This window comes from Nitrosococcus halophilus Nc 4, from assembly GCF_000024725.1.
GTDB classification, from domain to species: Bacteria; Pseudomonadota; Gammaproteobacteria; order Nitrosococcales; family Nitrosococcaceae; genus Nitrosococcus; species Nitrosococcus halophilus.
The window spans coordinates 1,598,619-1,655,023 of sequence record NC_013960.1 but is presented as its reverse complement, the minus strand read 5'-3'; the positions used below and the strand labels follow the sequence as shown (position 1 = coordinate 1,655,023).

The 56,405-nt window shown below is 47.2% G+C and carries 58 protein-coding genes and 1 pseudogene (2 of these 59 cut by a window edge); 44 read left to right on the top strand and 15 right to left on the bottom strand.

The window, feature by feature from the left end:
- Nucleotides 1-531 (top strand): annotated as a pseudogene (locus NHAL_RS07915) (IS1 family transposase); it begins 297 nt to the left of the window's first position.
- Between the two features lie 32 nt (nt 532-563).
- Here NHAL_RS07915 and NHAL_RS07910 read toward each other — a convergent pair.
- The 3 genes from NHAL_RS07910 to NHAL_RS07900 form a co-directional block, all read right to left on the bottom strand.
- Nucleotides 564-893 carry a hypothetical protein gene (locus NHAL_RS07910; protein ID WP_013032648.1) on the bottom strand — a complete coding sequence of 110 codons (330 nt, stop codon included), beginning with the start codon at nt 891-893 and terminating at the stop codon, nt 564-566.
- Between the two features lie 167 nt (nt 894-1,060).
- On the bottom strand, nt 1,061-1,879 hold the full coding sequence (locus NHAL_RS07905; RefSeq protein WP_238985504.1) for a nucleotidyltransferase family protein: 819 nt from the start codon (nt 1,877-1,879) through the stop codon (nt 1,061-1,063).
- Nucleotides 1,880-1,911: 32 nt separating this feature from the next.
- The gene (locus NHAL_RS07900) at nt 1,912-2,637 is read right to left on the bottom strand and encodes an IS1 family transposase (protein ID WP_083761439.1); all 726 of its coding nucleotides are present in this window, start codon (nt 2,635-2,637) and stop codon (nt 1,912-1,914) included.
- 330 nt (nt 2,638-2,967) lie between these two features.
- Between NHAL_RS07900 and NHAL_RS07895 the strand changes: the two genes are divergently transcribed.
- The 11 genes from NHAL_RS07895 (at nt 2,968) to NHAL_RS07855 (ending at nt 13,122) form a co-directional block, all read left to right on the top strand.
- A complete protein-coding gene (locus tag NHAL_RS07895) occupies nt 2,968-3,483 on the top strand; it encodes a DUF3305 domain-containing protein (RefSeq protein ID WP_013032645.1) in 516 nt (171 codons plus the stop codon).
- Nucleotides 3,443-4,021 (top strand): DUF3306 domain-containing protein, encoded by a 579-nt coding sequence (locus tag NHAL_RS19755; RefSeq protein ID WP_013032644.1) that lies wholly within the window; start codon nt 3,443-3,445, stop codon nt 4,019-4,021. The genes NHAL_RS07895 and NHAL_RS19755 overlap by 41 nt, the downstream gene beginning before the upstream one ends.
- 25 nt (nt 4,022-4,046) lie before the next feature.
- Nucleotides 4,047-5,720: a 4Fe-4S binding protein gene (locus NHAL_RS07885; RefSeq protein WP_013032643.1), complete on the top strand. Its 1,674-nt coding sequence runs from the start codon at nt 4,047-4,049 to the stop codon at nt 5,718-5,720.
- Nucleotides 5,720-6,358: a TorD/DmsD family molecular chaperone gene (locus NHAL_RS07880; protein ID WP_013032642.1), complete on the top strand. Its 639-nt coding sequence runs from the start codon at nt 5,720-5,722 to the stop codon at nt 6,356-6,358. Before NHAL_RS07885 ends, NHAL_RS07880 begins: the two co-directional genes overlap by 1 nt.
- 38 nt (nt 6,359-6,396) lie before the next feature.
- Nucleotides 6,397-6,606 carry a twin-arginine translocation signal domain-containing protein gene (locus tag NHAL_RS07875; protein WP_013032641.1) on the top strand — a complete coding sequence of 70 codons (210 nt, stop codon included), beginning with the start codon at nt 6,397-6,399 and terminating at the stop codon, nt 6,604-6,606.
- Nucleotides 6,607-6,671: 65 nt separating this feature from the next.
- Nucleotides 6,672-9,665 (top strand): formate dehydrogenase subunit alpha, encoded by a 2,994-nt coding sequence (locus NHAL_RS07870; RefSeq protein WP_013032640.1) that lies wholly within the window; start codon nt 6,672-6,674, stop codon nt 9,663-9,665.
- Nucleotides 9,666-9,680: 15 nt separating this feature from the next.
- The gene (gene fdh3B, locus NHAL_RS07865) at nt 9,681-10,268 is read left to right on the top strand and encodes a formate dehydrogenase FDH3 subunit beta (RefSeq protein ID WP_013032639.1); all 588 of its coding nucleotides are present in this window, start codon (nt 9,681-9,683) and stop codon (nt 10,266-10,268) included.
- Nucleotides 10,269-10,299: 31 nt separating this feature from the next.
- The gene (locus tag NHAL_RS21035; RefSeq protein ID WP_013032638.1) at nt 10,300-10,503 is read left to right on the top strand and encodes a hypothetical protein; all 204 of its coding nucleotides are present in this window, start codon (nt 10,300-10,302) and stop codon (nt 10,501-10,503) included.
- A gap of 59 nt (nt 10,504-10,562) precedes the next feature.
- Complete coding sequence (locus NHAL_RS21030; protein WP_157862516.1) at nt 10,563-10,730, top strand: hypothetical protein; 168 nt, start codon at nt 10,563-10,565, stop codon at nt 10,728-10,730.
- An 18-nt stretch (nt 10,731-10,748) separates the two neighbouring features.
- Nucleotides 10,749-11,810 (top strand): formate dehydrogenase subunit gamma, encoded by a 1,062-nt coding sequence (locus tag NHAL_RS07860; protein ID WP_013032636.1) that lies wholly within the window; start codon nt 10,749-10,751, stop codon nt 11,808-11,810.
- A gap of 415 nt (nt 11,811-12,225) precedes the next feature.
- Entirely contained in the window at nt 12,226-13,122 is an 897-nt protein-coding gene (locus NHAL_RS07855; RefSeq protein WP_013032635.1) for a ferritin family protein, read from the top strand.
- 118 nt (nt 13,123-13,240) lie between these two features.
- Here the strand turns inward: NHAL_RS07855 and NHAL_RS07850 are convergent, their stop codons facing one another.
- Nucleotides 13,241-13,639, bottom strand: a complete 399-nt coding sequence (locus NHAL_RS07850; RefSeq protein WP_238985474.1) for a hypothetical protein — start codon at nt 13,637-13,639, stop codon at nt 13,241-13,243.
- Nucleotides 13,640-14,192: 553 nt separating this feature from the next.
- Between NHAL_RS07850 and NHAL_RS07845 the strand changes: the two genes are divergently transcribed.
- The 6 genes from NHAL_RS07845 (at nt 14,193) to NHAL_RS07815 (ending at nt 22,897) form a co-directional block, all read left to right on the top strand.
- Entirely contained in the window at nt 14,193-15,092 is a 900-nt protein-coding gene (locus NHAL_RS07845) for a LysR family transcriptional regulator (protein ID WP_238985473.1), read from the top strand.
- A gap of 264 nt (nt 15,093-15,356) precedes the next feature.
- Entirely contained in the window at nt 15,357-18,746 is a 3,390-nt protein-coding gene (locus NHAL_RS21025) for an LAGLIDADG family homing endonuclease (protein ID WP_013032633.1), read from the top strand.
- The gene (locus NHAL_RS07830) at nt 18,721-19,971 is read left to right on the top strand and encodes an ABC transporter substrate-binding protein (RefSeq protein WP_013032632.1); all 1,251 of its coding nucleotides are present in this window, start codon (nt 18,721-18,723) and stop codon (nt 19,969-19,971) included. Before NHAL_RS21025 ends, NHAL_RS07830 begins: the two co-directional genes overlap by 26 nt.
- On the top strand, nt 19,968-20,846 hold the full coding sequence (locus NHAL_RS07825) for a carbohydrate ABC transporter permease (protein ID WP_013032631.1): 879 nt from the start codon (nt 19,968-19,970) through the stop codon (nt 20,844-20,846). Before NHAL_RS07830 ends, NHAL_RS07825 begins: the two co-directional genes overlap by 4 nt.
- A complete protein-coding gene (locus NHAL_RS07820; protein WP_013032630.1) occupies nt 20,846-21,691 on the top strand; it encodes a carbohydrate ABC transporter permease in 846 nt (281 codons plus the stop codon). The genes NHAL_RS07825 and NHAL_RS07820 overlap by 1 nt, the downstream gene beginning before the upstream one ends.
- A 45-nt stretch (nt 21,692-21,736) precedes the next feature.
- Nucleotides 21,737-22,897, top strand: coding sequence for an ABC transporter ATP-binding protein (locus NHAL_RS07815; protein ID WP_013032629.1), 1,161 nt, complete (start codon nt 21,737-21,739; stop codon nt 22,895-22,897).
- A 31-nt stretch (nt 22,898-22,928) separates the two neighbouring features.
- Here NHAL_RS07815 and NHAL_RS07810 read toward each other — a convergent pair whose 3' ends face one another.
- Nucleotides 22,929-23,237, bottom strand: a complete 309-nt coding sequence (locus NHAL_RS07810; RefSeq protein WP_013032628.1) for a BON domain-containing protein — start codon at nt 23,235-23,237, stop codon at nt 22,929-22,931.
- Nucleotides 23,238-23,455: 218 nt separating this feature from the next.
- Here NHAL_RS07810 and NHAL_RS07805 point away from each other — a divergent pair, with 218 nt between their 5' ends.
- Both NHAL_RS07805 and NHAL_RS07795 read left to right on the top strand, forming a co-directional pair.
- The gene (locus tag NHAL_RS07805) at nt 23,456-23,680 is read left to right on the top strand and encodes a hypothetical protein (protein WP_157862515.1); all 225 of its coding nucleotides are present in this window, start codon (nt 23,456-23,458) and stop codon (nt 23,678-23,680) included.
- Between the two features lie 790 nt (nt 23,681-24,470).
- Nucleotides 24,471-25,184, top strand: a complete 714-nt coding sequence (locus tag NHAL_RS07795; protein WP_013032626.1) for a PRC-barrel domain-containing protein — start codon at nt 24,471-24,473, stop codon at nt 25,182-25,184.
- A gap of 233 nt (nt 25,185-25,417) precedes the next feature.
- On the opposite strand, the gene NHAL_RS07790 is transcribed toward NHAL_RS07795, so the two are convergent.
- A complete protein-coding gene (locus NHAL_RS07790) occupies nt 25,418-25,936 on the bottom strand; it encodes a retropepsin-like aspartic protease (protein WP_013032625.1) in 519 nt (172 codons plus the stop codon).
- 639 nt (nt 25,937-26,575) lie between these two features.
- On the opposite strand from NHAL_RS07790, the gene NHAL_RS20305 reads away from it, so the two are divergent.
- Entirely contained in the window at nt 26,576-26,746 is a 171-nt protein-coding gene (locus NHAL_RS20305; protein ID WP_013032624.1) for a DUF1328 domain-containing protein, read from the top strand.
- A gap of 155 nt (nt 26,747-26,901) precedes the next feature.
- Here the strand turns inward: NHAL_RS20305 and NHAL_RS07785 are convergent, their stop codons facing one another.
- The 3 genes from NHAL_RS07785 to NHAL_RS07775 all read right to left on the bottom strand — a co-directional run bounded on the left by NHAL_RS07785 (nt 26,902) and on the right by NHAL_RS07775 (nt 29,181).
- The gene (locus NHAL_RS07785) at nt 26,902-27,591 is read right to left on the bottom strand and encodes a response regulator transcription factor (RefSeq protein ID WP_013032623.1); all 690 of its coding nucleotides are present in this window, start codon (nt 27,589-27,591) and stop codon (nt 26,902-26,904) included.
- Nucleotides 27,592-28,132: 541 nt separating this feature from the next.
- Nucleotides 28,133-28,600 carry a DUF2383 domain-containing protein gene (locus NHAL_RS07780; RefSeq protein WP_238985472.1) on the bottom strand — a complete coding sequence of 156 codons (468 nt, stop codon included), beginning with the start codon at nt 28,598-28,600 and terminating at the stop codon, nt 28,133-28,135.
- Nucleotides 28,601-28,635: 35 nt separating this feature from the next.
- Nucleotides 28,636-29,181: an RNA-guided endonuclease InsQ/TnpB family protein gene (locus NHAL_RS07775; protein WP_013032621.1), complete on the bottom strand. Its 546-nt coding sequence runs from the start codon at nt 29,179-29,181 to the stop codon at nt 28,636-28,638.
- Between the two features lie 448 nt (nt 29,182-29,629).
- Between NHAL_RS07775 and NHAL_RS07770 the strand changes: the two genes are divergently transcribed.
- The 3 genes from NHAL_RS07770 to NHAL_RS07765 are packed head-to-tail and all read left to right on the top strand — an operon-like array spanning nt 29,630 to nt 30,452.
- Nucleotides 29,630-29,914 carry a sll1863 family stress response protein gene (locus tag NHAL_RS07770; protein WP_013032620.1) on the top strand — a complete coding sequence of 95 codons (285 nt, stop codon included), beginning with the start codon at nt 29,630-29,632 and terminating at the stop codon, nt 29,912-29,914.
- Nucleotides 29,915-29,960: 46 nt separating this feature from the next.
- Entirely contained in the window at nt 29,961-30,095 is a 135-nt protein-coding gene (locus NHAL_RS20300; RefSeq protein ID WP_013032619.1) for a DUF3096 domain-containing protein, read from the top strand.
- Between the two features lie 51 nt (nt 30,096-30,146).
- Nucleotides 30,147-30,452: a hypothetical protein gene (locus NHAL_RS07765; protein WP_013032618.1), complete on the top strand. Its 306-nt coding sequence runs from the start codon at nt 30,147-30,149 to the stop codon at nt 30,450-30,452.
- A gap of 96 nt (nt 30,453-30,548) precedes the next feature.
- Here the strand turns inward: NHAL_RS07765 and NHAL_RS07760 are convergent, their stop codons facing one another.
- On the bottom strand, nt 30,549-31,460 hold the full coding sequence (locus NHAL_RS07760) for a diacylglycerol/lipid kinase family protein (RefSeq protein ID WP_013032617.1): 912 nt from the start codon (nt 31,458-31,460) through the stop codon (nt 30,549-30,551).
- Between the two features lie 96 nt (nt 31,461-31,556).
- Nucleotides 31,557-32,885, bottom strand: coding sequence for a DUF2254 domain-containing protein (locus NHAL_RS07755; protein ID WP_013032616.1), 1,329 nt, complete (start codon nt 32,883-32,885; stop codon nt 31,557-31,559).
- 283 nt (nt 32,886-33,168) lie between these two features.
- Here NHAL_RS07755 and NHAL_RS07750 point away from each other — a divergent pair, with 283 nt between their 5' ends.
- From NHAL_RS07750 to NHAL_RS07735, 5 genes are all read left to right on the top strand, one after another.
- On the top strand, nt 33,169-33,711 hold the full coding sequence (locus tag NHAL_RS07750) for a PRC-barrel domain-containing protein (protein WP_013032615.1): 543 nt from the start codon (nt 33,169-33,171) through the stop codon (nt 33,709-33,711).
- Between the two features lie 74 nt (nt 33,712-33,785).
- Entirely contained in the window at nt 33,786-34,121 is a 336-nt protein-coding gene (locus tag NHAL_RS07745) for an EF-hand domain-containing protein (protein WP_013032614.1), read from the top strand.
- 100 nt (nt 34,122-34,221) lie between these two features.
- Nucleotides 34,222-34,425, top strand: coding sequence for a CsbD family protein (locus tag NHAL_RS07740; protein WP_013032613.1), 204 nt, complete (start codon nt 34,222-34,224; stop codon nt 34,423-34,425).
- Nucleotides 34,426-34,433: 8 nt separating this feature from the next.
- Nucleotides 34,434-34,577 carry a DUF3309 domain-containing protein gene (locus NHAL_RS20295; RefSeq protein ID WP_083761377.1) on the top strand — a complete coding sequence of 48 codons (144 nt, stop codon included), beginning with the start codon at nt 34,434-34,436 and terminating at the stop codon, nt 34,575-34,577.
- Nucleotides 34,578-35,086: 509 nt separating this feature from the next.
- The gene (locus NHAL_RS07735; RefSeq protein ID WP_013032612.1) at nt 35,087-36,076 is read left to right on the top strand and encodes a sigma-54 interaction domain-containing protein; all 990 of its coding nucleotides are present in this window, start codon (nt 35,087-35,089) and stop codon (nt 36,074-36,076) included.
- A 19-nt stretch (nt 36,077-36,095) separates the two neighbouring features.
- On the opposite strand, the gene ftsH is transcribed toward NHAL_RS07735, so the two are convergent.
- Nucleotides 36,096-38,021: an ATP-dependent zinc metalloprotease FtsH gene (ftsH, locus tag NHAL_RS07730; protein WP_013032611.1), complete on the bottom strand. Its 1,926-nt coding sequence runs from the start codon at nt 38,019-38,021 to the stop codon at nt 36,096-36,098.
- A 321-nt stretch (nt 38,022-38,342) separates the two neighbouring features.
- Between ftsH and NHAL_RS07725 the strand changes: the two genes are divergently transcribed.
- Nucleotides 38,343-39,440, top strand: a complete 1,098-nt coding sequence (locus tag NHAL_RS07725; protein ID WP_041355528.1) for a S1C family serine protease — start codon at nt 38,343-38,345, stop codon at nt 39,438-39,440.
- A 47-nt stretch (nt 39,441-39,487) separates the two neighbouring features.
- On the opposite strand, the gene NHAL_RS07720 is transcribed toward NHAL_RS07725, so the two are convergent.
- Nucleotides 39,488-40,147 (bottom strand): nicotinamidase, encoded by a 660-nt coding sequence (locus tag NHAL_RS07720; RefSeq protein WP_013032609.1) that lies wholly within the window; start codon nt 40,145-40,147, stop codon nt 39,488-39,490.
- A gap of 128 nt (nt 40,148-40,275) precedes the next feature.
- Between NHAL_RS07720 and NHAL_RS07715 the strand changes: the two genes are divergently transcribed.
- From NHAL_RS07715 to NHAL_RS07670, 10 genes are all read left to right on the top strand, one after another.
- A complete protein-coding gene (locus NHAL_RS07715) occupies nt 40,276-40,923 on the top strand; it encodes a phosphatase PAP2 family protein (protein WP_013032608.1) in 648 nt (215 codons plus the stop codon).
- A gap of 22 nt (nt 40,924-40,945) precedes the next feature.
- Nucleotides 40,946-43,891 carry a transketolase gene (locus NHAL_RS20290; RefSeq protein WP_013032607.1) on the top strand — a complete coding sequence of 982 codons (2,946 nt, stop codon included), beginning with the start codon at nt 40,946-40,948 and terminating at the stop codon, nt 43,889-43,891.
- A 203-nt stretch (nt 43,892-44,094) separates the two neighbouring features.
- Nucleotides 44,095-44,904, top strand: coding sequence for an EF-hand domain-containing protein (locus NHAL_RS21855; protein ID WP_238985471.1), 810 nt, complete (start codon nt 44,095-44,097; stop codon nt 44,902-44,904).
- 303 nt (nt 44,905-45,207) lie between these two features.
- Nucleotides 45,208-45,648, top strand: coding sequence for a hypothetical protein (locus tag NHAL_RS07690; RefSeq protein ID WP_013032605.1), 441 nt, complete (start codon nt 45,208-45,210; stop codon nt 45,646-45,648).
- Nucleotides 45,649-45,705: 57 nt separating this feature from the next.
- Entirely contained in the window at nt 45,706-48,393 is a 2,688-nt protein-coding gene (locus tag NHAL_RS07685; protein WP_013032604.1) for a bifunctional acetate--CoA ligase family protein/GNAT family N-acetyltransferase, read from the top strand.
- A 404-nt stretch (nt 48,394-48,797) separates the two neighbouring features.
- Complete coding sequence (locus tag NHAL_RS20280) at nt 48,798-48,947, top strand: SDR family oxidoreductase (RefSeq protein WP_238985470.1); 150 nt, start codon at nt 48,798-48,800, stop codon at nt 48,945-48,947.
- A 166-nt stretch (nt 48,948-49,113) separates the two neighbouring features.
- Nucleotides 49,114-49,221: a Fe-Mn family superoxide dismutase gene (locus NHAL_RS22220; RefSeq protein ID WP_083761376.1), complete on the top strand. Its 108-nt coding sequence runs from the start codon at nt 49,114-49,116 to the stop codon at nt 49,219-49,221.
- Nucleotides 49,221-50,159: a 1-phosphofructokinase family hexose kinase gene (locus NHAL_RS07680; RefSeq protein ID WP_013032602.1), complete on the top strand. Its 939-nt coding sequence runs from the start codon at nt 49,221-49,223 to the stop codon at nt 50,157-50,159. The genes NHAL_RS22220 and NHAL_RS07680 overlap by 1 nt, the downstream gene beginning before the upstream one ends.
- 48 nt (nt 50,160-50,207) lie before the next feature.
- Nucleotides 50,208-51,443 (top strand): 2,3-bisphosphoglycerate-independent phosphoglycerate mutase, encoded by a 1,236-nt coding sequence (locus tag NHAL_RS07675; protein WP_013032601.1) that lies wholly within the window; start codon nt 50,208-50,210, stop codon nt 51,441-51,443.
- Between the two features lie 95 nt (nt 51,444-51,538).
- Entirely contained in the window at nt 51,539-52,600 is a 1,062-nt protein-coding gene (locus NHAL_RS07670) for an amino acid permease (protein ID WP_083761375.1), read from the top strand.
- Between the two features lie 396 nt (nt 52,601-52,996).
- Here the strand turns inward: NHAL_RS07670 and NHAL_RS07665 are convergent, their stop codons facing one another.
- Nucleotides 52,997-53,320 carry a hypothetical protein gene (locus NHAL_RS07665; RefSeq protein WP_013032598.1) on the bottom strand — a complete coding sequence of 108 codons (324 nt, stop codon included), beginning with the start codon at nt 53,318-53,320 and terminating at the stop codon, nt 52,997-52,999.
- A 166-nt stretch (nt 53,321-53,486) separates the two neighbouring features.
- On the opposite strand from NHAL_RS07665, the gene NHAL_RS07660 reads away from it, so the two are divergent.
- The gene (locus NHAL_RS07660; protein WP_013032597.1) at nt 53,487-54,563 is read left to right on the top strand and encodes an AI-2E family transporter; all 1,077 of its coding nucleotides are present in this window, start codon (nt 53,487-53,489) and stop codon (nt 54,561-54,563) included.
- Between the two features lie 22 nt (nt 54,564-54,585).
- Nucleotides 54,586-54,744 (top strand): YqaE/Pmp3 family membrane protein, encoded by a 159-nt coding sequence (locus tag NHAL_RS20270; RefSeq protein ID WP_013032596.1) that lies wholly within the window; start codon nt 54,586-54,588, stop codon nt 54,742-54,744.
- A 25-nt stretch (nt 54,745-54,769) separates the two neighbouring features.
- Here the strand turns inward: NHAL_RS20270 and NHAL_RS07650 are convergent, their stop codons facing one another.
- A complete protein-coding gene (locus NHAL_RS07650) occupies nt 54,770-55,762 on the bottom strand; it encodes a diacylglycerol/lipid kinase family protein (protein ID WP_013032595.1) in 993 nt (330 codons plus the stop codon).
- Between the two features lie 280 nt (nt 55,763-56,042).
- Here NHAL_RS07650 and NHAL_RS07645 point away from each other — a divergent pair, with 280 nt between their 5' ends.
- Entirely contained in the window at nt 56,043-56,357 is a 315-nt protein-coding gene (locus NHAL_RS07645; protein WP_013032594.1) for an ElaB/YgaM/YqjD family protein, read from the top strand.
- Nucleotides 56,358-56,360: 3 nt separating this feature from the next.
- A protein-coding gene (locus NHAL_RS07640) for a phage holin family protein (protein ID WP_041354739.1) crosses the window boundary here: on the top strand, nt 56,361-56,405 show its 5' end (the start). The gene runs 234 nt beyond the window's last position; only the first 45 of its 279 coding nucleotides appear in the window; it begins with the start codon at nt 56,361-56,363; the stop codon falls past the right edge of the window.

The window sequence follows — 56,405 nt, the reverse complement described above, 5'->3', positions numbered from 1 at the left end:
GAGGTGAGTTTGACGTGGTTGCTGCAGTTTATCGATGAGCTATACGCGCACTTGCCTGATGACCTGGGTGTTCAATCGGTCTCACCCGATCGGGCCATTGAGATGTTTTGTTTAGAAGTCCAAGCCGATGAATTATGGAGCTTTGTTGGCTGTAAAGCGAACAAGCAATGGCTCTGGCTGGCGCTCGATCCCTGCTCGCGCCAAGTATTGGCCTTCTATGTTGGTGACCGCTCACGGGACAGTGCCCGTGAGCTGTGGCTACGCCTTCCGGCAAGCTATCGCAAATACGCCACTTTTTCCACTGACGACTGGGAGGCCTATCGGGGCATTATTCCCCCAGCGCAGCATCAAGTGTGTCCCAAGGGCTCGGGGCAAACCAATGCCATCGAACGGTTTAACTGCACCTTGCGTCAGCGCGTCTCGCGCTTGGTTCGTCAAACCCTTTCATTTTCGAAAAAACTGGCCAACCACATCGGGGCAATCAAATTCTTTATTTGTCATTACAACCAAGAAGTTATACGACAACCCTGAGCAGCATTACTTTTTGAGCACTACCAAACTGTTTACTTGAAGCCACCGCGGTTACCCGGATTACCAGGTCCCCGATCCCCTAATGCCTGTCCACGTACATGATTGAAGCCACCCCGGTTGCCCGGATTACCAGATCCAGGTACGTGATTGAAACCAGGCGGGGGACCATCCGGCCTATTTCCTCCTCCTGATTTACTGATGGCATGCACACTAGGATGCATCAGCAGCATTAAGGCGGGTGGGGTATAAAGGGCAAATTTGCCTGCCGTTTTTAGAAACTTACGGCGAGCTTCTGCGCGGTTTTCTTCAGAATCTACTTGAGTTTTTTTTTCTATGTTTGGCGAATTTAAATGTTTGTCCATGAGAACCTCCTTAATAGAGTCCCTGTTGCGCTCAGCTTTTTTGAGGGTAATTCACTTTGCTTGATAAAGGCTCAGTTTACAAACTTCCCCATAGATTAATATAGAGGGCAGTTTCCTAAAACGCAAACACTTCTAGAACCCCTTTCCTAAGCGCATTCTAGCTTGTATTAGTGGTACCTTTTATCCCGAGGTTTCAGTGGTCCAAGTCCGATGTATTTCCTAATTATTTTAGTAGCATACCGAAAGCGCCCAACCGTCAGCGCTAAAGGAGTGTTCGGACAGCCATATCGCTTACAGATATGATAGGCAGAAAAGCGTTGGATCCGGCGGTCAATCTCCATCAGTCCTATCCAGCGAATCATACTCCGGCAACGCTGGTGGTGAACGAAGGAGGACAAAGGGGGTATTTTCAATGCAAATGGTACTCCAAGATAACGGTGGGCCAGATAAAGATAAGAATGTAATACTTTTTCTTTCCCATGCTGAACGAATGTGGTGTTGATGGCAGGCCAATCAATCTGTTGTTCATAATGTTTCTGTATAAAGGCAAAATCACTTAGGTTGCGTAACGCAATCATACCCGCTTCATAATTCCGATCGACAATTTCAGAGTGTACTATGTTATGTAGAAGTCGGTAGGTGGGGGAAAGAACCTGTAAACACGCGCCGTTTATTTCTAAGGTTTCAACCTGCTTATAGGCGATGTCAGTGGGAAGGATCCCTGAGGCAGAATGATGCATCAAATTGTGGTGTAGTTCTACACTAGCGAATTCTCCAGGACGAAAAAGAGGTGCATAGTGGTGGTGGTTATTAAACTTTTCTCTGAGATTTTCTTCGGTACCATAGCCGATGTTTTGCAAAGCATTAATACTGGCGGTAAGTCGCTTTTTAGGAACGAGAAGGTCAATATCAGCCATGATGCGGGCACCAGAGTCTGGAAAAGTACCCGTGAGTAGAGATGCTGCACCTTTAAGGACTACTGGAATAATATTGGGTAGTGCTCAAAAAGTAATGCTGCTCAGGGTTGTCGTATAACTTCTTGGTTGTAATGACAAATAAAGAATTTGATTGCCCCGATGTGGTTGGCCAGTTTTTTCGAAAATGAAAGGGTTTGACGAACCAAGCGCGAGACGCGCTGACGCAAGGTGCAGTTAAACCGTTCGATGGCATTGGTTTGCCCCGAGCCCTTGGGACACACTTGATGCTGCGCTGGGGGAATAATGCCCCGATAGGCCTCCCAGTCGTCAGTGGAAAAAGTGGCGTATTTGCGATAGCTTGCCGGAAGGCGTAGCCACAGCTCACGGGCACTGTCCCGTGAGCGGTCACCAACATAGAAGGCCAATACTTGGCGCGAGCAGGGATCGAGCGCCAGCCAGAGCCATTGCTTGTTCGCTTTACAGCCAACAAAGCTCCATAATTCATCGGCTTGGACTTCTAAACAAAACATCTCAATGGCCCGATCGGGTGAGACCGATTGAACACCCAGGTCATCAGGCAAGTGCGCGTATAGCTCATCGATAAACTGCAGCAACCACGTCAAACTCACCTCCAGTACCCGACAAATGCCTCGCAACGACAGCCGCTCTAGCAGCAATTTTTTAACCAAGGCGCGCGTGGTCTCGTCAATACGATGGGCGTCGGCCACAAACTGCCGCCCGCAGTTCAGACAGGCGTGATTTTGTTTACTGTAGTGGGTGCGACCGTTTTTCTTAATGTGCGATAATTCGCAACGTGGGCAACGCAAGTTGTTCATCAGAGCGACTCCTTGTGAAGAAAGTTTGGTCGCTTCCTATTACAACGGAGTCGCTCTGTTTTCACAAACTCAAAGCATTACTTTTTGAGCACCACCCACAGTTTAAATCATACGATAATTAAATCCTTGGATAACCCGCTAATTAAAGCGGTTTTTTTACCCATCCTACAACAGCTTGATCCTAATTTACCTTCTTCAATTTAGCCTGTATCGAGCTGAGCTATCGCCAATGAAACCATAGAAACGATTAAATTCCCCCGTAGTTATCTTGATCCCGACAAATAAATGCCCTAAATAAATACTTAAGAGTAGGACCAAACCATGCTATCTCGTAAATTCCCCGTTGCTCTCTTGATGGAACGCCGACAGATACAGCAGGGGTACTGGATACTGCCCCACTGGCAACTGCTGGGGGTTATAGCAGGCAACTCTTTGGCGGGCAAGGATTTAGGACGAGTAGCTGTTCATTCTGAAAACAACTGTGAGCAATTTCTTTGGACAGGGTTTGGATTGCGTCTTTTCAAAGACAGCGCGGAGAGCTATTGGTACAACCTGGTCGGTAAAACCCCTTCTTTGTTTGTGGTGTGCCGGGCGGACACCGAGTATGAATTAGCGCCCTTTATCGTCACGGCAGATTACGATGAAGCGGCCAGTCATATGGAGGCCGACGATACGGTTTTCTCAGCGCCCATGCCCCCGGAGATCTACCCATGGCTTGAACAATATGTGGTAGCCAACTACCAACCTCGAGAGAAAAAGAAAAGAAAACGGAAAAGCTGGCTGGAGGAATCAAAATATGGCAAGGGAAGACCCAAAATCCAACAGAACCGTGGCTGAAGGCTCCGATTTAGGGACCCCAAAAAGCTTCCTGTCGCGCTGGTCACAGCGTAAGGCTTGGGATCGTGCGGGCAAAACAAATTCGATTCCAGCCCCCAATGATGATCCTCACCCCAGTGAGCCCCCTGAATCCCCTATGGAAGCGGCGCTACCCACAGATGCCCATATGCCGCCTATCGAAGCGCTCAATGAAACCAGTGATTACAGGGATTTTCTCTCTCCCCAGGTAAGCGAGGAACTGAAACGGATCGCCCTGCGCAAGCTGTTTCATCAGTCCAAGTTTAATTACCGGGATGGACTCGATGACTATGACGAAGATTACCGCCTATTCACACCCTTAGGAGAAGTGATCACCGCCGATATGCGCCACCAACTCGAGCGGCAAGCGGCAAAGGCGCAAGAACTGTTAACCGATAGTGAAGCTGTTACACCAGAAGCAACCCTCGCCCCAGTCAAGGACAATACTCCCCATGAAATGCATTCTGTTGCTAAGGGCAAAAACCAAGAGGATGAGGCGAACGATAAGCCATTAACATGACAAACCGATAAATGACTACCTTCCCATGCCACCTGTCCCCCCACAACAGGCGTTAAAATTGCCTGAGAAGACGGCAAAGGGCCAAGCACGCGCAGCCGCTTTACAAGCCAGTACAGCCTACGCCCCCCATCATACTGCCTTCGTTTCTTACCGCTCCACTGGGCATTTGCTGCTTATTGGCGACGAAAAACAGGCTTTAGCACTGGCCAAGCAGCTCAGGGATCAACTCCAGTGTACCGTGCTTGTCAATGCATTTAAGGCCTACGAAAACGGCATTTCCCTTTCCTCTACGGATGGCATTCGGATAGTCCGAGGGAAACTAGGGAACCTTAGGGGATACTTAGGACAATTTACCGTTAACCTGTCCACTTCCCAGGGAGAAGTCAATTTAGCCCAGCGGTGTCATCTGGGGCAAACACATTTTGATCTCGTGCTAGATCTAAGGCTCTCCCCTTCACTGGGGCAGGAGATTTTACCCCCTGGCTATTACGCGCCCAGGGATAATCCCCAAGCCCTTGCCCAGGCCCTTGATGAAATTCCAGGGTTAGTGGGCGAGTTTGAAAAGCCTAAATTCTTTAATTATGACCCCAGTATTTGCGCCCATGGCCAAAAAGGACTCCAAGGATGCAACCGCTGTTTAGAGGCCTGTCCCACCTTGGCCATCACCTCCGTGGGAGACAAGATTCAAGTCAATCCCTACCTGTGCCAGGGGGGCGGCAGTTGTACCGCCGCCTGCCCAACGGGGGCCATCACCTATGCTTATCCTACTGTCGATGAACTGTTGAGCACCGCCCGTGCCATGCTCAAACACTATCGTCAAGCAGGGGGTACTCAGGCCCGGGTGTTATTTTATGACCGGGAGACAGGTGCGGAAACTTTTACCCGCCTAGCTCCCCAAATCCCAGAAGAAGTGCTTCCCTTTGAGGTTGAAGAAATTGGGTCGGTGGGCATGGACATCTGGCTGACGCTGCTGGCCTATGGTGCCTCCCAAGTCATCCTGTTGGCTACCCCCGCCACTGCCCCTTCCGTACTCACAGCGCTTGAAGCTCAACTGAGCTACGCTACCGCCATCCTTAAGGGAATGGGCTATGAACCCCAGCGCTTACAGCTTCTTATCCACCAAGACGACCCTCAATCTACGGAAACCCTCCAAGCATTTCCGTCGGGTCCTGAAATAGAACCCGCCTCCTTTGCTACTTTTAATGAAAAAAGGACCACCCTCCGCCTGGCAGTGGAACACCTCTTTCAACAAGCACCGGCCCCTCAACCTATCATCCCGCTACCCGCCGGTGCTCCTTTTGGCGAAATCCAAGTGGATCGGCAAACCTGTACCCTGTGCCTGGCCTGTGTTTCGGTCTGCCCTGCATCAGCCCTCTTAGACGGCGGCGAAAGACCCCAGCTCCGGTTTATAGAAGCTAATTGCGTGCAATGCGGTGTGTGCCAGGCAGCCTGCCCTGAAGATGCCATAGCACTTTCTCCCCGGATGGTCTACGAATCCATAAGGAATAGGGAAACACGGGTTCTGAATGAAGAGGAACCCTTTGCCTGCATCGAATGCGGCAAACCCTTTGCCACCCAAAAGATGATAGCGAGGATGATGGAAAAGCTAAAAGGTCACTGGATGTTCCAGGATGAGAAGGCCATACGGCGTTTGCAAATGTGCGAGACCTGTCGAGTTAAAGATCTTTACCCAAAGTAATGAATAGACCACCCAACCTAGCCCCCGATTGCACTGCCCGTAAGAGAGGCCTTAGTGGCCAAGCCCCTGATCAAATACGCGCCAATACCTACGGTTTGCTGGCAGCCTTGCTGGTCGGCCCACCAGGCCCTCAACTTTTTAAGTTGCTGCAAGAAATTTCTCTTCCAGACGCGGCTGAAGGGGAGATGGCTGCTACTTGGCGCCAACTCCAGCAAGTCGCCGAAGGTCGCACGGGGGCCCAAGTGGATGATGAATACCATGCCTTGTTCATTGGACTGGGCCGGGGCGAGCTGGTGCCCTACGGTTCCTGGTATTTGACCGGCTTTCTGATGGAGAAGCCTTTGGCCCTATTGCGCCGTGATCTAGCACGACTAGGCATTGAACGCCAGCCCGGGGTCAATGAACCGGAGGATCACGTTGCGGCATTGTGCGAAACCATGGCAGTGCTCATCAGCAACGCCGAGGAGATAACCTTGGCTACCCAACAGCAGTTTTTCAACCAGCACCTCTCACCCTGGATGGAAACCTTTTTCAGGGATCTTCAGATGGCTCCTTCAGCCCATTTCTATCGCCCTGTGGGTCAGTTAGGAGAACAGTTTATCAAGCTAGAGAGACAATACCTGCTTCTCCCGGCGTGAACAAAATTGGTATAGCCAATAGCGAGGAAAGCATTTCCATGAATAGCAAATTAGAAGTCGTCCCCAAAAAACGGCGCCAATTTCTCAAAAGCCTCGCCCTTATTGCCGGTGCGGCTGCAATGGCTACCACGGCTAAAGGGAAACTCACAATGATGCCCGAGGAAAAAAGGGCTCATCATGAAAGCCAGCCAAAGGGCTACCATGTCACCCCCCACATTCAGAAATACTACCAAAAGGCACGCTTCTGAGGACCCATTTCGTCAAGTGTATAGGGGAAGCCGGTTTTCCTTTTATTGAATAGGAGAAGAGGTCAATGAAGCTGATAAAAAAGGGTGATCTCAATGGGGCGGCAAAAACGACCACCTCTTCATCAATGCTGGAAATTTTTGGCGAACCCATGGCCCGGCGCACTTTCTTATATCGCTCTGGCTTAACCCTGGGGGGAGCAACCGTGGCCAGCATGTGGCCTCTTTCCATGATGAAAAAGACGGAGGCCAAGATCAATCCCCCTCAAGCCAATGTTGAGACAACCCTCAAGCGAAGCGTCTGCACCCACTGCTCGGTGGGCTGCGGCGTCATTGCTGAAATCCAGAATGGGGTCTGGACTGGGCAGGAACCGGATTTTGACTCCCCCTTTAATCTCGGGGCCCATTGCGCCAAAGGCGCCTCGGTACGGGAACATGGCCACGGTGAACGGCGGGTCAAGTATCCTATGAAGCTGGTAAACGGTAAGTGGAAACGGATCGCTTGGGAGCAGGCCATTGAGGAAATCGGCGATAAGCTGCTGGAGATTCGCGAACAGCACGGACCGGACGCCGTCTTCTGGTGTGGCTCCTCCAAGGCCAGTAATGAGGGGGCCTATTTGCAACGTAAATTTGCCGCTTTCTGGGGCACCAACAACTGCGACCACCAGGCCCGTATCTGCCATTCCACCACGGTGGCCGGCGTTGCCAATACCTGGGGTTATGGCGCCATGACCAATTCCTATAACGATATGCATAACTGCAAGGCGATGCTGTTCATTGGCAGCAATGCCGCCGAAGCCCATCCGGTGGCAATGCAACATATCCTCCGCGGCAAAGAAAATGGCGCCGTCATGATTGTCGTGGATCCCCGCTTTACCCGCACCGCCGCCCATGCCGATCAGTATCTACGCATTCGCCCGGGCACGGATGTCCCCTTCATGTGGGGGCTGCTGTGGCATATCTTTGAAAACGGCTGGGAAGACAAAGCGTACCTCCGCCAGCGAGTCTACGGCATGGAGGAAGTCCGTCAAGAGGTGAAGCATTGGACCCCGGAAGTGGTGGAAAATGTCACCGGAGTCCCGGAACCCCAAATGTACCAGGCCGCCAAAACCATGGCGGAAAACCGGCCTGGCACCATCGTCTGGTGTATTGGCGCCACCCAACACCATGTGGGCAATAACAACACCCGGGCCTACTGTATCTTTCAATTGGCACTGGGCAATATTGGTATGGCCGGCGGCGGCGCCAATATTTTCCGGGGTCACGATAATGTTCAGGGGGCCACCGACGTAGGTCCCAACTCCCATACCTTGCCAGGCTACTACGGTCTATCGGAAGAAGCCTGGCGGCACTGGGCCCGGGTATGGGATGTGGAGTTCGAATGGCTTAAGGACCGCTTTGATACCTCACGCCCCTATCCCGTGGGCCAAGAGGAAGGGCCGGGGGAAAACTACCCCATGTTTATGGCCGGTATTCCCGTGTCCCGCTGGATCGATGGCATTTTAGAGGAAGAACAAAATATCTCCCAACGGGCCAACTTCAAGGCCCTTTTCTACCAAGGGCATGCCGCCAACAGCTTGGTCCGGGGTCCCGAGATGAAAAAGGCCCTAGAAAAAATAGAGCTGTTAGTAATTTCCGACCCCTACCCCACCCACCTGGCGGTGATGAGTGATCGGAAAAACAACACCTATTTGCTGCCCACCGCCACCCAGTTCGAGAGCTACGGCTCAGTGACTAATTCCAGTCGCTCCATCCAGTGGCGGGAAAAAATCATGGACCCCCTCTTCGAATCCCTCCCTGACCATGTCATTTTGTACAAACTAGCCAAAAAGCTCGGTTTCGCCGAGCCCATGTTCAAGCATATTCAAGTTCAAAATGACGAGCCCCTGGTGGAAGATGTGCTTCGCGAAATCAATCGGGGAACCTGGAGCATTGGGTATACCGGCCAAAGCCCGGAACGACTCAAACTCCATGCCGAGCACCGGCGGGCTTTCGATACCACCACCCTCCAGGCCAAGGGGGGGCCCGTTGACGGGGAATATTACGGCCTCCCCTGGCCCTGCTGGGGTCCGCCAGAGATGAAGCATCCTGGCACCCCTATTCTCTACGATACCAGCAAGCCTGTGGCCGAGGGAGGAGGAACCTTCCGAGCCCGGTTTGGGGTAGAACACCAGGGGGTCAGCTTGCTAGCAGATGGGGTATACAGCGAGGGTTCCGAACTCAAGGATGGTTACCCTGAATTCACCTATGGCCTGTTACGGCAACTGGGCTGGGACCAGGATTTGACCCCGGAAGAACTTAAGACCATTGCCCAAGTGGCCGGCCTTTCCATCGCAGAAGGGTCGGACAACCTCAAATCCCTTCTCGAAAAAACCGGCGGCACCCGCCTAGAGCGGGTGAACTGGAAAACCGACCTCTCAGGAGGCATACAGCGGGTAGCCATTCAGCATGGCTGCTCCCCCTATGGTAATGCCAAAGCCCGCTGCGTGGTTTGGCAATTCCCGGATCCGGTGCCGGTTCACCGTGAACCCCTGTACACCTCCCGCCACGATTTAGTGGCAAAGTATCCTACCTATGAGGACCGAAAAGTCTTCTGGCGATTACCTACCCGCTATACCTCCATTCAAGCCAAGGATTACTCCCAAGAGTACCCCCTTATCTTTACCAGCGGCCGGTTGGTGGAATATGAGGGAGGTGGAGCAGAAACCCGTTCTAACCTATGGTTGGCAGAGCTCCAGCAGGAGATGTTCGTGGAGATCAATCCGACGGATGCCTACGATAGGGGTCTTCAGGAAGGCGATTGGCTATGGCTGGAAGGTCCCGAAGGGGGGCGTATCAAGATCAAAGCCATGATCACTCCCCGGGTGGCTCCCGGTGTGGTCTGGACCCCCTATCACTTTGGCGGTTGGTTTCAGGGCAAGGATCTCCTGTCGAAGTATCCGCAAGGAACCGCCCCCTATGTCCGTGGTGAAGCCTGTAATACGGCCATGACTTATGGCTATGACTCGGTCACCCAAATGCAGGAAACCAAGGCCACCCTATGCCAAATCTGGCCGGCTTAAGAGGAGGAAATCCCCATGGCCCGAATGAAATTCTTATGCGATGCAGAGCGCTGTATCGAATGCAATGCCTGCGTGGTGGCCTGTAATAACGAACACGAAGTCCCTTGGGGCATCAATCGTCGCCACGTGGTCACTCTCAAAGATGGAGAGCCTGGGGAGAAATCCATTTCCGTGGCCTGTATGCACTGCACTGACGCTCCCTGCGCCGCAGTATGCCCGGTAGACTGCTTTTACACCACCGATGACGGTATTGTCCTCCACGATAAGGACCTATGTATCGGCTGTGGCTACTGCTTCTATGCCTGTCCCTTTGGGGCGCCCCAATACCCCCAACAAAAAGCCTTTGGGGTACGGGGCAAAATGGATAAATGCACTTTTTGCGCGGGAGGGCCGTTGGAAGATAACTCTGACGCCGAATACGAAAAATACGGTCGCAACCGGATTGCCGAAGGCAAACTGCCCCTGTGCGCTGAAATGTGCGCCACTAAAGCCCTGCTTGCAGGTGATGGCGATATGGTGGCCGATATCTTCCGCCAACGAGTCCTGAAACGGGGGGGCCGGCCTCAAACTTGGGGCTGGGAAACGGCCTATTTAGAAGAATAGTCGTCGGCTCTGGAAGGGGAGAAAAAATGTGATGAGAACATCTACTCGAATCATAGTCTTCCTCACAGCCATGAGCTTAGGGGCGTTGAGTGGCTGCTATGAATCGATGGAGGTCACACTCCATGAACCGGCTGAATATAAGGGACCCGAGGACCCACTTCTTGCCAAGCAGCGTTCTCCCGAACAGCAAGCGCAACTGCGGGAACGCTTTGAACGGGTCCAAACTGATCGCTGAAATAGGGCTCGTTTGAATAGGTTACATAAAAGGAATTTCAGGGCGTTGTTATGTTCAAGATGAATTTTGCCCTCCTCCTCACCCTGTTCCTCTTGGTAACGGGCTGCTCGAAAGCCCAGGACCCTTGGGTGCAAAGTGAGGAAGAGTTACAGCAGGAACGATTCCGCTCTCCCCAGCAAAGCCAAACATTACAGCAGCGGCTGAGAACCACTCAAAACGACCGCTAGGGTCGGAGGTAACACGCAATGGCCATGCAGAATTCAACAAGGTCTCCCCGGGAGCGCCACAAACGGATCCTACTCTGGAGCTTTATCATCATTATTGCCGGTGCCCTGACGCTACCCCTGACAGGCTATGTCTACGTTAAAGTCACCTCAGCCCAAACCAAGTTGGACAATAAAACCAACCCCCGAGCCAATTACTGGCGCGCCGTACGTGACGGTGTCCCTGGTTATTCCGCTGTCAAGGGGCAAGAACGCGGCATTCTGATCGAGAACGGGGGACAGAATTGGCGCCAGATTCGCAATGGCCCTATCGCGGGTCTTACCCCTTGGGTACTCGGTTTGGTGTTATTGGCGATCATGGCCTTCTACCTCTACCGGGGACCCGTCAGATTAAAAGAAACCCCTTCCGGAGTTACTGTCAAGCGTTGGTCTTTATGGGAACGCACACTTCACTGGTATACGGCAACGCTGTTTATTCTGCTGGCCATTACGGGATTGAGTCTATTGTTTGGTCGGGCGCTGCTAATTCCCTTGCTGGGTCTTGAAGGATTTTCAACCTACGCCGGTTTTGCCATGGTCGTTCACAATTACCTGGGACCTCTATTTGCAGTGGGAATCTTTCTGGAGATGATGATCTGGATGAAATATAACCTCCCCAACCGCGTAGACTGGGAATGGTTTAAAAAGATGGGCGGCCTGGTGGGAGATGAGCATCCCTCTGCTGGACGGATGAATGGGGGCGAAAAGGTGTGGTTTTGGCTCATCGCCACGGTGGGAGTAGCGGTCATCGTGACTGGTTTTATCTTGGATTTTCCCAATTTCGGCCAGACCCGCTCAACCATGCAGAGCGCCCACGTGACTCATGTGATTAGCGCTGTCATCTGGCTATCTGCGGCCTTGGGACATATTTATATCGGATCGCTAGGGACCGAAGGGGCATTGGAAGGAATGGTCAAGGGCCAAGTCAGTGCCGAATGGGCCAAACAACACCATGATCTCTGGTATGAAGAAGTTAAAGGGCAACAGGGGCAAGAGCAAGAAAAACCCATACCTGGCACCTCATCAGACGTCAACTTAACCTAACCCACCCAACCTGAGGAACTTATTCTTATTGCCATCTTATACGCTCAAGGATTTTAATGGTTTTGGCGCACCAGGCAAGGATACGATATATTATTAGCGGACTAATGAGATCCTCGGGGGATTGGGGGCGAAAGTGCCATGTTTCTATCAACTATAGGGGTAAATAACCATAACCAAATGTTTCGATTTCACTCCCCTTATTCTCTATTACCCTAGCAACCAACCTTGAACTACATTCCCTTACCGGTAGTACTCCTTTTTGTTCAGGCACGAACTCCAATCTCGAATCCCCTAAGCCTCCTGATGCGTCCCTCCAGATTAGCACCTTGCCAATCCCCCGACTAGAAAGCAACACATAACCTAAAAGGTTGCAGGCGAAGACTATTAAAATAAGATAAGGAGATAATAAGCTAAAATGATCGAAAACAAAGCATATCGCTCTATCTTTTCCCCTTGCTCAGTTCAAGAACGAAAAGAGAATTTTGACAGCTACTGGGCTTTTACTCAGCAGCATGCCGGCGAACTTTTAGAAGAAGATAAAGATCTCGTTAATAAACGGGAAAAGCTAAAATACTTCCAAGACCATCCAGTCCGTTCCCGAAATCCTCTCCCTAACCCTGAACTGTTCTACCGTAATTACGTGAAATTCAAAGACGATCCCCAGTCTGTCGATCGCAAGACGCTGCTTTTAACCACTATTTATAAGTTTGCCCGCCACGAGTGGGTTGGCATTTCAGGGGCTTGGGAGATAATACCCACAATGGCGGAAGCAAAAACGCTGACCGATAAAATCAGCCGAGTCCACTTAGCAGAAGAGTTTTGTCATGTACGCTTCTTCCATGAAATGCTAAGAACTTTTCATCTAGATAAGGTCGAATGGGTCCCCTTAGGACCGGTAAAACAGAAAATTTATAAGATCTTTCCTCGTCTGCCTGGTTTTTTAATGGATACTCCAGCTTTTGTCACAGAACTCATGGGAATGACCTTCTACCAGCATTTGGATGCGCTATTTGAGGAAGTATTGGCTGATGAGCCCGAAGCCCGGCAGCGGCTCAGGGAAATTCTCCATGAAATTATGGTGGACGAAATGGCCCATGTGGGGCAACGCAGAAATTTCATTGGTCCGACAGGGATCAAAGCTGCTCAGCTTATGGTTGCGCCTTTGTATCGTGGGTTTTTTCGAGATATTCCAGAAGCCAAATATTTATTTAATATTGAGCAAATGATTCAAGAGGGATTGGCCTTCGACTATAATTCTGTGTCCCCCCAACTATTGACTCGTAGCTGGGTGCCGAGCTATTGCCAAGCTTAAGCGAGAAATAATGCTTGCCACCGCCGCAATACGGCGGTGGCTATTCCTATCGGCAATCGTTACCTGCTTGAATACGCAAGTAACGTTCTAAATATATATTCAATACCGCCATTAAAGCTTATTTGCTTTTCTGGGAAGAAGATTGGTGATGAGCTAACCCTTTCACGCTATCACAAGAATAAGCGCCGCCATAAGCATAGGGATCTGATCCGTACCTTTTTGGGAGCCGAGTCCATACCACATGGGTAGCGCCAAGGCCATCCGCCTGCCTTAGGGCTTGGTGTTTCGCTTTGTTTTCCCATGTTCTCCTGGCGGCCTTACCCCAACCTGAAAAACCCCTTACATCTCCCAAAAATTTACAGTCACTCACCTTTGAAGAGGCAACTTGCTGGATACTTTGCGCATCTCCAGATGCAATAGCCACCGATGGCGTAACAAAAATCATTGTCATCAAAATAACTACATATAAAAAAGGTGCTTGAAAAGAGAACGAATCAAAGATTTTGAACTGTTTCACTTTATCCCTCCTTTTCAGGGTTACCACTGACAACAACAAGGCAAAAAGGCGCCCTAAGGCGCTTTTGGCAGCCTTCAAAGGTTCAGCAGCGGAAAAACTCCTTTAGTGGAGTAATATGGAAGCGGAGCCTAGCTACTCGCTCAGGTAGGTGAAGTGCGAATGCATAGTAACCCTCTTATGCCATTCTTGAATAACTTATTGATTTTAATAATGATAATTAACTAATAATTAACAACTTAACGCCAATGAGGGGTAACAACCCAACCAGGAACCTGTTCCTTTAGGACGACAGTGGCGCAGTCAATCTCCGCGGCTAGCAGCGTATTTGTCCCTAGTACCCGAAGTCGTCCATAGTTAAATTGGTTATAATTAATTTATTGACTTCTAGCATTACTAGCATTACTCCTACCTTTCCCGGCATCATATCCGGGCATTAACCTAGCTTTAAGAAGGGATATTAGCCACTAAATGTTTAGAGGATAAGTAGTAGAAAACGAATAACATTGTTGCGATATTTGCTACAATTAATTTATTTATGCAAGATCTTAATCTGATGGCAATTTTTGCTCGCGTAGTAGAGGTAGGGAGTTTCTCGGAAGCGGCCCGGCGCATGGACACCTCCCGCTCTGCTGTAAGCAAGGCAGTCGCCAAACTGGAAAAAAGCCTTGGTGCGCGATTGCTCAACCGGAGCACCCGCCATCTCAGTCTAACCGAGGCTGGAGCAGCCCTAGTCGAACATGCCGCTCGCATCTTGGAAGAGGCCGAGCAAGCCGAGCGGGTGGTCAGCAGCCTCCATGCCGAACCCCGTGGAATGCTCCGGGTAAGTGTATCGGTCGCCTTTGGCACCCTTCACATTGCCCCTGCGCTGGCCGATTTCGTTGCTCGGTATCCCGAGATCAAAATCGACATGGCGATTACCGATCGGCCAATAGATCTGGCCGAGGAAGGGTACGATGTGATCATTCGCGTAACGGGCGAACCAGACCTTAATCTAGTGGCCCGTAAATTAGCGCCCGTGCATCGCAAACTATGCGCCACGCCTGAGTACTTCCTGCGGCGGGGAATACCACGAACGCCAGAAGATCTCGTTAACCACGATTGTTTGGACTACACTCTTTCGGGCGAGCAGGGCTATTGGCATTTTACTGGACCAGAAGGAAAAATCGCGGTGCCAGTATCAGGACCGTTGCGCATCAACGATGACGATGCACTTTCCCAGGCAGTTCTCGGCGGCTTGGGCATTGCACTGTTGCCCACTTTTACGGTCGGCAAGGATCTACAGGAAGGACGGCTCCAAGCAGTACTCTCCGAGTACCTACCGGTGGAACGCTATATCTATGCCATGTACCTTCCTACTCGACATTTACCGGCGAAGATCCGCGCCTTCATCGACTTCCTCTTGGCCCGCTTTGGACCTGAACCTTACTGGGACCGCCCCATCGGCAAAAACTAATTGAAATAATTTCCCCTTGAGAAAAAAGGTTGCGCAGACTCTCCAGGTACCCTAGCTTCATACATAAGGATCTCGGCAAAAATTTTGAGAAGAATGCGGTCGGTTTCGCACGGCTCAACCACCCCGACAAGTAGCGTGCGCTGTGCCCACGAAAGGCGTACGCCGGTTAGAATAGAGGCTAGGAAAATCAACCTCTCAAATTTTCGCTGGGGTACCTATTCTTCATAGAGATGAGTGATTTCAGGCAAGGTAAGGGAGATCACCATGTCCCACTCAGTGCAGAACAAATTCTCCCAAGTCAGAAAGCGCGACGGGCGCTTAGTGCCTTTTGACCAAAGCCGTATTACCCATGCGATATTCCGCGCCATGGAAGCCAGTAAAGAAGGGGATCTTGCCCATGACCCTTCCCGGGTCTCCGATAAAGTAATAGCAGAGTTGAACCAGCAATACCCTGCTACCCACATCCCCCAAGTAGAAGAAATCCAGGATCTGGTTGAGGAAACATTGATCCTGATGGAGTTTGCCAAAACGGCTAAGGCCTATATCCTCTACCGGCATAAACGGGCTCAAATCCGAAAAAAAGCCAAAGCAGTCCCGGAAAAAGTCAAACAGCTTGCCACTGAAAGCAAGTCTTTTTTCTCCAATGCCTTAGCCGAGTTTATTTACTATCGTACCTATTCTCGCTGGCTAGAAGAAGAAAACCGACGCGAAACGTGGATAGAAACGGTAGAACGCTACATGGCTTTCATGAAAGAAAAACTTGGCAAGGATCTCAGCTCGGTAGAGTATCAGGAAATCCATCAGGCTATTCTGCAACAACAGGTCATGCCTTCCATGCGCCTGCTGTGGTCTGCCGGTAAAGCTGCCCGTGTCAATAACATCACCGCCTATAACTGCTCCTTTATCGCCCCTACCCAGCTCCAAGATCTGGCCGAAATCCTGTATCTACTGATGTCTGGAGTGGGAGTAGGTTTTTCGGTAGAAAGCCAGAATGTGCAACAACTGCCGATTATTCAGCGGCAAACGGGAGAAATACTGCCCACCTACAAGGTTGGGGACAGCAAGGAGGGTTGGGGGGATGCGCTAAAAGCCGGATTACAAGCCTGGTATGATGGCAAGGATATCCGCTTCGATTACTCTGAAGTCAGACCCGCCGGCTCACGTCTTCACACCATGGGGGGACGTAGCGCTGGTCCTGAACCCTTACGGGCCCTGCTAGAGTATGGACGTGGAAAAATTCTCAGTGCCCAAGGCAAACGGCTGCGTAACATTGATGTCCATGACCTCATTTGTAAGATTGGCGCAGTCGTGGAGATGGGGGGGGTGCGCCGGGCCGCCTTGATCTCCCTTTCCGATGCCGACGACGAAGAGATGCGTCAAGCGAAAAGCGGCCATTTTTATATCAATTACCCCCAGCGTTCCATGGCTAATAATTCAGCCGTGTATGAAACCAAACCTAAGGCCACTGATTTTCTCAGAGAGTGGCTGGCCCTGGCTCAAGGGGGAACCGGTGAGCGCGGACTGTTCAATCGGGGTGGCCTGGAAACCCAGCTTCCAGAGCGGCGGTGGCCCGGTTTTGAACCCTATTGGTCCACCAGTGGGACTAACCCCTGCGTAACAGGGGATACCTGGGTTTTAACCGATCAAGGCCCAGTTCAAGTTAAGAAACTTATTAACCAATCATTTAACCCGGCTGTTAATGGAAAGGCTTACAGCTCAGAAGGCTTTTTCAAAACTGGAAACAAAAAAATTTTTGAGGTAGAGACTAAAAAGGGATATAAGCTTAAGGCGACGAAAAATCATCAGGTACGCACAGTAGATTATGAATCCAGAAAAATTCAAAAAACGAGCTGGAAAGAACTGTGTAAGCTCAGTAAGGGCGATAGGATAGTTTTACACAATCATAGCGATTATGAATGGGAAGGAGCCGGTGATTTCCGCGAAGGATGGCTGGTTGGAAATTTGCTGGGGGATGGGAATATTGAAAAAACAGGAAAGGCAAACTTAGATTATTGGGGAAACACCAAAGAAGCAATGGCCAATCAGGCGTTGAACCTTGTCCATGAAACAGTTGGAGCGCGAGCGGATTTAGCGGGACATACAATGGAAACAGGCGTAATCAGAGTCCAATCTGTTAATCTGGGAAAAAGGGCTCAGGAATTGGGATTAGTTAACCGACAAAAGTTAATTTCGGAGAAAATAGAAGAAACCTCATCCGATTTTCATATAGGTTTTCTCCAAGGATGGTTTGACGCCGATGGCTCTGTCCAGGGAGCGCAGAATAAAGGTGTGAGTATAAGATTGGCATCCAGCATTTATCAAAATTTGCAAGCAGCGCAAAGAATGCTGGCAAGACTAGGTATTATTTCTACGATCTATAAAAACAGAAGATCCGCCGGGAAACGAATGCTGCCAAACGGAAAGGGAGGATTCAGCGAGTACGAATGTAATCCGGATAACGAATTAATAATTTCCGGAGCCAACATTACCCGCTTTAATTTTAGAATCGGATTCAGTGATCCAGAAAAACAAAGCAAGTTAAACCAAAAACTTTCCGACTATAACAGAGATTTAAACAGAGAAAGGTTCAGTGATGAAATTGTCAGCATTAGACAAGTAGGCCATGAAGACGTATACGACTGCCAGGTGCCGGGAGTGAATGCATTTGATGGAAATGGAATCATGCTGCATAACTGCGGGGAAATCATCCTGCGCAATAAGCAATTTTGTAATTTATCCGAAGTGGCCGCCCACCCGGAAGATACGGAGGAAACGCTTCTCGATAAAATCCGGATTGCTTCGATTTTAGGGACTTACCAATCCACGCTGACTGATTTCCCCTATCTCTCGCCAGAATGGAAAAAGAATTGTGAAGAAGAGCACCTGCTTGGTGTTTCCATTACCGGCCAGTGGGACAGTCCAGTGGTGCGAGATTCCCAGATTTTAAACAAACTACGGGATCAGGCCATTGCCACCAACCGTATCTACGCCAAACGCTTAGGGGTTAATGAGTCCGCCGCGGTGACCTGTATCAAACCATCCGGTACCGTTTCCCAGTTAGTTGATGCCGCCTCCGGAATGCATCCGCGCTATGCCCCTTATTACCTGCGGCGGGTGCGCATTTCCGCTCAAGACCCCTTATTTATTATGTTAAAAGAGCAAAAATTCCCTTACCACCCGGAAGTGGGGCAAGATGAGACCACCGCTTCCACTTTCGTGTTGGAGTTTCCGGTCTGCGCGCCGGAAGGCAGTATTACCCGCACCGATCTCAATGGAATTGAGCAGCTCGAATATTGGAAGATGGTTAAAGAAAATTACACCGAACACAATCCTTCGGTGACCATTTCTGTCGCTGAAGAAGAATGGATCGAGGTAGCCAATTGGCTCTACAACCATTGGGATATATTGGGTGGTTTGTCTTTTCTGCCGCGAACTGAGGCAGTCTACCAACTTGCTCCTTTCGAAGAAATTACGGCGGAAGAATACCAAAGGCGTGTTGCTGAACTCCCCAAGGCCGACTTTTCCCATATTGTGATTTATGAAAAAGAAGATACCACCCGAGGGGCTAAAGAGCTGGCTTGTGGTGGCAGTGGATGCGAAATTGATCCGGAAGAAGGCTCACTTATCAGTGGCGCTCCCAACCCCTACCCCTAGCAAGGTAGGGGTAGCGCTACTCCTATCATTGCTTGCCGCTTCCTGCTCGGACAGCAATAACAGGGCCGTCCCTACCCTAAAATGGTACGTGTTTGATGAGCCTTCGGGCGCCTTTGAGAAGGCGGCAAGACAATGCTCAAAGGCAGCTCAAGGCGCCTATCAAGTAGATATAGTGACCCTGCCCGCTGATGCCAGCCAACAACGGGTGCAACTGGTGCGGCGGTTAGCGGCAAAAGACCCCGATATCGACCTGATTGGTATGGATGTCATCTGGACCGCTGAATTCGCTGAGGCAGGCTGGATTTTGCCATGGCAGGATGAAGCGGCGGCCCAAGCCAGGCAAGGGCGGCTAAAATCCACTATTGAAAGCGCCACTTATGACAATCAGCTCTGGGCCATTCCTTTTACCAGCAATATTCAATTGCTTTGGTACCGCACTGATCAGGTGGAAAGCCCGCCCCAGACTTGGGATGAATTGATTGAAATGGCCGAATCCCTGGGAACCGGCACCCTTCAGGTGCAAGGGGCGCGCTATGAAGGCTTGACCGTCTTATTCAATTCCTTGCTGGCTTCTGCAGGCGGCTCCGTGCTAGACGAAACCGGTGAGGCCGTCTCCCTAGAACAAGAACCCACTGAAAAAGCCCTAAGCATTATGAAACGCATCGGGACTTCCCGGGCTTCCGACCCTTCACTCGCCACTGCCCGCGAGGATGAAGCCCGGCTTGCCTTTGAAGCGGGAAGCGCTTTTATGATTAATTATACTTATGTTTGGCCAAGCGCCCATCAGAACGCCCCCCGCATCGCTGCCCACATGGGATGGGCCCGCTGGCCGGCAGCCATCGAAGGTAAACCTAGCCGGGTGACCTTAGGAGGCATTAACTTAGGTGTTGGCGCCTATTCTCAATATCCCGATTTGGCCTTTCAAGCGGCTGCCTGCATTGCCTCCAGGGAACATCAACGACTTGCGGCCACCCAAGGCGGCTTATTGCCCACGCTCGAAAACTTGTATGAAGATCCCCAAATTGAAAAGGCTTTCCCCTTCGCTAATGTCCTCCAAGCCACCCTAAAAGATGCGGCCCAGCGTCCTCCCAGTCCTCTCTATAATGATATTTCCTTGGCCATCAGCCGGACCTTGCATCCCATGAGAGCCATCAATCCCCAGGAGGATATTTCCAAGTTGCGGAAGGTCATCGACCGGGCCCTTCACTCCGAGGGACTGCTGTGAACGCTCGAGGCAAAGCGGAGCGCCATTTGGGGTGGCTACTCTGCGCCCCGGCGGTGATTACCATGGGAGCCGTCACCGCCTACCCTATTCTCTATGCCTTATGGCTATCCCTGCACCGCTATGATTTACGTTTCCCCCATGACCGCTCATTCGTGGGCTTGAGCAACTACTGGAGTGTACTGAGCTCTGAGCTGTGGTGGCAAACATTAGGTAATACCTTAATCATTACCATCGGTTCAGTATCAGTAGAGCTGGTGCTTGGCTTTTGCTTAGCTTTAGTGATGTACCGGGCAATTTTTACCCGCGCGATGGTACGAGCGGCCATTCTTATCCCTTATGGAATTATCACGGTAGTCGCTGCCTTAGCCTGGAAATTTGCTTTTGATCCGACTACCGGGTTTGTCAATGCCCTGCTTAATTTGGAAGGCGCCTGGCTAACGGAACGCTGGACAGCATTTTTCGTCATTATCTTTACTGAGATCTGGAAAACCACCCCCTTTATGGCCTTACTCCTCCTGGCAGGGTTGACCCTGATTCCAGCAGATCTGCTTAAAGCAGCCCGGGTAGACGGGGCCACAGCAATACAGCGTTTTTTCAGGATCACCCTGCCCCTCATGAAACCAACGGTGCTTGTGGCCTTGCTGTTCCGCACCCTAGATGCCTTTCGGATTTTTGATACGGTATTTGTGCAGACCCGAGGCGCTCAGGGGACAGAAACCGTCTCCATTACTGGTTACAATGCCCTTATCGTCAGGCTTAATTTGGGCCTTGGCTCGGCAGTCTCAGTGCTGATCTTTATTTGCGTGATACTCATTGCCGTGCTGTTTATTAAAGGTTTTGGAACCTCTGTGGCTCAACAACGAGGTGAACGGTGATGGCTCGTGGGAAATTTAACCAAAATCTGGCAGAACGGCTTTTCTGGGGGAGCGGCAGTGTAGTGGTCATCATCTATGCCCTCATTCCAGTAGCCTGGATTATCTCCCTCTCCCTTAAAAGAGGCGCTGATCTCAATGACAACCGCTTCTTCCCACGCACCCTCAGTTTTGAACACTACCAGGCTATTTTTCAAGATCCCCAGTTTCCAGCCGCCCTATGGAATTCGGTAGGCATTGGAGCTATTTCTACCCTCTTTGCCGTTATCTTGGCCATGTTTGCCGCCTATGCCATTGTGCGGTTGGAATTCCCCGGCAAACGAATCATTCTCTCGGGAGCCCTGGCGATTGCCATGTTTCCACCGATTGCCATCATTGGCCCCCTCTTCAATTTATGGCGGCAAATCGGGCTCTTTGATACTTGGCTGGGGCTGATCCTGCCCTATATGACCTTTACCCTGCCTTTAGCTATCTGGACTTTATCGGCCTTTTTTAGGGAGATTCCCTGGGATCTGGACAAAGCCGCCCGAGTCGACGGCGCCACGCCATTTCAAGCCTTCCGCAAAGTGATCGTGCCACTAGCTGCACCCGGAGTCTTCACGGCAGCTATTTTAGTCTTCATTTTCGCTTGGAATGACTTTTTATTTGCCATTTCCCTAACTTCGACTAACCAAGCCCGAACCGTACCTGCAGCTATCGCCTTTTTCACCGGCGCTTCTCGCTTTGAACTGCCCACCGGCTCCATTGCAGCAGCCTCCGTGGTGGTCACTCTTCCTATTGTGATCATCGTTTTAATTTTTCAGCGCCGCATTGTTGCGGGTCTCACCTCCGGTGCAGTTAAAGGCTAGTTAGGGGAGTACAGAGTACTATGAATCCATTGCAAAATATTTATTATGGCAGAGATCCTCATTGACAACGTCACTAAGCGCTTTCCTGATGGTACTGAAGCGGTAAGCAATGTCAGCTTGACCATCAAAGATGGTGAGTTTTTTATTCTGGTGGGTCCTTCCGGTTGTGGAAAATCTACCTTGCTCAATATGATTGTGGGACTTGAGGAGATCACTCAGGGTGAGATTCGGGTAGATGGCCAAGTGATCAATACCCTGGATCCCAAAGATCGAAATATGGCCATGGTCTTCCAAAGTTACGCTATTTACCCCCATATGACGGTGCGGGAAAATATGGCGTTCCCTTTGAAATTAGCCAAAAGACCCAAAGAAGAAATTACCCAAAAAGTAAATCATGCAGCCACCATACTGGAGCTTACTGAATTTTTGGACCGCAAACCGGCTAGCTTATCGGGGGGGCAACGACAACGGGTCGCCATGGGGCGGGCCATCGTGCGTCAACCTCAAGCATTCTTGCTAGATGAGCCCTTATCTAACCTGGATGCTAAACTCCGGATCCAGATGCGTACCGAACTGTCACGCTTACAAAAGCGCTTGGGGACGACCACCATTTACGTCACTCATGATCAAAGTGAAGCCATGACACTGGGCGACCGAGTCGCCATACTCCGCCAAGGTAAGGTACAACAGGTGGGAACCCCCCGGGAGCTGTACACTACTCCCCGTAACCTATTTGTGGCTGGGTTCATTGGCTCCCCCGCCATGAATTTTCTCCCTGCTCAACTGGAAAGCGAATATCTTATTTTGCCCATGGCTAAATTCAAGCTTCCTGCTAAGCTACGGGACCGCCTCTCCAATCTCCAGGGTTCTGTCATTGCCGGTATTCGCCCTGAACACTTTCAAGATGTAGCTCTCGCAGGAGAGGACAAAGAGACCCTCCCGACTTTCAAGGCTACCGTCGACGTCATTGAGTGGATGGGCGCTGACGTCTATGCGCACTTTGAAATTCAAGGGAAAATAAATAACCGGCTACAAAGCTTGGCTAAAGACTTAGAGGTTGAGACTACCCAAGATAGCGCTATCCGGCTGGTTGCCCGGCTAGGTGCGTCAAGCCAAGCCACGGAAGGAGACGAATTGGAGATGCAGCTTGACGTCCACAAGCTGCATCTATTTGATACTCAAAGTGGTGAAAGTCTTACTTGCTAACATCCTTCCCTTATAAGGATATTTAGTTTTCCTATTTTACTGTGAGTCTATTCTCAACGTCCCTGACGCCTTCAATACTCCGGGCAACATCCTCCGCTTCCCGGGATTGGTCTTTAGTATCAACAAACCCGCTAAGCTGCACTATACCTCGATAAGTTTCTACCTGAATATCAAGCCCACTCACCTGTGGATCAGCTACTAAAGCGCTTTTAACCTTTGAGGTAATCCATGCATCATCAACATATTCTCCTGTACCTTCTTCAGGGCTACTCGCGCAACCTAGCATTAAAATAGTCATAAACATAATAAGAAAAATCATGTGCTTGGCTGGTTTTTTCATGTTTTTCTCCTTATCAGGGCGTATATTATTAATCAACAAAATCCAAATTTCTATTTCCTAAGATTTCATTCCTAGAATTTTAGAACAAAGAATTAGGAATGCTACTCACATTAAAAATATACCCAAAAGTCTAAGTGAATTCTTGGCTCATACGCTCTATACAAAAACAAAAACTTGTAGTTTTAAAGAAATGGGCTACTGTTCTATGTATGTCCACGATGACAAAAATGAATTTATTTAAGAAATCCATAAAAAATATGGAGGATACAATGAAAGCTAAGATTATAACGATAGCCCTATTATTAACTGGCAGCGTCTTTCTCAATGGCTGTGAACAGGAAGGACCAGCTGAAAGCGCCGGTGAGAAAGTTGACGAAACGATGGAAGAAGCCGGAGAAAAAATGGAAGAAGCAGGAGAAAGAGCGCAAGAGGCTACTGAGTAGAAATTTTAGGGAGCCCCCGGAAAAGCCGGGGGTTTTTCCCGCTTAAGCCCGGTAAATTTTAACTGCTTTGATATCACAACCACATGTGGCCGCAATATATTAGAGGATGTTGAAAATTTTCATGTCAGCGTAGGTTATATAGAACGGCTTGATGCACTTCCTCCCTGGCACACCCCCTACTAACATTTTCAAATTTCCCATTCCCATTTGCTCCTGGCAAATTGATAGATTTTGTTGCACTCAACCGTAAGAAACTAATAGAACCCCCTACTCAACATAAACTTGCTGCTCAGTTCCACTCAATTGCGTAATATAGCCGATCCTTATCCCTCTCAGACAAGTTCTCTTGTTTTTCTCATGAAATCATAAGATTGCGATAAGAAAATAAAGTAAATTAACTTATGATTAGGATTTTTGTCGCTATAAGCAAACAATTTTATAAAAAAATAGTAAGTAGTTATATATTAGGAAACTATTTGTCGCAAAAAAGAGACACAACAAAAGGGTCACGAAGATCAACTCTATATTTGATGAAGAAGATCTCTATTTTAAAGATCATGATTAAGCTTATAAAAATTACAAAAAAACGTGTAGAAATTATAGTAAATATCATTTACTCATTAATGAATTTAAATTTTTTACAGAGTTAAATTTTAAATAATAATTAATAATTATTGGTATTTATAAGCTCCCGACTACGCCAGTTGTTTCAATGCGAACAGTGGCGCAGTTTTTGCTAAATACTTAGTAATTTGGCAAAAACTGATGGTAACTAAACAGGATAATCATCATGAATAAACTTATTTTAAAACCATTACAGAAACACAAAATTTTCATTATTGTAGGCTTCTTTTCAGTTATGCTAGCAGGAGCGTCGCTATCCGCAGAGCAAGATTCCCCACAACGACAAATGGAACGTGACCAGGGAGTAGAATCAAAAAGGCAAATTAAAGAGCAAAAATCACGACCACTTTATAAGGCAAGTGTATTACGTGATAGAGAAGTTAAAAATTCAGAAGGTGAACAGTTAGGTAGAATTGCTGATTTAGTTTTCAGTAAATCAGGAAAAGTGAAATATGCTGTTTTACAGCATGGAGGAACACTCGGTATAGGAGGAGAAATGACTGCTGTTCCCTGGAATACACTTCAAATATCTGAAAAAGGAAAATATTATATCTTAAATGTTAGTAAGGAACAGCTAGCTGATGCTCCAACATTCAGTGAAGAAAATTGGCCTACCCATGCTCAGTGGACTGTTAATCAGACCTACTCAAAGACAGAGAGTACGTCACAGCAATTTACATTTATGAACCTTGACAAAGATCAAGACGGTTATGTTAGCAAAGATGAAGCTAAAAAATATCAAGTGCTAAACACTAAATTTAATCAAATAGACCAAAACAGGGATGAAAAGATTGATCGCTCTGAATTCAGCGCTTTTGAAACTATAGAAACAGAAGAACGTGGAGGGAATAAAGAAAGACAGCCTAACAAGCAACAATAACTTCAACCAATGGATAAAGAACTTGAATAGTCTCTCCTTCTAGAAACATTTTTATATTTTATATAGGGCTTACGCAAAAGGCCTGGAGTCGTCATGCCCGCAATTTTTTAGGCAGCAATTAGGTTCTCGCCTACGCGATAATGACAAACTGCGTAAGTCTATTATATTAATCACGCATTAGCCGAGCGATTTCTTTAATCGCTCGGCAGGAGAAGGTTTGTACTTTTTACGTTTTAATTCGCTGTAGAAAAAGCATTTGTTTTAGATAAGATATTATCAGGTGCACTATCACAGTGGCTTAGCACCAATTGAGGTGGATCGACCGAAAAAATGAAAGGAGCTGCCCTTTGAAGAGCGCTTAACCCTAAAATATGACGTGTTCTTCCTGGAAATACCGCAGCTTCAACATCCCGAAGCCAACAATTTTTTCCGAGACGAATAGCGCTGACTGAGTACACCGGCACTATCATTTCTCTACCATCTGCTAAAATACCTCTTAGGTCTTTTACATAACGAATGCGTTTCTCCTGCTTAAGCACAGCAAGCGTTTCTTCATTAATGGTGAGATAACCTGAACCAGTATCCACCATAAGCTCCACCGTTCCATAACCACTAATATTTCCTTGAATATAATAGGTAGCAGAATCTTTTCCTTGCATGGAGATTATGGTATCAAATTCATTAGCTTCTATATGATGAACCGGGACACCCAACCATAAAACCACAACAAGCCCGATAAAAAAGCGCTTCATACTAATTTTCTCCTCACAGCTCTGGTTGGGGCAGGTTTCAGCACCACTATGAATAATAATCAAAAACTTATAGAACAAGCACACTTTAGCAGTCAGCCCAACCTACATTCTATTTAAAAAATATCTAAAAACATAATCTATTGATTTATATAAAATTACTAAGAAAAAGCTTTGTTTTCTTGACTTTTTTTAACCAGTATACTACGGAGGTATAGGTTACTCCAACTCCTGCTAGAGGGTAGCGGCACAGGCAGGTGAATACTTATAGTGCTGAAAGAGACTAATCGTCATTTCCGATCACTGCCTCTAAATACCTATGAATAAAGTATGAGGTGTTGTAGGAGCGAACCAGTGATATTCTGAAAACCCGCTTTTCCTTCCTGAAAAAAGAGTTTGATGCGCACCCTTCCTGGCGCGCCCCCTGAGAACATCCTCCGGATGTTCCGATTTGCTCCCGGCGAATCGGTGTGGGGATTTCCCTGTCCCCTAGCTTCACGCTATTGGCTCACTCCAGAAATACTTCAAAACTTTTACTGAGATGCTTAAAAAAAGATCATTTTTTTAAGAAAAATATAAAACAAAATACTCTTTTACTTCTATACTTTAATTTAGGTAACAAGATAGGAATAGGAGGGTAGAATGTTTGGTTGGGCAATAACTTTTTTAATCGTTGCAATCGTAGCAGCTCTTCTAGGTTTTACGGGAATAGCTGGAATTGCTGTAGAGATTGCGTGGATTTTATTTATCGTAGGACTTGTCTTGTTTGTAGTCTTTTTAATTTTAGGACGACGGCGTTCTCCACCACTATAGGGAAATTGAAGATTACTTAATCACCCATGGGTATATCTGTTGGTATGTCTAGATAACGAATTTTCTATTATCCAGGGCAAATTACAGTTGAGACGAAATTTGCCCTGGATAATCATTTCTGCACTACTCTCTTAACTTTATTAAAAGATTTTAATTCAATGCTCCATTCTGTCTAAACATAATAAAGCCAATCGGATCAGATCTGCCTGAGTCTTAACTTGAAGTTTTTTCATTACTTGCGCCCGGTGATTCTCAACTGTTTTAAGGCTAATCCCTAATTCGAAGGCGATCACCTTGTTCAGCCGCCCCTTTACCACCAGTTCCATGACTTCCCATTCCCGTGGAGTTAACCGGGCCATCCGTGCAATAATTTCTTCCTGCTTTTTTTTATTTTCTCGGGCATACTGATCCTTTTCCATACATGCCCAGAGACGTTTTAGTAATACTGATTTTTGCCAAGGTTTCGTAAAAAAGTCGGCTGCGCCCCCATGGATAGCCTCTACCGCCTCTGGGACTGTCCCATGGGAGGAAATAAAAAGGATAGGCAGAAAACTATTCATATCCCGCAATTGTTTCTGAAGCGATAAACCACCCATCTTGGGCACGTGGACATCAAGTAGCAGACAACCTGGGCGCGCAGGATCAAATTCATCCAAAAAAGATTCAGCCGAAAAATAGGTTTTAATCTCCCATGCTGTCGAGGTGATCATCCGGCGCAGTGCATGCTGCGCCTCCTTATCATGATGGACAATAAAAACATTCGTCTTTTGGATATCATGCAGCTCTAGCAGTGGCTTACCAGGGTCATTAATAACATTCCCTAAACACTGATCCTTCATACCCATGCAAAACCTCCTACCTCATTTGGGGAAACCTTTTAGCATTGCATTCACCAAGAATGCCTACCTAATGATTTCAGAGCAAAATAGATGCCGCATTGATATATATCAAAATCAAATACTTATAAACAAAATAACAAAAAACATTAGAAATTATGTCTCTATAAAGAGACACTCTTAGATGAAAATTAATACTCAATAAAACAGGAAGTAGATTTAAAAAAAGGCTGGGTAGGGCTCTAACCCTTAGGGGTCTTGCTTTCGGCGAAGGGTGGAACAAGCAATGAACGAGGGTCTCACCATTAAGCGTTTAAATTTCGGTGGGTACAGCGCTAACACGCCTTAATCCCCTACTTGCAAAAAGGGTTTTCCAACAGCTTCTTATCTTCAGAGTCTTCTGGTTAGGGAAGAAGCATATCATCAGGCGGAGCGGGACAATCAAAACTTGCGCAGCCAATGACAACTTATGGATACTTATTCACCAACTGTCCGTTCAATTTCTTAAAAAAATTCTTGTCCGAATAGCGTAAACTATAAGGCTTATAACTCAATCTCTTGAACGAACTTCAAGCAAACGCCTCTGAGTTATTTCTATCTCTTCTTCAATCTGCCGTAATAACAACCTGGTCTCCTCCGGGATCTCCTGCCTTAATGCTAGTTGTACAAGTGTCTTTAATTCTTCTTCCTCTTTTTGCCGGTCATTTAATAAGATGTTACGCTCATCATCAGATAAAGCTACTTTTGTATGGGTAATAATTTCTTCTAATATTTGTTTCTCCGGATCTATGTCGCTCGGCAGCCCCCCTAACTTACGTATATGTGACTCCAAGCGTGCTACCCAGTTCTTGCGCTGTTCTGCCAACTCCTCAAAAAGATGGACCAAAAGAAGATCATCGGTAAGACTCAATACTTTTTTATAGTCACGCGCAATATCCTTGCATTTAAGAATAACTTCATCAAGAGCAACCTCTCTATCATCTAACCACATCGCTAATTCCTCAACAATGGCTCTCATTTCCTGAAATATACAGCTTTGACATCCTTCCCGCCCTAAAAGAGGGGAATTCCTTCCGCAAGACGGCGATGCCCCGCCGCGAGAATGTTCATGGCTGCGTTCACGTCTCTATCGTGATGCGCCCCACACCCAGGGCATGACCATTCTCTTATTCCAAGACCGGCCCTACCTCTCGGACTACCGTTGCTGATACAGCCACAGCACGAACAGGCTTGGGTAATGTACGCTTCGTTGATCTCTACAAACCCGGCTTGCATCGCTTTCGATTTATAATCAAGCTGAGTTTTCAGCATAAACCCGCCCGCATCTAAAACAGATTTAGCCCTTTTAGTTGTAGCAAGGCTGGAACTGCTGACATTGCCCACAACTATTAATGCATTCTCACGAACCACTTGTGTCGTGAATTTATGGAGGGCGTCTAAACGCCTATTTTTGATCTTGGCATGGTAGGAATAATCCGCCGTGATTTCATTAGCCGCATTCCAAACCTGATTGACTTCAAAGGCCATGCGCTCAAGGACTGGCTTATGCTTATCCTTGACTCTGACTTTCAGGGTTTTTATGTTGGCCTTAAGTTTCATCACTTAATATTAACAGAACCGCCCTACATCCCCTCCCTGAAGGAAGGGGCTTTGGGCGGAATTTCGGCAAATCTAGCCCCGCTCCTTCCTGGGAAGGACGTTCACCAGTCTGCGTGGGTCCACCCCGGACCCCCGGCCCCTGCTCATCCTTGCCGCCAACAGTCTAGTCACGCTGACCCAAGTCCAACGGGGTTCCTTCTAAATGGGAACTACTATAACTGATGAAAGAATACTTCCAACTCTAGTCTAAAATTTACTTATACACTTACATAATCAAACACCAAACTACTGCAAGGATTACACCAACACTCTTTCTAAGGAGGTAATTTATAAATTAATTGCTATATTAGATATGACAGCTAAAATTATTATTCTAGGATATTAGTATTATTTGCAACGCCATCTCTAATATAAGCTTAAACGGCACAAAGAATTAGGAAATATAGTTATGTCTACCAAAGAAGCCCTTATAGACAAGTTCAAAGCACAACTAAAGCAGATAGATGCGGAGATGGACAAGTTAAAGGCTGTATCCGAGGAAGCCGCCGCTGATGTCAAGCTCAGGGAAGACAAAGAAAAGCTATTGTCTACCTTACAAGAAAAGCGCAACGCGTTCGAAGCAAAGATAGAGCAAATTTCCCGCTCTTCTGAACAAGCTTCGGATGATCTAAAAAACGATCTTGAAAAAACTTGGCAGGACCTTAAGAGCGCTGTCCATCGGGCAACACAATGATGCTTTATATAAGTATTTTCAGCCATGCTTCTGTCGAGGAGGATTGATGAGTCCCTTATTCCTTGAATCGGTGATAGCTTTACTAGGAGGAATACTCATCCTCGTTCGGCCACAGATTTTAAATTTTGTGGTCGCTATTTACCTTATCCTGGTAGGGCTATTGGGTTTACTGCAACTATAAGTGCATGAAATTAAAATAATTTTTAAAAAATACTTCACAGAAGGAGAAAAAATGAAAACGAAGCTTATCATCATGACCTTTCTATTCGCATGTAGCGTTTGGTTAATCGGCTGTGAGCAAGAGGGGCCGGCTGAAAGCGCCGGTGAAAGAATTGACCAAACAATGGAGGAAGCAGGTGAGCGCTTAGAGGAAGCTGGCCAGGCTGTAAAGGAAACCACTGAACAAGCCTATGAAGCTACTCGAGAACGCTTGGAAGAAACAGGTGAAGCCGCACAAGAAACCACCGAACAAGCACTTGAAGAGGCGGGGGATACGGCAGAAAAGACCGGTGAGGCCATTGAAGAACGGACTCAATAGGCTTCCCAAAAAAATTTTATTGTGGGCTCGGCCTGAAATGGCCGTGCCCACAGGTATCACTCGCCCTAAACAATCTATGCGGAAGCGCCCAATTGGTTAGGAATGGAACTCTGCTCCAATGACCTGCAGGGCTTGTGGTCGTGTGCGAAAAACAAGTGGGGAACGTAAAGCAATAACCTCTCCATCCAGGGCTACATATAATCGTCGTTTAGCACTTCTAATAATGAGTTCCTGTACATGGCGCTCTTCAAAAGCCGGATCTTGCTGAATGGGCCGAAGAAACGCCTTTGTCGCCATCATGATAAGGCTTTTCCGGCTAACTCCAGGGGTAAATAAGACGCTGAGGCAACCCTGCGCTAGGCCATTCTCCCGAACCAAAGGTAAGGGTTTAGAAGTGTAAGGATTATTACCAATAAACACAAAGGGCACCCGAACCGATTGGAATCCCGTTGGCAGAGAGGCCAGTCGTAGATCGAGGCGAGGCAAACGCCACAACACGGCCAAAAGAGCATAAACCATTGCCGGCATCTTGGGTAATCCTAACCGGCGTCGTAGCATCTCACGCAAGCGCACCGCGCGGACGTAGATCCCTACGGAGGCGTTATTGATAAAGGTATATCCATTGACTTCAGCCACATCGACGAGTATTCGAGCACCTTTCGCAATGACCTTAACCGCCTCATCTAATATGAGAGGAATTCCTAAAGTACGGGAAAAATGATTAAACGTCCCTAATGGTAGTATTCCTAGGGTTATAGAAGTCTGGGAAAGAGCGCTCGCTGCTGTTCTAAGTGTTCCATCACCCCCCCCAACAACTACGGTAGTAAACTTCCGACGACAAATCTCATTCAACACCTCTGTCAACTGCTCAAGATTCACCCAATAAAACTCAGCCTCTAAGTGGTGTATAGCAAAGAGCGTCTGCAAATGGTCTCGGAAAGAATCTGAAGATAAAGATAAACCCTGTCCAGAAGAAATATTAATGACTACCGCTAGCTGCGAGTGCATAGAAATATAACATTTCCTCGTATATAATTTACAAAATTATAGTGCCCATAAAATAGATCGCGCTGAATTTAGTGCTTTTTAGACCCAATCAAAAAATCAAACGACTGTACGCTTTCCCAGGCTACTAGAGAGAGCTTTAATAAAGAAGTTATAATGTCTTTCTACTGCCTCAAAGTCATCTCTTTCCAAAGATAATTTTATACAACTTGCACGCACCCTCTCAGCCTGTAGGTGCAGCGCTTCACCATCTTCTCTACGTTCAATAGTAAAAGCTATTTTAGTTATCGTTTTCAGAAAATGAATCACAACAGGGACACTATTAATTCCCGATTGACGAATCGGATCAAATGCGGAGGCACTGATGGTGGAAAAGTTAGGTCGATTAAGAACTAGGCGGACTGTTCCCTGCCCATCCCGAAGGTAAGGTTCTGGAAGGGCTCTTTTAGCTAGTAACGCCAATCCAGCTCCAAGGTGATCCAAACAAATGTTAGCGGTAAAGGGATCATTAATCCCAGGCGAAAGTGCCCGAACAGCCACTTGTACCAACTGCCGAATCTCAAATTCTACATCTTGCTCAGATAGAGCCCGCCTGCCAATAAAAATAGCAGTATGCACCTGTTCTTCTACCTTCTTATCGGGGCACTTGGTTGCCCACACTTTTGCTACAAGGGAACCTTCAACTATAAAATCCCCTGGCCGATGTTCAACTTGGATTGTAACATTATTATGAGTAGCCAACTCTACTAAGCCATGCTTATCAATGCCTTGTATATAGCCACTATTTGGGGCCATAACTAAATAGCATTCCTCCGGATATTCAAAAACATCTTTAGAGTTGTTTGTAGCAGTAGATATTGGATCAGGAAAGTGACGCTCAATACTCTTACATAACCCTAACCCCGCAGTTGCGATGATATTATCGATCCGGATAGAAGCAGTGGTATTATGTATAAATATAATGAGTAGTGCTACATCAAGAAGTGCCCATGCCACAGCCAAAGTTACTGAAAGATTAGGAACATAATCAGATTTACCTTCCACATCTCGCAACACCAACAGGCAATAGATATATGTTGCAATAAAAGCGCCTAAAACAAACTGATTAAGCATATCCTGAAGAAAGTTCCGCAGCAGACTTGGACCAAACTGTGATGATGCTAAACTTAATGTCAGCATTGTGACAGAGAATAATACGCCTGCTACTGTAATCATAGAGGAGGCGATCGAAGATAACACTGCGCGGGCACCATCCACATCCCCAACGTAAATCCAACTAAACCCCCACCAAAATTTATTGATATCAAACACCCTATCCAGCATAAGTGATGCAGCACTCAGGCTAATAGCTAGCAATAACATCAAGATAGGAATAAATAAGTAGCTATCCCGTAGCTTTTCTAACAAATTCAAAAGATATGTTTTCATCTTAGTTTTTTATTCCTTAGAGTAGAGTCCTTAAATCCTTAAATCCTTAAATTTTTCCATGGGTTTAGATTTGTAAAAATTGCTAAGGTATATACCCAATTACAATACGACGAAAAAAGAATATTGCAAGTTTAGCTTACTCATAATTCCGCAAAACCAAAAATATCAAACCCTTATAGATTCCCAATCAGATATAGTTATCCCTTCCCGGCAATGGCACTGTTTTTGCTCGCTATCAAATAAAACAAAATTTGAACAGCAGTAAGGTTAAGAGAAATAGTTTATGAATATGAATATGAATATGAATATGAATAAGTTAATTTTTAATATCAAGCCACCAGGAAAAACCATAATTTTTGTATCTAGCATTGCCTTATCCATAGCCCTGCCAGGAAAAGTTCTGTCCGCAAATCAGGATTTGGAGCAACAACAGAAAACCAATACCCAGGAGCAAGCTCCTGAACAAACGTTACCGAAAGACGCCTATAAGGCAAGTGAATTGATTGGAAAATCGGTGAAAAATCGGAGGGATGAAGACTTAGGAGAAATTAATGAATTAGTTATTGATGAATCGGGCCAAATAAAGTATGCGGTCTTATTCCATGGAGGAGGACTACTCGATATAGGAGCAAAAATGACTGCTGTGTCCTGGAAATTGCTTCAGCTATCTCCTGAAGGAGATCACTATATCCTGAACATGGATATAACTAAAGAACAGCTATCTGATGCACCTACCTTTAATGAGGATAGTTGGCCCACAGAAGCGCAAGTAACTGAGTTCAGCGCTTTCGAGAGCCAAGAAACCGAAGAACCTGAAACTCAGTAAAGTGTCTAGCAACCCCAAATAACGGAAATTACGGTTGTGCAACGTAATATTCAACACTAAAGAGGAATAAATCCATGAATAGGAAAAAATTATTTAACCTTATTTCGATTTCTGCCGCTGCTCTCTCCTTTATGCTAGCAAATACGGCATTCTCTGCCGGTCAGGGAATGGAAGAAGGCCAGCAACAACAAACATTCTCAGGGCTAGACCAAAATCAGGATGGTTATATTAGTGAAGAGGAAGCGAGAGATTGGCGCACACTAAGCTCAAAATTTGATGAAGCTGACAGGAATAGCGATCAGAAAATTGATAGATCCGAGTTTAGTGCCTTTGAAATCATGGAGGAGGAAAAATCCATGCGCCCTCAGGAAGAAGGCCAGCCTAGTGGAGGAGGCTATGGAGGTAATTAATTAACAATTATATTTATTTGTGTGACAAGGAAGTCACACAAATAAATTCCATAGCTATTTATTTAGATCTTAAGGTCTTAAAGTAAAAAAGGAGATAATTATGGCTATTAATTGGGATCAAATTAAAGGTAATTGGAAACAATTCAGTGGAAAAATTAGACAACAATGGGGTCAATTAACCGATGATGAAATTGATGAAATTGCAGGTAACCGAGATATTCTTGTAGGCAAGTTACAAGAACGTTATGGCATTGGTAGGGAGGAAGCAGAACGCCAGTTAGAAGACTTTACAAACAGCTTATAGTGGAAAGTATGGAAACTTTATTACTCATCTTGATAGTGCTATTGATTGTGGGTGCTGCTCCAGCATGGCCTTATAGTAGAGGCTGGGGTTATTATCCGAGTGGAATATTAACTCTTATTTTGATTATATTGCTTGTTTTATTATTATTCTAGCGAGCTGCTATAAATTTCACCCGCAGCCTCTCTATCTCTAGAGACTGTTGGAGAATCCTTTATGACTAGGGTGAGCTGAGTGCAGCGAAACTAACCACTTAAGCAAACGAGGATATCCGAAGAATACCCGCAGAAGGTGCACATCGCTGCGCTCTGCCCACCCTACAAAACTCCTGCTCAAGTAAGGAAGTGGATACGCGTAGCAAAACCCCCCGCTAATTGTTATTTCCCCTAAAACAAAATATTTAGCCGCGAATTAACGTCTAAGAGCGCAAATATTTCAATAGCTTAAAGACAGGAAAGCGTTGGTCCGTCAGAAAATCATTCAAGTTTGTTCATTCACTCCACATCTGGGGGTAAACCCTTATTTACTTCTAAACTCCACCCCCTAAGATTTTAATCATACAGCCTGCACTTATCTCTGAGCCTGTAAGTTTATTTATTATAGATAAACTAAGGATCAATCGCGTTTTCTCCCGAAACATCTATCGACAGACACCTAGTTCACAATGAAATATAGTGGAATCAAACAAATAGTGGGAACGTCCAAAGGGATGCGCAGCTTGTATAAAGCTATAAAGAAGGTAGCGCCTCTGGATGCAACGGTATTACTATATGGTGAAAGTGGTACAGGAAAAGAATTAGTTGCACGCGCAATACATGGTCTCAGCAATCGCCATAAAGGGCCCTTTCTTCCAGTGAATTGTGGAGCTTTGTCCAGTGACCTGTTAAACACCGAGTTATTTGGCCACGAAAGAGGTAGTTTCACAGGAGCTGTCCGCCAGCATCAGGGATACTTTGAGCGTGCTAACGGCGGGACTCTTTTCCTCGATGAAATTACAGAAATGCCCTCTAACTTTCAGGTTTATCTGCTACGCGCCCTGGAAACAGCCACTTTTATACGAGTTGGAGGCTATCGGGAAATTAAAACAGACATACGATTTATTGCCGCAACAAATATTGATCCCTGGCAAGCGGTCGAGGCAGGTAAACTACGTCATGACCTATTTTTCCGATTAACAGAATTCCCAATCCATCTTCCTCCGTTACGTGAGCGAGAAGAAGACGCTATATTACTGGCACAGTATTTTCTTGAGGGTTTTAATGAAATTTACAAAGAGGATAAACGGCTCACAAATGATGCCTTACAATACATTTCTAAAAATAGTTGGCCTGGGAACATACGAGAATTACGGCATGCTATTCACCATGCTTTTATTCTGGCAGATGATGAAATAGATGATAAGGATTTTCATAAGAGGCCATTTCAAGATAATAACGGCTACCAGGAAAATTTTGTTCACTCCTTAGTAGGCTTACCCATTGAAGAAGTGGAAAGAAACCTCATACTTGCTACACTAGAGCATTTTAAAGGGGATAAGAAACAAACAGCGCAATGCCTTGGTATTAGTTTAAAAACTCTTTACAACCGCCTTAACCTTATTAGAAATACCGGCAGAGAAGAAGACCAAAATAAAGTAGTCAATTTTTTCAATTAAAGCCCTTACCTACGTGCATTCACCCTGTACTAGTCGCAACAGCCTCACCTCGGCTCCGTCCTTGTGCTTTAACACCTTTAAAAATTCTTTTTATTTCATCGGCATCAAGAGTCTCCGTTTCGATAAGCGCTTTAGCTAGCGCCTCCAACTTGTCACGATGTTTTTGCATCAAATTCTCTGCTTTTCTTTCTACTTCATCGAGAATACGCCGAATTTCATCATCAATGAGTTGCGCTGTCTGCTCACTAAAATCCCTCTGTTGGGTCAGCTCCCGGCCCAGAAAAACATGCTCCTCGCCACGCCGAAAAGCCGCTGCCCCAAGTTTGTCGCTCATTCCCCATTGACAAACCATGCGGCGTGCTAGTTGAGTGGCTTGCTTAAGATCAGATTCAGCGCCTGATGTCACATCGCCAAAAATAATTTTTTCCGCTACGCGTCCCCCCAACATCACCCCAAGACGATCAAGCAAATAACTATGTTTCAAGTTGTGCCGATCCTCTTCCGGGACCTGTTCCGTTGCCCCTAAAGCCATACCATGGGGAATAATCGTTACCTTATCCAAGGGATCGGCCTCTGGCAATAACCAGGCCATCAAGGCATGACCTGATTCATGGTAAGCAACAAGTTTTTTCTCCTCCTCACTCAGTATCGTCTCTCGCTCAGCGCCTAACACAATTTTATCCCGGGCAAGATTCAGCATATCCATATCTACTTTTTTCTTCCGCTCCCGCGCGGTCAATAAGGCAGCCTCATTGACTAAATTGGCGAGATCGGCGCCTGAAAAGCCTACCGTGCGCTTAGCGATAACCTCCAAATCCACATCTTCCGCTAGAGGCACTTCCTTGGCATGGACTTCCAGAACCTTTTGGCGAGCTTTTTTGTCGGGAAGTTCAAGAATAACTTTACGGTCAAACCGTCCCGGCCGAAGCAAGGCTGGATCGAGCACGTCAGGACGATTAGTAGCAGCCAAGACCACCACATTCTCCTGGGCTGCAAAACCATCCATCTCACCTAAGATCTGATTTAAGGTCTGCTCCCGTTCGTCATGGCCACCCCCTAGTCCTGTTCCCCGTGCTCGTCCCACAGAATCAATTTCATCAATAAATAAAATCGAGGGAGCCTCTTCTTTGGCGGCCTTAAACATATCCCGTACCCGGGCTGCCCCTACCCCCACGAACATCTCTATAAAGTCTGATCCGCTGATACTATAAAAAGGCACTCCCGCCTCGCCGGCGACTGCCTTAGCCAAGAGAGTTTTTCCCGTTCCTGGGGGACCCATAAGAAGAATACCTTTAGGAATTTTGGCGCCTACTTCTTTAAATCGCCCTGGATCTTTCAAGTAATCGACGATTTCGTGAAGATCGCGCTTAGCATTTTCCACCCCCGCAACATCCTCAAAGGTAATACCTGTACTCCCTTCACGAAAACGCTTTACCGGAGCCTTACCAAAACCAAAAGGCCCACCGCGGGCCCCTCCTCCCATCATCCGTTGCTGCATCTTATAGGAAGCATAGAAAATTAGCCCCAATATTAAGAGCCAAGGCAACATTCCAATGATAGCCTGCGCCCACAAGGAGGTTTCTTGGCTCTCTGCCCGCACTGTGACCCCTTGCTGTTCCAATAAACTCATTAGCTCTGGATCCTCAAAGGGTGGCCTCGTCGTGGAGAATTTTTTCGCTCCTATTCCTTCACCCTCTGCCTGTGCATCCCTATAGGTTCCGGTATAGGTTCCCGCAATTCGTTGCCCCTCTAGGGTGACCTCTGCGATCTGCCCTTGGCGCAAGGCTTGCTTGAATTCTGTATAGGTGATCTCATCCACTGCTTGGCGATTCGCACTACCCAACCAGTACATGAGAAAAATTATCACCAAAATCATCCAGAGCAGATAACGCCAGTTAAGGGAGGGCTCTGGTTGAGGTGGGTAGGATTGCTTTTCATTATTCATAAGCAACTCCTATCAGGAATAGGGAAATAATTGTCACTGGACGCTGCCCACAAGCTTGTTGCAAATAAACTTTCAGTCCCATTCATTATAAACTTAGCATATTGTAGCCACCAGGATCGATGAATTCATTCTCTATCGCTTTAAACCTTAAAGAGTATAAGGAGTACGCTGCTTCAAGACAGAGTTTGAAAGATAGCCATAAAAATGCTACAACCTAATCGATGGATTTTGCCCCATTCCATCCACTCTACCCACAAAAGGACGCCACAACAAACCCTTAGCAATGACGCCGAGGCAAAGCCAACTAAAAAGAATTACCCCATGAATAAACGTTTTACCCGAGTAATTGTCCTTTGGTGCTTGATATTATTAACCTTATGGGTCGGATATGACTATGTCTACCTGGCTCTTTCCAGATATACTGCTGAACCTCACCCCGTAACCCCTCGGGCTCCCCTGACCGAAACGGAGCAAACTACTACCGAAATTTTTGAACGTACCTCTCCTTCAGTCGCTTTTATCATGACGGAAAGGCGAGAGGGTGGCTTCTTTCCCTTTGCTCCTGGCCCAACCCAGGTAGGAACTGGTTCGGGATTTGTCTGGGACAAAGCCGGGCATATTGTGACCAATCACCATGTGGTTGAAGGCGCCCAAAGGATGGGAGTTCGCTTTGGTTCTGAAGAACTATTAGAGGCAAAAATTCTGGGCTCGGCACCCGACTATGATTTAGCGGTACTCCGTATTTTACGCCCCCAACGCACCTTTTCTCCTATCCCTATTGGGAGTTCTGAAAACTTGCAGGTTGGCCAATTGGCCTATGCCATCGGCAACCCCTTCGGTCTGAGCCGGACTCTTACCAAAGGGATCATTAGTGCCCTCGATCGACGCTTGCCAACCGCTTCAGGTCGAGAGATCCGGGGAGTTATTCAAACCGATGCGGCTATCAATCCAGGAAATTCAGGAGGCCCACTCTTGGATTCGGCAGGCCGTCTGATTGGGGTCACGACTGCCATTATCTCTGGGACCGGCTCTTTTGCTGGCGTTGGCTTTGCTGTTCCGATTGATATTGTTAATCGGGTGGTGCCGCAACTGATTAAAGAAGGTAGAGTCCCACGCCCTGGCATCGGCATTGCTGCCTTGCCAGAAGAGGCTGCCGCCCGTCTCGAGATTCAAGGAGTCATTGTCGCCGAAGTGATAGCTGGCTCACCGGCAGATAAAGCGGGGCTGAAAGGGATGAATTTATCCACAGGTGAACTGGGAGATATTATTACCCACGTTAATAATCGGAGAGTAAGGTCGGTACCAGAGCTGGCTGCGGCATTGACAGAAATAGGCATTGGCAACAAAGCGGAATTGACGCTATTACGGGAGGGGAAGACCCGCAGGGTTGAGGTAGCCATAGTGGATATTTCCGGATAAAGTTCCTTCTGGAAAGCCCCACAAAACCGCTCCGCTTAATTTGGAATTTAACTCAGCTGATCCGAATCAATAATCTTGACATCGCCGGCTATCAGTTCCTGTCGTACCTGGTCATCGGTGGAAGGCTCTACGGGACGGGTAAGATCCCAGAGCACGTAAACATTAAAACCGGCCGCGGCACCATCTTCAGCGGTCCATTTGACACAAACGTCCCGAGCAAGACCGCAGATAAATATTTCTTCCATGCCCCGCTCTCTCAAATAACCAGCTAATCCAGTGTGAGGGCGCTCACCTGCGGGGTTCCAATTATTACGAAATCCACTATAAGAATCGCTTTCTGGATCTATCCCCTTGCGTATGATAGCCGCCACCTTCTCCCAGGGCAGGCTGCCATGGAACTCAGCCCCCGGCGTTCCCTGGACACAATGATCCGGCCACAGGGTCTGGGGATGATTATCGATCTCGATGATCTCCATAGGTTCACGCCCTGGATGGCTGCTAGCAAAAGAGATATGACCGGATGGATGCCAATCTTGAGTCGCCACATAATGGCAGAATGTATTTGACTCCATCAGCATGCGTATCGGCTCGATAATCTGATCACCTTCGGCCACAGGCAGTGCTCCTCCCGGTAGGAAATCCGGTTGGATATCCACTAATAATAATACAGCACTTTCTCTATTAAACGTAATCGTGGGTCTTTCCATCATTAAACTCCCTAGAACTCGGAAATCAGCGTCTCTACGCTGGCGTTCTTTAAGTAAAGCCAACAGAAAAGAAGTTTACCAGACCACAGGAAGCCATTTTTATTACCGTTAAAAACAGCGAAAGAAGGATGAAAAAATTAATTCAATGCTATTTCTCAACGACTATCCTAAGTTACAGCATGGTAATTATGGGGGGCACAGTGCTTTTTATCGCCCTTGCGCAGCAAGTCCATCAGTATGGAGAGCTGTGGTTTGATACTATTATCCTCACCTTCTTTGCTGAACACCGCACATGGGTGCTGGACAATTTTTTTCTCTGGATAACCTGGGCAGGTTCTGGATTTGTTCTTCTACCTCTTGGCATTGTCATTCTAGGTATCTTGATTCGCTACCGCCATTATCCGGAGGCCATCCTTATAGGGATTGGTTTTAGCGGGGCCAGTCTTATGAACCTGGCCCTGAAAGCCTTCATCGTTCGGGAAAGACCCCTATTATTTCCTCCCTTAGAAGAATATGGTGGGTTCGCCTTTCCTAGTGGGCATACTGCCCAGATTACCGCCTTTGCCCTTTCCGTCTTCCTCATCATTCACCGCCTCCGTCCTCGCTGGCAATGGCCAACCGCTATACTCTTAACCATACTCGTTCTATGTGTATCCACTTCCAGGCTCTACCTACAGGTCCACTATCCTTCCGATATCCTAGGAGGGTTTTTAGTCGCCTTGGTATGGGTTTTCAGCACTGCTGCCCTCATCCGCATAACTACTCAACTGGAATAGCCAGAAAAATAGGGGGATAACCATGAATCCGCTTTTAAAGCTGCTCGAATTTGGACAAAGTTACTGGCTTGATAACCTTACCCGTCGCATGATCAAGAATGGGGATTTGAAGCGCCGGGTTGAAAAACAAGGTTTGCGCGGCGTCACTTCCAACCCGAAGATTTTCCATGAAGCGATTGCTAAAAGTGATGATTACGATGCCCAAATCGAAACCCTGATCGCAGAAGGTCGTTCTAATATCGAGATTTATGAAGCACTGGTGACCACCGACCTCCAAGATGCCTGCGATATTCTACGCCCTGTTTACGACGAACTGAAAGGCCAGGACGGATTCGTCAGTCTTGAAATCTCCCCCCATCTCGCCCATGACACCCCGGGATCCATCCAGGAGGCACGACGGTTATGGCAAACCGTGGATCGACCTAATTTGCTCATCAAAATACCCGCTACCGCCGCCGGTATTCCCACGATTGAAGAATTGTTATTCGAAGGGATCAATATCAACATCACCCTCCTGTTTTCCATCGAACGCTACCAAGCCGTGGCACAGGCCTATCTTAAAGCCCTAGAGCGACGCCTTGAAGCAGACAAATCAGTGGCTCATATTGCCTCTGTAGCTAGCTTCTTCCTCAGCCGGATTGATGTACTGGCAGACCAGCTCCTAAGCCATCGCATTCCTCTAGAAGGAAGATCTCATTTAGAGCCCCATCCAGAGGACTTGCAAGGTAAAGTGGCCATTGCCAACGCTAAGCTAGCCTACCAGTATTTTAAGCACATCCTCCAAAGTAATCGCTGGAAAGCCTTAGAGGCTAAAGGAGCCCAGGTGCAGCGAATGCTATGGGCCAGTACCAGCACCAAAAATCCGGCCTACCATGACGTGATGTATATTGAACCTTTGATTGGCCCCCGCACTATTAATACCATGCCGGAAGATACCATTGAGGCCTTTGCCGACCATGGTACGGTTAAAGAAACAGTGGAGAAAAATATAGAAGAGGCTCAAAAAGTCATTACTGAGCTGGAAAAAATAGGGATCGATTTTCAACTAGTCGCCTCACAATTGGAAAATGAGGGCATCCAAAAATTTATCGATCCCTACGATGAACTCTTAGAAACATTGGGTATCAAGTGCCAACAATGTAGAAACCGCCAACAGGTGGAGCCACTACAAGACGTAGCCCAACAACTCCGCCGCCTTGTTATCCAGATGACCACCGAAGCCGGTTCAGGCCATCCCACCTCCTGCCTCTCCTGTGCAGAGATTGTCGCTGCCCTGTTTTTCCATGAAATGCGTTGGGATCCCAAGGATTCCAACGCTCGTAATGTGGATACCTTTATCCTTTCCAAAGGCCATGCCGCTCCCATTCTTTGGGCGGCCCTGTGGGAGGCAAAAGCCATTGACGAAGATCCGCTCTCACTTCGCAAATTGGATAGCACTCTGGAGGGCCATCCTACCCCGAACAATCCTTGGGTCAAGGTGGCCACCGGATCCCTAGGTCAGGGTCTAGCCGCGGCAAACGGAATTGCTCTGGCCAACCGGCTAGATGATATTGATGCCCGGGTCTATTGTCTGCTAGGGGATGGGGAATGCTCAGAGGGATCCGTTTGGGAAGCCGCCCAATTTGCTTCCTTGAATAAGCTCTCCAATTTGGTAGCCATTGTGGATGTCAACGCTCTGGCTCAAAGCGGTCCGGCCCCCTACCAGCACGATACCCAGGTGTTTGCCCACCGTTTTCAATCCTTTGGCTGGGAAGCCATAGAAATTGATGGCCATGATCTAACGGCTATCCTCAACGCCTTTGAGCAAGCTAAAAAGGCAGGGCCGACGGCCATCATAGCGAAGACTGAGAAAGGAAAAGGGGTCTCTTTCTTGGAAGGCAAATATGGCTGGCATGGTAAGGCCCTAGATCAGGAAAGCATGGATAAGGCTCTGGCAGAGCTAGGAGAAAATCATGCTAACGTTACCGTGGAACCTCGGCGTATAGGTACTTACAACGTTCCCCAAAGGAGGCCAGCACCTGCGCTCTCTATTGACTATTCTATAGGAAATCAGGTCGCCACACGGGATGCCTTTGGTGCGGCGCTGAAAAAACTAGGGGATTTTCTTCCCGAACTCGTGGTCCTAGATGGCGATGTCAAAAATTCCACCCGAACCGAATATTTTTCCGAAGAATATCCCAATCGATTTTTCGAAGGCTATATTGCCGAACAGAATATGGCGGGCACCGCCCTAGGACTGGCGGCCTGTGGCAAAATTCCCTGCGCCGCCAGCTTCGCTTGTTTTCTGACCCGAGCCTACGACTTTATCCGGATGGCTGGCCATAGCCGTCCCCCACATCTCATTTTTTGCGGCAGCCATGCCGGCGTTTCCATTGGCGAGGATGGCCCCTCCCAAATGGGACTGGAAGATCTAGCGATGTTTCGAGCTGTCTCTGGCAGCACGGTCCTGTACCCCTGTGATGGTGTCAGCGCTGAGCGCTTGACCGAGCAAGCAGCACAAATCCAAGGAATTGTCTACATTCGCACGACCCGACCCAAAACCCCTGTAATCTACACCAGTGATGAAAAATTCCCGGTTGGAGGAAGTAAAACCTTACGTACTTCAAAAGAGGATAAATTTACTCTGGTAACAGCGGGTATTACCGTGCACGAAGCACTTGCCGCTTACGATAAGCTTAAACAGAATGGAATCTCTACTCGAGTCATCGACAGCTATTCGATAAAACCGATTGATGTAGAAACCCTTTCCAAAGCAGCTCATGACACCCAAGCACTGGTGGTCATCGAAGATCATTGGATCGACGGGGGCCTCGGCGATGCAGTAGCCGCCGCCGTCAATTCCCTAGCGCCAGTACACCGTCTTGCAATTACAGAAGAACCCCGTTCTGGAAAATCAGAAGAATTATTAGACCGATATGGGATTTCTAAAAAAGCTATCGCACAGAAAGTCCTGGAACTTATCGGGTAAATCTTCTATACCTTACAAAATCATCAGTTAAATGTGAGTGCAAGAACCATAATCCAAAACCGCTAATCCTCACATTTCGTCCGTTCATTTACATTAAAGGGTAGCGAAGGAGGAAAATAGCGATGAGTATAGTTAAAAGGTTAGACATTACTCTTCTGACGAGTCTCTTATTGTTACCAATGTATGGCTGTCAGGACCAATCAATGGAACCACCAAAGGAGAGCAGCACGGCAGGCCAAAAAGTACAGCCCCATGAACACATGTTCGAAATAACAATGAGCGAAAAGGAGAGAATGGAAAAGCAACAGCCCTCCTTCTCCCAACTCGATGCAGATGGCAATAATTCCATCAGCAAAGAGGAAGCTCAGGCTTTTGATGCGCTAGCCTTACACTTCAGGCAGCTGGACCAAAACAAGGATGGCAAAGTTGACCCCGATGAATTCCTCGCCTTTAAGGCCATGCAGATGCGAGGCTTTGATCACGGCGGCGACAGTACCGTGCAGTACGGAGAGCATGGCGCTCCACCCCATAGCGCTCTACCTGAGCAAAAGGAAAGCGCCGCAGGCCAAGAAATACAGCCCTCTGAAAAACGCACGCTCGAATCAATGCAGCCGCCAGGCGAGAGCCGCGCAGCAGGCCAAAAAGTACAGCCCCATGAACACATGTTCGAAATAACAATGAGCGAAAAGGAGAGAATGGAAAAACAGCAGCCCTCATTCTCTCAACTCGATGCAGATGGCAATAATTCCATCAGTAAAGAGGAAGCTCAGGCTTTTGATGCGCTAGCCTTACACTTCAGGCAGCTAGACCGAAACAAGGATGGCAAAGTTGACCCCGATGAATTCCTCGCCTTTAAGGCCATGCAGATGCGGGGCTTTGATCACGGCGGCGACAGTACCGTGCAGTACGGAGAGCATGGCGCTCCACCCCATAGCGCTCTACCTGAGCAAAAGGAAAGCGCAGCAGAGCAACCATCCAAAGGCGAGAGCGAGAAAATGGAAAGACAGCAATAATTTTACCCGATATATAAGGGGGGCTATCGAAGATAGGCACTCAGTAAGGCTTGCTTCACCTCCATGGCAAAGAAGCGACTCAGATAGCCCTCCTTAATATTACTACCATTCTGCTGATTACATGACTTTAATTTCAGACTTTCCAATCTCTTGGTCCAGTACTGCTTCCCCCAACTCACCCCTTTTCTAGCTATTACCCCTATATATCAGGAATGACTCCCTGGATAACTTTCCTCAAAATAAACAATGCATTGCTTTAAAACCAAATAGGCTAATTTTTAGTTAATCCTTAGGAACACTACCATGGAAAGAATATATAGGATGATCCTAGGCAAAACCTTTTCCTTTATTTTTATCGGGATTTCTGTGGGGTTAATCGGGCTTGCAGCATATCAGTTCATTCAAGGGGTGCTCGCAGGGGAAGAACTTATCAAAATCATCATCCAATCCATTAACACAACAGTTATTTCTTTGGCGATGTTTGAATTAGGGATAGGGGTTAGTGAAGAATACTCGGTATCTAATCAACAAACCAACATATTTACGGTATTCAGACGCACCATTACTCGCTTTGTGGGTTTAGTTTGCATTGCCCTGGTCCTAGAGGCACTCATTTTAGTCATTAAATACAGCCAGCTTGAACTTGCAGGAAACCTGTATTACCCCGTCGGAATCCTTTTCGGTGCCAGCACCCTGCTTATCGCACTTGGCGCTTTTTTAAAACTCACGAAAATATCACCTTGAGCCCACGGATCAATTGCTATGTTTTTTTGGCGTTTGCTGACTTAATCAAAATAAACCATGAGTATTCGCAATCTTGAACATTTGTTTCAGCCCCAGTCAGTGGCGGTGATCGGCGCTTCTATTAAACCCCATAGTGTGGGGAACACTGTGATGCGCAATCTCCTAGAAGGGGGGTTTGGTGGCCCGATTATGCCCGTCAACCCCAAATACAAAGCCGTCGCCGGGGTTTTAGCCTACCCAGATATTGCCAGCCTGCCAGAAACTCCCGATCTGGCTATCATCGGCACCCCGCCTACCACAGTACCAGGGATCATCGCCGAGTTAGGCGAGCGCGGAACGAAGGCAGCTGTTGTGCTTACTGCAGGCCTGCCCCAAACCAAAGATGAACAAGGACAAAACCTCCAGCAAAAAATGCTGGAAGCCGCTCAGCCTCACCTTTTGCGTATTCTCGGCCCTAACTGCGTGGGCCTAATGATTCCTTTGCTGGGGTTCAATGGCAGTTTTGCCCATACTCAGGCTATGGAAGGTGAAATCGCCTTTGTTTCCCAATCAGGAGCCCTCACCACAGTGGTGCTAGATTGGGCCAAATCTAAAGAAATTGGCTTTTCCTATTTTATTTCCATGGGAGATAGTGCGGATATCGATTTTGGGGATGTGCTGGACTACCTGGGAGGTGAACCCAATACCCACGCTATTCTCCTCTATATCGAATCCATCAAAGAGGCCCGGAAGTTTATGTCCGCAGCCCGGGCAGCGGCACGCAACAAACCGGTACTGGTGGTCAAATCCGGTCGCGCTCCAGAGGGAGCCCAGGCCGCCGCTTCCCATACCGGTGCCCTGGCCGGTGCCGATGATGTCTATAGTGCCGCCATTCGTCGTGCAGGCATGCTACGTGTGGTCACCATTGAAAACCTGTTTGGTGCCGTAGAAACCTTGGCCCGGGCTTTGCCTATGAAAGGCAATCGGTTAACCATTCTGACCAATGGGGGCGGTCCCGGCGTAATGGCGACCGATGCTGTAGCCTTAGCCGATGGCCAACTCGCCACCCTCTCCGAGAAAACCATCCAGCAACTGGACCAGGTGCTCCCCCCCACCTGGTCCCATGGCAACCCAGTCGATATCATCGGGGATGCCCCCGCGGAACGCTACGTGAAAGCCTTAAAGATTTTACTTAACGATCCCCAATCCGATGCTATTTTGCTTATTCATGCCCCTACCGCCATCGTACCCAGTGACCATATTGCAGAAGCTATCGTCACTGTTGTGAAAGAAGCTAAGCGCAACGTACTGACCTGCTGGCTAGGGGGTGAGGCGGTTGAAAAAGCACGGGATATTTTTGCGAGGGCCGATATTCCTACCTACGGAACTCCTGAGGAAGCCGTTCAGGCCTTTCTAAATATGATGGAATACCATCGCAATCAAGTGCAATTAATGGAAACCCCTCCTTCTATCCCTCAGGAGTTCACTCCCAACCGAAAGACAGCGCAGCAGATCGTGGAAAAAGCCCTCGCTTCCCCCCACCGTTTATTAAGCGAGCCCCAAGCTAAAGAGATTTTGGCTGCCTACGGCATTCCAGTGGTCGCCACCCGGGTGGCCAAAACTCCTGAAGAAGCTCAACAGATGGCCCAAGAACTAGGTTTTCCGGTAGCGCTAAAGATTCTCTCGCCTGATATTTCCCATAAATCAGACGTCGGAGGCGTCGTCCTGGATTTAGAAACCCCCGAGGCCGTCCAGTCAGAAGCTGAAAGGATACTTCGCCGTCTTCAAGAATTACGCCCTGAAGCCCAATTGGAGGGGTTTACGGTACAAGAAATGGCCCATCGTCCTGGCGCCCATGAACTTTTGATCGGTGCAACCACAGACCCCATTTTTGGTCCGGTTATTTTATTTGGCCAAGGAGGCACTGCCGTCGAGATTATTCAAGACCGAGCCGTGGCATTGCCTCCCCTCAATATGCGCCTGGCACAAGAACTGATCTCCAGAACCCGCGTTGCCAAATTACTTGCGGGTTATCGGGATCGCCCTGCCGCCGATCAGGAGGCCATTGCCCGGGTTCTGATCCAGATTGCTGAACTAATGGCTGATATTCCAGAAATCACTGAACTCGATATTAACCCGCTCCTCGCCGACGATAAGGGAGTCTTGGCCTTAGATGCCCGTATGGGGATAGCACCTGCTAAGAGTTCGGGTCCTGAACGGCTTGCCATCCGCCCTTACCCCAGGGAACTTGAGAAATGGAGCGACTTTCAAGGAGAAAAAGTGCTGTTACGTCCCATTCGTCCTGAAGATGAACCCCAGTACCGGGAATTTCTACAACAACTGGACCCCGAAGATATCCGCTTTCGTTTCTTTGACATGATCAAAGAATGGCCCCATTCCGAACTAGCCCGCTATACTCAGATTGACTATGACCGAGAAATGGCTTTCCTAGCGATTACCCAAGATGGAGACGATTGGCCCAAAATTCTAGGAGTCGCCCGAGCAATCACGGATCCCCTAAACATCCAAGCAGAATTTGCCATCATCGTGCACTCGGCACTTAAAGGCAAAGGGCTGGGCCATCTTTTGCTGGATAAAATGATCCGCTACTGCCAATCCTGTGGCACTAAGGAGCTGATCGGCAATGCACTTCGTGATAATAAGCGGATGTTGGCCCTAGCCAAAAGCCTCGGTTTTGAAATTCAGCCTTCTCCCAATGAGGCAATAGTCCAGGTTCAACTTTGTTTACAGCCGAAAAAAAAATAGCGGTACATCCCTGTACCGCAACGAACTAAAGGGAGAGTAGAGAAAAGCCAACATTGAGCTCATCTTCTGACAATAAACAATCAATATTGGTGATGGGCGATAACAATCAAAAGAGATTAGATCTTCGGATTACCACACCTCTCTTAGTGAGCCTCTCGTTAGTAGCTCCGGATGTGGTCGACCAGGTTTATCATCTCTCACAACAATTGCCTCAGGCAGTTCAACGTCTTGAAGCGTATTTTGCCCAGTATGAAGGGGGCCGAGAGATCCTGGCTCAAAAAGGAAGCTCTACGAATAGTAAAAGCAACATAAAATATGGAGACCCTAGGAGAAAACTATGAATCGCCTAGACGGAAAAGTAGCTCTCGTCCGCTAAGGTTCATAAAATTTTCGGAAAAATCAATGTGCTGGTCAATATGGATAGCCTCCACCCTATTGGCCATGTGGGAGCCCCCGAAGATATTGCTTATGGGATTCTTTATCTTTCCTCTGGTGAAGCTAAATTTGTGACAGGGAGTGAATTAGTCATTGATGGCGGCTATACGGCCCGATAAGAGCACAGAGACAAGATCATTTAAATATCCAAACTAGCGAAAGTGTTTTATATATACTAGAAAGTTAATTAAGAAATCATTGTGTGAGAACAACCTGCTGTACAGCAATTTCTTTCGTAATAGGTAAAAACCAAATACCTCTTAATGGAGGAAAATCCAATGAAACATGAGTTACCTCCTCTTTGATTATCGTAATGAAAAAGCCAAGTATTTGGACGCTTTCTGGAATCGGGTGAATTGGGATTTTGTCGCTAAAAATTTTCAAGGCAAGTAATGAACACCATTGTCACCATCACCATGAACCCTTCCCTTGACCTCTCAACCGAGATTGAGGAAATGCTCCCTGGACGAAAATTGCGGACTGCTCCGCTTCGTCGAGAACCAGGTGGAGGGGGTATTAACGTGGCCCGTGGGATTCAGACACTCGGTGGCCAGGTCACTGCCCTTTATACCGTCGGTGGTCCAACAGGGCAAATGCTAAAGGAACTGGTTGACCAAGAAGATATTAATCATTACCCCCTTCCTATCCAACGTCCCACTCGGGAGAGTTTTGCTATCCTGGAAAGCTCAAGTGGTCATCTTTTTCACTTTGTCTCACCCGGCCCGGAACTGAGCCAGCAAGAATGGCAGCAATGCTTAGATCAAATCGACCAATGGAAACCTAAACCCACCTATCTAGTTGCTAGTGGCAGCTTACCGCCGGGAGTTCCAAACGATTGGTATGCCCGGCTAGCACGAATTGCGAAAAAACAGGGGATGCGCCTGATCTTGGATACCTCAGGGCCACCCTTACAGGCTGCTTTAGAAGAAGGGGTTTATCTGGTCAAACCCAATCAGCATGAGTTTCAAAACTTAACGGGACATTCAGTAGACACTCCGGAAGAACAAGCCACACTGACTCGAGAATTTGTTGAACAAGGGAAAGCCGAGGTCGTTATTTTGACTCTAGGGGATAAAGGGGCCTTGCTGACCACCCGGGAAGAGCAGCAGCGCGCCCAACCCCCAAAAGTAAAGAGCATTAGTCCGGTCGGCGCAGGAGACAGCTTCGTCGCGGTCATTACCTTCAATTTAGCCCGCGGTCGTGCCCTTAAAGAGTCTCTGTATTACGGTGTTGCCGCTGCTGCGGCGGCGCTTTTGACTCCTGGCACAGAGCTTTACCGCACTGAAGATATGGAGCGTATTTATCAGCAAATGTGCCGCGAACAGCACTGAATTTAGAAAATCCTATTCCTTTAAATTTTTTTTAGTCAAGGTTATGGCATGTACTCGAAGTTAGAGATCCCTACGGACATTTCTATAGTTTGGGAGAAACTTGTTCAGCCCGGCGGGCGGATTGTTTACCTCATCCTGGATGGCGGAGGTGGATTACCCCATCCTGAAACAGGGAAAACTGCCTACCAAGAGGCTCATACTCCGAATCTGGATCAGTTGGCTCAATCCTCAAGCTGCGGCCTCCTAGAACTCGTTGGTCCAGGCATTACCCCTGGCAGTGGACCCGGCCATCTTGCCCTTTTTGGCTATCATCCCTTGCGCTATACCCTCGGTCGCAGTGTGCTCTCTGCGCTCGGGATAGATTTCCCCTTGCAGGAAGGAGATGTGGCCGCCCGGGTAAATTTTGCAACGGTGGATACCGAGGGTCGGATTACTGACCGACGCGCTGGTCGGATTGCCACTGAAACCAACCAACGTTTGTGCGAAAAAATCCGGCAAGCAGTCCAACTAGATTTTGAGGGGGAATATTTTTTTGAAACCGTCAGTGAACACCGGGCGGTATTTGTCCTACGGGGTCCGGGGTTAAACGCAAAGGTGCAAGATACCGATCCCCAAAGCACGGGGGTTTTCCCTTACCCCGCCAAAGCAGAAACAGCAGACTCTCAGCAAGTTGCAACCCTGATCAATGCCTTTATTGAACAAGTTAGAGAAGTATTAAGTAACGAAAAATCTGCCAATGCTATTCTACTAAGAGGTTTTGAGCGTTATGACCTCCTGCCCTCCCTCCAGGACCGTTTCCAATTGAAAGGACTCTGCCTGGCAGGCTATCCCATGTACCGTGGTGTCAGCCGTTTGCTTGGAATGGATTTAATCGATCCCCCCACCAGTATGGAGGCTGCCTTCGAGGCGCTAGGGAAGCACTATGGAGATGAACATGATTTTTACTTCCTCCATGTCAAGGGCACGGATAGTCGGGGAGAAGACGATGATTTTCAAGGCAAAGTGGCGGTCATTGAAGAAGTGGATGGCTTACTGCCAAAAGTCTTAGCCCTCGATCCCGAGGTATTGGTGATCACCTCAGACCACTCCACTCCAGCGGTAATGGCACAGCATAGCTGGCATCCGGTACCGGTGCTAGTCCACTCCCGGTATGCTCGAGTTGACAAATTACCCCAATTTGACGAATACCACTGTCTTCGGGGCTCCCTGGGATTGCGGCCTGGCGTCCATTTGCTAGGGTTAGCGCTGGCCCATGCGGGACGCCTTAAAAAATTCGGCGCCTAGCAACCTCAGAAATTGAGGGAAAACACCTTTTTAAGTAGGAGGAATTAAGACGTGTTAGCGCCGTACCCACCAATTTTATAGCATTTCTTCTTTAAATGGGATCAGCTTCCCCCAAACTCTCGTTAATGGGCGCCACTAGCATGGCTCTAGGGGTCATCATAGGAGGGGGGTTCTTTGCCGTTCTTGGCCCCGCCACGGAGACTGCAGGAAATGCCGCTTTTATCAGTGTGGGACTTGCGGGCCTTCTCGCTCTGCTTACCGGTATTTCCTACAGTCGGCTGACATTGCGTTTTAATGAACCTGGCGGTAGCTTCGTTTACATTAGTCCTCTGTTGGGTACTGAAATCGCTGGAACCCTCAGCTGGTTCTTAATTCTAGCCTATCTATTCACTACTGCCCTCTATGCCTCCACTTTTGGTGCTTTTGCCACCCTATTACTTGATATAAGCTGGCAGCATGCTCCTTCCCTGGGCGCCCTAGTAATTATTCTACTCGCAGTGGTTAACCTAGCAGGCATTCGTTTTTCTAGTTTCTTTGAAAATTTTCTTATTTATAGCAATATCGGCCTTCTTCTCTTCCTGGCTGGGAAAAGTTTACAAACCATAAGCCTGGAAGAGGCATTGCCCGTTTTGGAAGTACCCTCTAAGGAAATCATTTTCGCGGCTGCTCAAATGTTTGTTGGGTTTGAAGGATTTCAGTTACTTACTTATAACTACCATGATATCGACAATCATAAAAAAAATTTCCCCCGGGCCATGCGAACAGCTATTTTACTTTCTATTGCTCTTTATATATTACTCGCCTTCGTTACTACAGCCGCAGTTGGCAATAAAGTAGCAGGGGAACAACCTCAGACTATACTTATTGATCTGGCTGGTCTGGTGTTGGAACAACAAGGTTTGACATTGGCTCTGGTTATCATCACTTTATCCATGACAGCAGCTATCAATGCCACCATGTTTTCCCATGGACGGCTGGCAAAGCGCCTAGCCCATGAGCATGAAATCCCTCCAGGGTTAACTCGGAGGCAATACAGTGGCGTTCCCCTGCTATATCTTGTCTTTATTGTGGCGGCAGTCATAGGAATCATATTCACCATTGATCTCGATGAGCTAGCAGCTTTCTCAAGCCTAGTTCTCCTCTCCACCTTTGTATAGTGAATCTGGTTGCTGCCATCTACAGTGTGTATCCTGGTTGGCAACTCATCTTTCCCTTACTTGGCAGTGCTGGCTGCGTCATCGCTGCCGCGGCACTGGTTAATCAACTCCTTTTAAATGATCCCCAGTATTTCTGGAAAATAAGTGGTGCAGCTGCTGTTCTCTTAGTTTTTCGATTTGTTTACCTTTACTGGCATCGTTCAAAGCTTCCTCTACCTCCAAGCATATGGAAACGAACACCTCCTGAAGCACAAATATTGATACTGTCCCAGTTAAGGCGATTGGGAGAGTTGGAAAAAGAAGAAAAAAAACTAAAAGCACAACTTAAGCGAAATTCTAACAATTAATTTTAACTCTCTATATTTCAAACATCAGACTAATAGATTCATTAGAGGGCTATCCTCCTATTTTCTTACGGCGCTCATCTATTGCCTTACGATGTTGAGCCCGAAAGGCATCTCGCTCTGACTTAGTTTTCATGCCATCTAATTTAAGGAGGTATTCACAGCGTTCCTTTTCTGTCATAAACTCCGCGCCATAAATATGGGAATAGACAGGGTTTTTTGCCGCCCTTCCCGTAAGTTTCTGAATGGATTGGCTGAATACCTCTTCTTGTTGTTCGGCCTCCGGTCGTTCATTTCCACCTGCTAGAGTAACAGAGGTAGTCAGTGAAAGGGCCCCTACAAATAAGAGTGCTCTCAATATAGACCTTGATAACATGGCAAATCTCCTTAAATTGAGTTACGCAACGGCTTATCTAGAGAGTAAATTCATAGACCAGATTATTTACAGTTCCTAAAAAATATTAGGATTAAGCTTTAATTAAGCAGGATACATATCTAATATAGTAATTGAATTATCCTCAACTAAAACATAGAAAACGTTCATGACTCAGTTAAATGAAGCACAAAGCCGCTACCGCAAAGCCTTTATTCTGGTACTGCTGACAGCCATCTTAGCGGCCTTTATAGCCATCATTCGAGAGTACCTAATCGCCCTACTTTTGGCAATCATTTTTACTGCCCTTCTCTATCCTGTTTATAACCAAGTTCTAAGGATATTACATGGACGTCGAGCACTCTCATCAGTCATTGTATTGGTGCTAGCTATTTTTGTGATAGGCCTGCCATTGCTGGGGCTGCTCGGTGCTGTAGCCGCCGAAGCAGTTCAAATTAGCGAGAGTGTTGAACCTTGGCTAGAAAAAAAATTGCCTGATCAACATGATCTCTCCCGCGATATCCCAGAGTGGTTCCCCTTTTCTGAGCAACTTGAGCCTTATAAATCGCGCATTATAGCCAAAGGTGGCGAACTTGCCGGTAACGCAGGAGAATTCCTTGCAAAGAGTATTTCTGCAGTTACCCAGGGCACGATCAATTTCATCGTTAAATTCTTCATCATGTTATATGCGATGTTTTTCTTTCTAATGTGGGGACCGGATTCGCTTACCGTTTTGATGCGCTACATCCCCCTTACCGAAAAGGACCGCTCTCTTCTTCTCGAAAAAGGACTTGCAATCACCAAGGCCATTTTGAAGAGCATTCTAGTCATTGGCGTATTACAAGGCATACTTGTGGGCTTAGCTTTCTGGGTAGCTGGACTCAAAGGCGCCATCTTTTGGGGCGCTATCGTTGTCGTACTTTCTGCCATTCCCGGTCTTGGTGCCCCCCTCATCTGGATTCCAGCGGTAATTTATCTTGCCCTAAGCGGGCAAACGGGTTGGGCCATTGGCATGACTTTATGGGGCTCCATTATCGTAGGCTCAGTGGATAACATTCTACGTCCCCACATTGTTGGCAGCGAGGCTAAAATGCCAGATTTATTGATTCTATTAGCGACCTTAGGCGGTATCCTTATATTTGGCCCTATTGGCATTATTATTGGCCCAATTATCGCCGCATTATTGGTAACCGTTCTCGAGATTTACAGAAAAGTATTTTCCGATCTTTATTTCCATTCAAAATAATTGATACTAAAGGATAATACCTATGGATCTCATCCGTGTTTTGTTTGCAATTTTACTACCGCCCTTAGGTGTATTCTTACAGGTTGGCCTAGGTGGCCAATTCTGGTTGAATATTTTACTAACGCTGCTTGGCTACATCCCCGGCATTGTCCACGCCGTGTGGATTATCGCAAAACGCTGATAGCTAGAAGCTTGGCTTATGCTAATTAATATTTAGTTCCAGATGTCTGCTTTTCCAAGTACAAAATAGGCACCATAATTGATATAGCCTTGGGTATAATCTGTATCTCTATGCTGGATCGGCCAATAATTTCGCCATCACCTCGCACAGGGAGACCCCACCTTGTACTTGCTTTAATGTTTTTTTGGGCACGTAAATAGAGAATATGAGGAGACTGTTTATGTTGCCCCCTTAATATATGCCATATAAACGATAGATAATGGGGTAATGTCCGGGCCCGTACAATACAAATATCCACCTGACCATCATCAGGTTTGACATCTGTGCCCCACCGTAATGAAGCAGCCCCCATCTCTCCTACGTTAGCAATCATAATAAAAGCTGCCCTCATACGTTGCTCTCGATTATCTATGCTGAGTTTAAAGCGCCAGGCATGGGTTCCAATTAATTCTGCTAATGCACTCCAAGCATAAGCAAGTTGACGAAAATACCGTTTGGCATGGATACTCGTTCTTTCCCCAATACGGGCATAAGATCCCACGCTAATGTTAGAAAGAAAGCTTCGATCCCCCACCTTCATAGCATCAATTTTTTTTATCCTCCCGCCTTTGACTACTAACTGGCAAGCTGCCTCTAATTCCAAAGGAATTTTTAGCTCGCGCGCTAATAAATTAGCTGTACCCACAGGAATGATGCCCAAAATGATTTCGCTCTGGATTAATTCGCTAGCTACTGCAGAAATGGTTCCATCGCCTCCCGCAACAACAATCCTTCTATAACCCTGTGTTATAGCTTGACGTACGATAGTTGGGATATGTTCTCGACCGGTAGTTTCATAAATCTTATAATCTGTATTAAACAGAGCACATTGTTGCTTCAAAATTTTCTTGACCAATTCAGCTTTACAACTCCCAGCGACAGGATTAAGTAGAATAAAGAGAGATGAGTTGGCAGAAACTAAGTCATCGATCCTAGTTCCTTTTGTAGTTTTTTCACCCTCATTGGGTAAATATTCCATAAACCTACCGTATAAAAACTTCTTAATTGATAATCTAGGGGATATACCCACTTTTTGTGATCTTAGACTGCAATATTAAGGCAATAATTATGCCAAAAAAAACAACAACGGGTATTATCTTAATTTAAGTAATAAAAAAGTAATCTAGATTTCTTTCGTTTACGTGATAAGCTATTATTCAATATAAGCAATTTTCACAGTGATTTTAGAGTTTTTACCCACAACCAAATATAACTAATTGAAATAATAATATTTTTATTTAAATAGAGGCATTTTACAAATGGCGGATAATGCACCCAAAAAAGAAATTGAGGAGCTGAGAGAAGAGCTTAGCCAACTTCGTGAAGACATGGGAAGTCTACTTTCAGCAGTTAAGAACCTTGGTCAAAGCACAGCCAAAGCGACCAAAACAAAAGCTGAACAAGAATTAGATGAAATGATGGAGAAATTAAATCAAGCTTATATCTCAGCTCGAAAAACTGGAGAACAGACAGCCGAATCAGCACAAGATGAGATTGAGAAACACCCTCTTGCAAGCCTGGCCATCGCTTTTTTAGTTGGTTTAGTAGCAGGAAAACTATTTTCACAAAAATAAATCGTGACTGTACTCGTTAAAGTTTTATTCGCTACGATTGAATTAATC

What these genes read in the sequence shown, in the direction of transcription:
- NHAL_RS07910 (WP_013032648.1), bottom strand. Translation starts at nt 893, where the DNA reads ATGGACAAACATTTAAATTCGCCAAACATAGAAAAAAAAACTCAAGTA.
- NHAL_RS07895 (WP_013032645.1), top strand. Translation starts at nt 2,968, where the DNA reads ATGCTATCTCGTAAATTCCCCGTTGCTCTCTTGATGGAACGCCGACAG.
- NHAL_RS19755 (WP_013032644.1), top strand. Translation starts at nt 3,443, where the DNA reads ATGGCAAGGGAAGACCCAAAATCCAACAGAACCGTGGCTGAAGGCTCC.
- NHAL_RS07885 (WP_013032643.1), top strand. Translation starts at nt 4,047, where the DNA reads ATGCCACCTGTCCCCCCACAACAGGCGTTAAAATTGCCTGAGAAGACG.
- NHAL_RS07880 (WP_013032642.1), top strand. Translation starts at nt 5,720, where the DNA reads ATGAATAGACCACCCAACCTAGCCCCCGATTGCACTGCCCGTAAGAGA.
- NHAL_RS07875 (WP_013032641.1), top strand. Translation starts at nt 6,397, where the DNA reads ATGAATAGCAAATTAGAAGTCGTCCCCAAAAAACGGCGCCAATTTCTC.
- NHAL_RS07870 (WP_013032640.1), top strand. Translation starts at nt 6,672, where the DNA reads ATGAAGCTGATAAAAAAGGGTGATCTCAATGGGGCGGCAAAAACGACC.
- fdh3B (WP_013032639.1), top strand. Translation starts at nt 9,681, where the DNA reads ATGGCCCGAATGAAATTCTTATGCGATGCAGAGCGCTGTATCGAATGC.
- NHAL_RS21035 (WP_013032638.1), top strand. Translation starts at nt 10,300, where the DNA reads ATGAGAACATCTACTCGAATCATAGTCTTCCTCACAGCCATGAGCTTA.
- NHAL_RS21030 (WP_157862516.1), top strand. Translation starts at nt 10,563, where the DNA reads ATGAATTTTGCCCTCCTCCTCACCCTGTTCCTCTTGGTAACGGGCTGC.
- NHAL_RS07860 (WP_013032636.1), top strand. Translation starts at nt 10,749, where the DNA reads ATGGCCATGCAGAATTCAACAAGGTCTCCCCGGGAGCGCCACAAACGG.
- NHAL_RS07855 (WP_013032635.1), top strand. Translation starts at nt 12,226, where the DNA reads ATGATCGAAAACAAAGCATATCGCTCTATCTTTTCCCCTTGCTCAGTT.
- NHAL_RS07845 (WP_238985473.1), top strand. Translation starts at nt 14,193, where the DNA reads ATGGCAATTTTTGCTCGCGTAGTAGAGGTAGGGAGTTTCTCGGAAGCG.
- NHAL_RS21025 (WP_013032633.1), top strand. Translation starts at nt 15,357, where the DNA reads ATGTCCCACTCAGTGCAGAACAAATTCTCCCAAGTCAGAAAGCGCGAC.
- NHAL_RS07820 (WP_013032630.1), top strand. Translation starts at nt 20,846, where the DNA reads ATGGCTCGTGGGAAATTTAACCAAAATCTGGCAGAACGGCTTTTCTGG.
- NHAL_RS07815 (WP_013032629.1), top strand. Translation starts at nt 21,737, where the DNA reads ATGGCAGAGATCCTCATTGACAACGTCACTAAGCGCTTTCCTGATGGT.
- NHAL_RS07810 (WP_013032628.1), bottom strand. Translation starts at nt 23,237, where the DNA reads ATGAAAAAACCAGCCAAGCACATGATTTTTCTTATTATGTTTATGACT.
- NHAL_RS07805 (WP_157862515.1), top strand. Translation starts at nt 23,456, where the DNA reads ATGACAAAAATGAATTTATTTAAGAAATCCATAAAAAATATGGAGGAT.
- NHAL_RS07795 (WP_013032626.1), top strand. Translation starts at nt 24,471, where the DNA reads ATGAATAAACTTATTTTAAAACCATTACAGAAACACAAAATTTTCATT.
- NHAL_RS07790 (WP_013032625.1), bottom strand. Translation starts at nt 25,936, where the DNA reads ATGAAGCGCTTTTTTATCGGGCTTGTTGTGGTTTTATGGTTGGGTGTC.
- NHAL_RS20305 (WP_013032624.1), top strand. Translation starts at nt 26,576, where the DNA reads ATGTTTGGTTGGGCAATAACTTTTTTAATCGTTGCAATCGTAGCAGCT.
- NHAL_RS07785 (WP_013032623.1), bottom strand. Translation starts at nt 27,591, where the DNA reads ATGGGTATGAAGGATCAGTGTTTAGGGAATGTTATTAATGACCCTGGT.
- NHAL_RS07780 (WP_238985472.1), bottom strand. Translation starts at nt 28,600, where the DNA reads ATGAGAGCCATTGTTGAGGAATTAGCGATGTGGTTAGATGATAGAGAG.
- NHAL_RS07775 (WP_013032621.1), bottom strand. Translation starts at nt 29,181, where the DNA reads ATGAAACTTAAGGCCAACATAAAAACCCTGAAAGTCAGAGTCAAGGAT.
- NHAL_RS07770 (WP_013032620.1), top strand. Translation starts at nt 29,630, where the DNA reads ATGTCTACCAAAGAAGCCCTTATAGACAAGTTCAAAGCACAACTAAAG.
- NHAL_RS20300 (WP_013032619.1), top strand. Translation starts at nt 29,961, where the DNA reads ATGAGTCCCTTATTCCTTGAATCGGTGATAGCTTTACTAGGAGGAATA.
- NHAL_RS07765 (WP_013032618.1), top strand. Translation starts at nt 30,147, where the DNA reads ATGAAAACGAAGCTTATCATCATGACCTTTCTATTCGCATGTAGCGTT.
- NHAL_RS07760 (WP_013032617.1), bottom strand. Translation starts at nt 31,460, where the DNA reads ATGCACTCGCAGCTAGCGGTAGTCATTAATATTTCTTCTGGACAGGGT.
- NHAL_RS07755 (WP_013032616.1), bottom strand. Translation starts at nt 32,885, where the DNA reads ATGAAAACATATCTTTTGAATTTGTTAGAAAAGCTACGGGATAGCTAC.
- NHAL_RS07750 (WP_013032615.1), top strand. Translation starts at nt 33,169, where the DNA reads ATGAATATGAATATGAATATGAATATGAATAAGTTAATTTTTAATATC.
- NHAL_RS07745 (WP_013032614.1), top strand. Translation starts at nt 33,786, where the DNA reads ATGAATAGGAAAAAATTATTTAACCTTATTTCGATTTCTGCCGCTGCT.
- NHAL_RS07740 (WP_013032613.1), top strand. Translation starts at nt 34,222, where the DNA reads ATGGCTATTAATTGGGATCAAATTAAAGGTAATTGGAAACAATTCAGT.
- NHAL_RS20295 (WP_083761377.1), top strand. Translation starts at nt 34,434, where the DNA reads ATGGAAACTTTATTACTCATCTTGATAGTGCTATTGATTGTGGGTGCT.
- NHAL_RS07735 (WP_013032612.1), top strand. Translation starts at nt 35,087, where the DNA reads ATGAAATATAGTGGAATCAAACAAATAGTGGGAACGTCCAAAGGGATG.
- ftsH (WP_013032611.1), bottom strand. Translation starts at nt 38,021, where the DNA reads ATGAATAATGAAAAGCAATCCTACCCACCTCAACCAGAGCCCTCCCTT.
- NHAL_RS07725 (WP_041355528.1), top strand. Translation starts at nt 38,343, where the DNA reads ATGAATAAACGTTTTACCCGAGTAATTGTCCTTTGGTGCTTGATATTA.
- NHAL_RS07720 (WP_013032609.1), bottom strand. Translation starts at nt 40,147, where the DNA reads ATGGAAAGACCCACGATTACGTTTAATAGAGAAAGTGCTGTATTATTA.
- NHAL_RS07715 (WP_013032608.1), top strand. Translation starts at nt 40,276, where the DNA reads ATGAAAAAATTAATTCAATGCTATTTCTCAACGACTATCCTAAGTTAC.
- NHAL_RS20290 (WP_013032607.1), top strand. Translation starts at nt 40,946, where the DNA reads ATGAATCCGCTTTTAAAGCTGCTCGAATTTGGACAAAGTTACTGGCTT.
- NHAL_RS21855 (WP_238985471.1), top strand. Translation starts at nt 44,095, where the DNA reads ATGGAACCACCAAAGGAGAGCAGCACGGCAGGCCAAAAAGTACAGCCC.
- NHAL_RS07690 (WP_013032605.1), top strand. Translation starts at nt 45,208, where the DNA reads ATGGAAAGAATATATAGGATGATCCTAGGCAAAACCTTTTCCTTTATT.
- NHAL_RS07685 (WP_013032604.1), top strand. Translation starts at nt 45,706, where the DNA reads ATGAGTATTCGCAATCTTGAACATTTGTTTCAGCCCCAGTCAGTGGCG.
- NHAL_RS22220 (WP_083761376.1), top strand. Translation starts at nt 49,114, where the DNA reads ATGAGTTACCTCCTCTTTGATTATCGTAATGAAAAAGCCAAGTATTTG.
- NHAL_RS07680 (WP_013032602.1), top strand. Translation starts at nt 49,221, where the DNA reads ATGAACACCATTGTCACCATCACCATGAACCCTTCCCTTGACCTCTCA.
- NHAL_RS07675 (WP_013032601.1), top strand. Translation starts at nt 50,208, where the DNA reads ATGTACTCGAAGTTAGAGATCCCTACGGACATTTCTATAGTTTGGGAG.
- NHAL_RS07670 (WP_083761375.1), top strand. Translation starts at nt 51,539, where the DNA reads ATGGGATCAGCTTCCCCCAAACTCTCGTTAATGGGCGCCACTAGCATG.
- NHAL_RS07665 (WP_013032598.1), bottom strand. Translation starts at nt 53,320, where the DNA reads ATGTTATCAAGGTCTATATTGAGAGCACTCTTATTTGTAGGGGCCCTT.
- NHAL_RS07660 (WP_013032597.1), top strand. Translation starts at nt 53,487, where the DNA reads ATGACTCAGTTAAATGAAGCACAAAGCCGCTACCGCAAAGCCTTTATT.
- NHAL_RS20270 (WP_013032596.1), top strand. Translation starts at nt 54,586, where the DNA reads ATGGATCTCATCCGTGTTTTGTTTGCAATTTTACTACCGCCCTTAGGT.
- NHAL_RS07650 (WP_013032595.1), bottom strand. Translation starts at nt 55,762, where the DNA reads ATGGAATATTTACCCAATGAGGGTGAAAAAACTACAAAAGGAACTAGG.
- NHAL_RS07645 (WP_013032594.1), top strand. Translation starts at nt 56,043, where the DNA reads ATGGCGGATAATGCACCCAAAAAAGAAATTGAGGAGCTGAGAGAAGAG.